The organism is uncultured Anaerovibrio sp., assembly GCA_902786545.1.
GTDB lineage: Bacteria > Bacillota > Negativicutes > Selenomonadales > Selenomonadaceae > Anaerovibrio.
The window spans coordinates 1-42,064 of record CADACU010000023.1 but is presented as its reverse complement, the minus strand read 5'-3'; the positions used below and the strand labels follow the sequence as shown (position 1 = coordinate 42,064).

General features: G+C 48.4%; 28 protein-coding genes. 26 read left to right on the top strand and 2 right to left on the bottom strand.

Annotated features, from left to right (window positions below; all coding sequences use genetic code 11):
• Positions 1 to 343: 343 nt before the first annotated feature.
• Both QZV24_RS06020 and rpoC read left to right on the top strand, forming a co-directional pair.
• Positions 344 to 4,171: a DNA-directed RNA polymerase subunit beta gene (locus QZV24_RS06020; RefSeq protein ID WP_294521501.1), complete on the top strand. Its 3,828-nt coding sequence runs from the start codon at positions 344 to 346 to the stop codon at positions 4,169 to 4,171.
• A 20-nt stretch (positions 4,172 to 4,191) separates the two neighbouring features.
• The gene (gene rpoC, locus QZV24_RS06015) at positions 4,192 to 8,304 is read left to right on the top strand and encodes a DNA-directed RNA polymerase subunit beta' (RefSeq protein ID WP_294521498.1); all 4,113 of its coding nucleotides are present in this window, start codon (positions 4,192 to 4,194) and stop codon (positions 8,302 to 8,304) included.
• Between the two features lie 88 nt (positions 8,305 to 8,392).
• Here rpoC and QZV24_RS06010 read toward each other — a convergent pair whose 3' ends face one another.
• Positions 8,393 to 9,568: an FprA family A-type flavoprotein gene (locus QZV24_RS06010; RefSeq protein ID WP_294521495.1), complete on the bottom strand. Its 1,176-nt coding sequence runs from the start codon at positions 9,566 to 9,568 to the stop codon at positions 8,393 to 8,395.
• Positions 9,569 to 9,757: 189 nt separating this feature from the next.
• On the opposite strand from QZV24_RS06010, the gene QZV24_RS06005 reads away from it, so the two are divergent.
• From QZV24_RS06005 to trpD, 6 genes are all read left to right on the top strand, one after another.
• Entirely contained in the window at positions 9,758 to 11,014 is a 1,257-nt protein-coding gene (locus QZV24_RS06005; RefSeq protein ID WP_294521493.1) for an efflux RND transporter periplasmic adaptor subunit, read from the top strand.
• On the top strand, positions 11,014 to 14,139 hold the full coding sequence (locus tag QZV24_RS06000; RefSeq protein WP_294521490.1) for an efflux RND transporter permease subunit: 3,126 nt from the start codon (positions 11,014 to 11,016) through the stop codon (positions 14,137 to 14,139). Before QZV24_RS06005 ends, QZV24_RS06000 begins: the two co-directional genes overlap by 1 nt.
• Positions 14,136 to 15,692: an ABC-F family ATP-binding cassette domain-containing protein gene (locus QZV24_RS05995; protein ID WP_294521487.1), complete on the top strand. Its 1,557-nt coding sequence runs from the start codon at positions 14,136 to 14,138 to the stop codon at positions 15,690 to 15,692. Before QZV24_RS06000 ends, QZV24_RS05995 begins: the two co-directional genes overlap by 4 nt.
• A gap of 121 nt (positions 15,693 to 15,813) precedes the next feature.
• A complete protein-coding gene (locus QZV24_RS05990; protein ID WP_294521484.1) occupies positions 15,814 to 16,689 on the top strand; it encodes a DUF3298 and DUF4163 domain-containing protein in 876 nt (291 codons plus the stop codon).
• A gap of 308 nt (positions 16,690 to 16,997) precedes the next feature.
• A complete protein-coding gene (locus QZV24_RS05985) occupies positions 16,998 to 19,127 on the top strand; it encodes a M13-type metalloendopeptidase (protein ID WP_294521481.1) in 2,130 nt (709 codons plus the stop codon).
• A 94-nt stretch (positions 19,128 to 19,221) separates the two neighbouring features.
• Positions 19,222 to 20,238 carry an anthranilate phosphoribosyltransferase gene (trpD, locus tag QZV24_RS05980; protein ID WP_294521478.1) on the top strand — a complete coding sequence of 339 codons (1,017 nt, stop codon included), beginning with the start codon at positions 19,222 to 19,224 and terminating at the stop codon, positions 20,236 to 20,238.
• 169 nt (positions 20,239 to 20,407) lie between these two features.
• Here trpD and QZV24_RS05975 read toward each other — a convergent pair whose 3' ends face one another.
• Positions 20,408 to 20,575, bottom strand: coding sequence for a hypothetical protein (locus QZV24_RS05975; protein WP_294521475.1), 168 nt, complete (start codon positions 20,573 to 20,575; stop codon positions 20,408 to 20,410).
• Positions 20,576 to 21,130: 555 nt separating this feature from the next.
• Between QZV24_RS05975 and QZV24_RS05970 the strand changes: the two genes are divergently transcribed.
• From QZV24_RS05970 to QZV24_RS05885, 18 genes are all read left to right on the top strand, one after another.
• Positions 21,131 to 21,391 (top strand): DUF4321 domain-containing protein, encoded by a 261-nt coding sequence (locus QZV24_RS05970; RefSeq protein ID WP_290657293.1) that lies wholly within the window; start codon positions 21,131 to 21,133, stop codon positions 21,389 to 21,391.
• Positions 21,392 to 21,979: a nucleoside triphosphate pyrophosphatase gene (locus QZV24_RS05965; RefSeq protein WP_294521472.1), complete on the top strand. Its 588-nt coding sequence runs from the start codon at positions 21,392 to 21,394 to the stop codon at positions 21,977 to 21,979.
• Entirely contained in the window at positions 21,951 to 22,637 is a 687-nt protein-coding gene (gene radC, locus QZV24_RS05960) for a DNA repair protein RadC (RefSeq protein ID WP_294521470.1), read from the top strand. The genes QZV24_RS05965 and radC overlap by 29 nt, the downstream gene beginning before the upstream one ends.
• A gap of 204 nt (positions 22,638 to 22,841) precedes the next feature.
• A complete protein-coding gene (locus QZV24_RS05955) occupies positions 22,842 to 23,879 on the top strand; it encodes a rod shape-determining protein (protein ID WP_294521468.1) in 1,038 nt (345 codons plus the stop codon).
• A gap of 1 nt (position 23,880) precedes the next feature.
• Complete coding sequence (gene mreC / locus QZV24_RS05950; protein ID WP_290657268.1) at positions 23,881 to 24,813, top strand: rod shape-determining protein MreC; 933 nt, start codon at positions 23,881 to 23,883, stop codon at positions 24,811 to 24,813.
• Complete coding sequence (mreD, locus tag QZV24_RS05945; protein ID WP_294521464.1) at positions 24,813 to 25,307, top strand: rod shape-determining protein MreD; 495 nt, start codon at positions 24,813 to 24,815, stop codon at positions 25,305 to 25,307. Before mreC ends, mreD begins: the two co-directional genes overlap by 1 nt.
• A gap of 56 nt (positions 25,308 to 25,363) precedes the next feature.
• Positions 25,364 to 27,292, top strand: a complete 1,929-nt coding sequence (mrdA, locus tag QZV24_RS05940) for a penicillin-binding protein 2 (protein ID WP_294521462.1) — start codon at positions 25,364 to 25,366, stop codon at positions 27,290 to 27,292.
• A 34-nt stretch (positions 27,293 to 27,326) separates the two neighbouring features.
• A complete protein-coding gene (minC, locus tag QZV24_RS05935) occupies positions 27,327 to 27,962 on the top strand; it encodes a septum site-determining protein MinC (RefSeq protein WP_294521459.1) in 636 nt (211 codons plus the stop codon).
• A gap of 11 nt (positions 27,963 to 27,973) precedes the next feature.
• Positions 27,974 to 28,774 (top strand): septum site-determining protein MinD, encoded by an 801-nt coding sequence (minD, locus tag QZV24_RS05930; protein WP_294521456.1) that lies wholly within the window; start codon positions 27,974 to 27,976, stop codon positions 28,772 to 28,774.
• Positions 28,775 to 28,788: 14 nt separating this feature from the next.
• Positions 28,789 to 29,052, top strand: coding sequence for a cell division topological specificity factor MinE (minE, locus tag QZV24_RS05925; RefSeq protein WP_290657263.1), 264 nt, complete (start codon positions 28,789 to 28,791; stop codon positions 29,050 to 29,052).
• A 217-nt stretch (positions 29,053 to 29,269) separates the two neighbouring features.
• The gene (locus QZV24_RS05920) at positions 29,270 to 31,777 is read left to right on the top strand and encodes a DUF3656 domain-containing protein (protein WP_294521504.1); all 2,508 of its coding nucleotides are present in this window, start codon (positions 29,270 to 29,272) and stop codon (positions 31,775 to 31,777) included.
• 31 nt (positions 31,778 to 31,808) lie between these two features.
• Positions 31,809 to 34,187 carry an endonuclease MutS2 gene (locus QZV24_RS05915; protein WP_294521453.1) on the top strand — a complete coding sequence of 793 codons (2,379 nt, stop codon included), beginning with the start codon at positions 31,809 to 31,811 and terminating at the stop codon, positions 34,185 to 34,187.
• A gap of 63 nt (positions 34,188 to 34,250) precedes the next feature.
• Positions 34,251 to 36,365: a transglycosylase domain-containing protein gene (locus QZV24_RS05910; RefSeq protein WP_294521450.1), complete on the top strand. Its 2,115-nt coding sequence runs from the start codon at positions 34,251 to 34,253 to the stop codon at positions 36,363 to 36,365.
• A gap of 36 nt (positions 36,366 to 36,401) precedes the next feature.
• On the top strand, positions 36,402 to 37,619 hold the full coding sequence (gene tyrS / locus QZV24_RS05905) for a tyrosine--tRNA ligase (protein WP_294521447.1): 1,218 nt from the start codon (positions 36,402 to 36,404) through the stop codon (positions 37,617 to 37,619).
• Positions 37,620 to 37,675: 56 nt separating this feature from the next.
• Positions 37,676 to 38,410, top strand: a complete 735-nt coding sequence (locus QZV24_RS05900; RefSeq protein ID WP_294521444.1) for a YebC/PmpR family DNA-binding transcriptional regulator — start codon at positions 37,676 to 37,678, stop codon at positions 38,408 to 38,410.
• A gap of 123 nt (positions 38,411 to 38,533) precedes the next feature.
• Positions 38,534 to 39,028, top strand: coding sequence for a crossover junction endodeoxyribonuclease RuvC (gene ruvC / locus QZV24_RS05895; RefSeq protein WP_290657254.1), 495 nt, complete (start codon positions 38,534 to 38,536; stop codon positions 39,026 to 39,028).
• A gap of 202 nt (positions 39,029 to 39,230) precedes the next feature.
• Positions 39,231 to 40,466 (top strand): aspartate kinase, encoded by a 1,236-nt coding sequence (locus QZV24_RS05890; protein ID WP_290657252.1) that lies wholly within the window; start codon positions 39,231 to 39,233, stop codon positions 40,464 to 40,466.
• 68 nt (positions 40,467 to 40,534) lie between these two features.
• Complete coding sequence (locus QZV24_RS05885) at positions 40,535 to 41,776, top strand: pyridoxal phosphate-dependent aminotransferase (protein ID WP_294521440.1); 1,242 nt, start codon at positions 40,535 to 40,537, stop codon at positions 41,774 to 41,776.
• Positions 41,777 to 42,064 lie beyond the last annotated feature (288 nt).

Here is a 42,064-nt window from a genome sequence, read left to right as displayed (position 1 = left end):
TAGATGACGCAGAAATTAATTATGCCGATGTAACAGTTGGGTAATATTCAACTATTAAGTGGTAATAAAAGATTTTGCGAAAGATTCTTGACACTATCTGATAAAGTCCTTGACTCAAAAAAAAAATATTGATAAAATAAATTGCTACAGATTTTTCTGGGCAAGTGACATAAGTTAATAAAGTTCGTGCAAGGGGTAAGTAAATGGATTCATCAGGTGTTTTAGGACATTTGGCAATGCGTCGTGTGGTTTTAGCCCATGAAGAGGTGTTGTGAATCTGTTTATTTTTCGTGTGCGGATTTTTTGTTGTTTTGTTATTTTTAGCTAAGGAGTGAAGATCTTAATGTTTCATCCTGTACCGGTAGGCAAACGAACCAGGTATAGCTATGCCAAGATTAAAGAGGTCATGGAAATGCCTCATCTTCTTGACATTCAGCGCAAGTCTTATGAATGGTTTATTGGCGATGTTGAAAAGGGAACCAAGGGCACTGGCCTTATGGAAATTTTTGAGGATATTTCCCCAATCACCGATTTCCAGAACAAGATTGAATTAAGACTGTTGGATTATTCTCTGGGTGAGCCAAAGTATGGCTTGGAGGAGAGCAAGGAGCGGGATGCAACCTATTCCGCCCCGCTTAGAGTGAAGGTTCGTCGCATTAACAAGGAAAACGGTGAGTTCCACGACAGCGAAATTTTTATGGGTGATTTCCCGCTGATGACCAGCTCAGGTACCTTTGTTATCAATGGTGCTGAGCGTGTTATTGTAAGTCAGCTGGTTCGTTCTCCGGGGGCTTACTACGGCAAGAATGTCGATTCCCAGGGTAAGTCTTTGTTTGATGCTACTGTTATTCCTAACCGTGGTGCATGGATTGAGCTTGAGACTGATAATAACGATGTTATTTCGGTTCGTATCGATAGAACCCGTAAGCTGCCGGTTACCGTATTTTTGAGAGCTTTGGATGCTATTAACAAGGCTGAGATTAAGCGTAACCAGCAGATTGCCGACGGTACGGCCAGCGCAGCTGAGACGGGCCGCAACGAGGACCATATTGAGGTTATTACCTCTGATTTGTCCTTTGGAACCAAGGATGAAATTCTGGCACTCTTTGATAATGACCCGGCTATTGCTGCTACTTTGGACCGGGATAATACTGAGAGCACTGAGGGCAGAAGCATTGAGGAAGTAGCACTTGATGAAATCTACAAGCGGCTTCGTCCAGGCGAGCCATTCAATGTGGACAATGCCCGCCAGATGCTTAGAAGCCTGTTCTTTGACAAGAAGCGTTATGATTTGGCTACTGTTGGTCGTCACAAGATTACCAAGAAGCTGGGCTGGAAGCATCGTCTGGTAGGACAGGTACTGGCTGAGCCATTGGTGGACCAGGAGACCGGTGAAATCATTGTTCCGGCTGACAAGATTATTGAGCAGGATTTCATTGATGAGATTACTGACGAGCAGGAAAAGGCTATTTTCGGTGAAAATAGGGCCATTATCCTGAAGGTAAAGCTGGATGACGAAGGCCAGCTGCTGGAGATGATTTGCTCCCCAACTTTGGTGGACAAGAAGCGTACCATTGCGGTTAACGATATTATTGCTTCCGTCAGCTATCTGTTGAATTTGATGCATGGTGTGGGCCGCACTGACGATATTGACCATTTGGGCAACCGTCGTGTCCGTTCCGTCGGTGAGCTGCTCCAGAATCAGTTCCGTATTGGTTTGACCCGTATGGAGCGTGTAGTTCGTGAGCGTATGTCCACCCAGGAGGATATTTCTGCTGTACAGAATCTCATCAATATCCGTCCGGTTGTGGCTGCAATCAAGGAATTCTTTGGTTCATCCCAGCTGTCCCAGTTTATGGACCAGCACAACCCATTGGCTGAGCTGACCCATAAGCGTCGTCTGTCAGCCCTTGGTCCTGGTGGTTTGTCCAGAGAACGGGCCGGTTTCGAGGTCCGGGATGTTCACAACTCCCATTACGGTCGTATGTGCCCTATTGAGACCCCAGAAGGTCCTAACATCGGTTTGATAGGTTCCCTGTCCAACTATGCACGAATTAACAAGTATGGCTTTATGGAGACACCATATCGTCGTATAGATAAAGAAAACAAACGCGTTACCAATGATGTTAAGTATATCACTGCTGACGCCGAGGATACCTTGGTTATTGCTCAGGCCAACGAACCATTGGATGAAAACGACTGGTTCGTAAATGAGCGTGTAGTAGCCCGTGTTCACGAGGAGACCACTGAGGTTCGCCGTGAAAAGGTTGACTACATGGATGTGTCGCCAAAACAGGTGGTTTCCATTGCAACCGCCATGATTCCGTTCCTGGAGAACGATGACGCCAACCGTGCCCTCATGGGTGCCAACATGCAGCGTCAGGCCGTTCCGCTTCTCCGTACTCAGGCCCCATTGGTTGGTACTGGTATGGAGTACAAGGCAGCCTGTGACTCCGGCGTTATGATTTTGGCTAAAAATGCCGGTGTGGTTGAGTCCGTTTCTGCCGACAAGATTGTTGTCCGCACTGAAGATGGTGATTTGGATGAATACAAGCTTCAGAAATTTATGCGTTCCAACCAGGGTACCTGCATCAATCAGCTCCCTATCGTATTCAAGGGTGATCAGGTAGAGGCTGGTCAGCCAATTGCTGATGGTCCGGCAACTGACCACGGTGAGCTGGCTTTGGGCTACAACATTATCGTTGCTTATATGCCTTGGGAAGGTTACAACTACGAGGATGCTATTCTTCTTAGTGAGAATCTGGTCAAGAGAGATATTTATACTTCCATTCATATTGAGGAATATGACTGTGAGGCCCGTGATACCAAGCTGGGACCAGAGGAGATTACCCGTGATATCCCTAATGTATCCGAAGAAAATTTGAAGGATTTGGATGAGAACGGTATTATCCGCATCGGTGCTGAAGTAAGAACCGGTGATATTTTGGTCGGTAAGGTTACACCAAAGGGTGAGACTGAGTTGTCCGCTGAGGAGCGTCTCCTGCGGGCTATCTTCGGTGAGAAGGCCCGGGAGGTTCGTGATACTTCCCTGCGGGTTCCACATGGTGAAGCCGGCAAAATCGTTGATGTAAAGGTTTATAGCCGGGAAAACAACGACGAGCTGAATCCTGGTGTAAACAATATGGTTCGCGTATACATCGCCCAGAAGAGAAAGATTTCCGTGGGTGATAAGATGTCCGGTCGTCATGGTAACAAGGGTGTCGTTTCCCGGATTATGCGGGAAGAGGATATGCCATTCCTGCCAGATGGTACTCCGGTAGATGTGGTATTGAACCCATTGGGTGTACCATCCCGTATGAATATCGGACAGATTTTGGAAACTCATCTGGGTATGGCTGTAAGAAATATCGGTACTCAGATCAAGAACGGTGACCCAACTGTTGAGAAGCGTCTCCGTGCGATTGGTTATGATTTTGACAAGTATGGTATGCCAAAATCCGACAAGGCTGGTGTGCATATTGCTACCCCGGTATTTGATGGTGCCCGGGAGAAGGATGTATTTGATACAATCCGCGCTTCCGGTATGGATGAGGATGCCAAGACTGTCCTTTACGATGGCCGTACCGGTGAACCGTTCAAGAACAAGGTTACCGTGGGCTGCGTATACATGCTGAAGCTGCATCATCTGGTTGATGATAAGATTCATGCCCGTTCCGTAGGTCCTTACTCCTTAGTTACCCAGCAGCCGTTGGGTGGTAAGGCACAGTTTGGTGGCCAGCGTTTCGGTGAGATGGAGGTTTGGGCCCTGGAGGCATATGGTGCTGCTTACACCCTGCAGGAGATTTTGACTGTTAAGTCTGATGATGTTGTGGGCCGTGTAAAGACCTATGAATCCATCGTCAAGGGTGAAAACATCCCTGAGCCGGGTGTTCCGGAATCATTTAAGGTTCTTATCAAGGAGCTTCAGAGTATCGGTCTCGATATCAAGGTTCAGGATGAGAATGCCAACGAGATTATGGTACAGGATGATGAAGACGACATTAAGGAGGCCGCCAATGATTTGGAGGTTGATGTAAATGGCGTTGATGATTCCGCAAATATGCCAGTTGTTGACGAATACAGCGAAGATGATATTGAAGCGGTAGATGATTATGCTGATAATGATCTCATCGTGGATGTTGTTGCCGATAATGATGACAGTGATGAATAAAGGAAGGGAGTGACACGCCCTTGTTGGATGTAAATAATTTTGATTCAATGCGTATTGGTCTGGCTTCTCCGGATAAAATCCGGGAGTGGTCCTATGGTGAGGTTACCAAGCCAGAAACTATAAATTATCGTACTTTAAAGCCGGAAACCTCCGGTTTGTTCTGCGAGAGAATCTTTGGCCCAACCCGTGATTGGGAGTGCCATTGTGGAAAGTATAAGAGAATTCGCCATAAAGGCACCGTCTGCGAGCGTTGCGGTGTTGAGGTTACTCGGGCCAAGGTCCGTCGTGAAAGAATGGGACACATTGAGTTGGCGGCACCAGTTTCCCATATTTGGTACTTCAAGGGTATTCCTAGCCGCTTGGGGCTGGTATTGGACATTGCCCCAAGAGCTTTGGAAAAAGTACTGTATTTTGCTTCTTATATCGTAATTGACCCTGGTACTACTGAGCTCAGCAAGAAACAGCTGCTCAGCGAGAAGGAATACAGTGATTTGCGCAGCCGTTATTCGCCAACTGCGTTCAGAGTTGGTATGGGTGCTGAGGCTATCAAGGAACTTCTGGTAGAAATCGAATCCGATTTGCCGGAGGAGGAGCAGAAGCCAGAGGAGGGTATCTTTACCCGTTTGGATTTGCTGCACCAGGAACTGGCTGAGGAGTTAAAAACTGTAACCAGCCAGCAGCGTCGCCTGAAGGCTATCCGCCGTCTGGAGGTTGTTGAGGCTTTCCGTAAGTCCGGCAACAAGCCTTCCTGGATGATTATGGATGTGGTTCCGGTTATTCCACCAGAGCTGCGCCCAATGGTTCAGCTGGATGGTGGCCGCTTTGCTACCTCTGACCTGAACGATTTGTATCGCCGGGTAATCAACCGTAATAACCGTCTGAAGCGCCTTTTGGAGCTTCATGCGCCAGATATTATTGTCCGCAATGAGAAGCGTATGCTCCAGGAAGCAGTTGACGCCCTCATTGACAATGGCCGTCGTGGCCGTCCGGTTACCGGTCCTGGTAACCGTCCGTTAAAGTCCCTGTCTGATATGTTAAAGGGTAAGCAGGGCCGTTTCCGTCAGAATCTGCTTGGTAAGCGCGTAGACTATTCCGGTCGTTCCGTTATCGTAGTAGGTCCTGAGCTGAAGCTCCATCAGTGTGGTCTCCCGAAGGAGATGGCATTGGAGCTCTTCAAGCCATTCGTTATGAAGCGTCTGGTTTCCGATGGTATTGCTCACAACATCAAGTCCGCCAAGCGTATGGTAGAACGGGCCAAGGATGAGGTTTGGGATGTACTGGAAGGCGTTATCAAGGAGCATCCGGTTCTGCTGAACCGTGCCCCTACATTGCATCGTCTTGGTATTCAGGCCTTTGAGCCAGTTCTTACCGAGGGGCGTGCTTTGAAACTGCATCCATTGGCATGTACCGCGTACAATGCTGACTTCGATGGTGACCAGATGGCTATCCATCTTCCATTGTCGGCTGAGGCACAGGCTGAGGCCCGTGTATTGATGCTGGCGGCCAACCATATCCTTGCACCTAAGGATGGTGGTCCTATTATCGTTCCTTCCCAGGATATGGTTTTGGGTTCCTATTATCTGACTGCTGTGCGGGATTCCAGCCAGGGCCGTCCTGTTATGGGTGAAGGCAAGATTTTCACCGGTATCAACGAGGCACTGCTGGCTTATCAGCATCAGGAGCTGGATTTGCAGGCTGAAATCAAGGTCCGTATCAAGGAAACTGATGAAGATGGCAATGTGACTGATTATGGTCTGGTTCGTACTACTCTGGGCCGTATGATATTCAATGAAACTCTGCCAAAGGCAGTTCGTCAGTATACTCAGGACAAGAAGACCGGTGAGTGGTCTCTTGGTAAGCTGATGAAGAAGGGCGAGCTGGGAAAACTGGTAGACAAGTGCTTTAAGACCCTTGGTGCCAGTGAGACTGCCGTGGTTATCGATAATGTCAAGAATTTGGGTTATCATTATGCTTGTATTGCCGGTATGACCGTTGCTATTTCCGATATTAAGGTACCGGAAAAGAAGCAGGCTCTTCTGGACGAAGCAGAGGCTATGGTTAAGAAGACCCAGCGCCAGTTTGATCGCGGTCTTATGTCTGAAGAAGAACGCTATAAGCGTGTCTGCAAGATTTGGAACAAGACTACTGAGCAGGTTGCCGATGCAATGTACGACAACTACGAGGACAATGAGCCATTCAACCCAATCTATATGATGGCCAACTCCGGTGCCCGTGGTAACAAGTCCCAGATGCGTCAGCTGGCCGGTATGCGTGGTCTGATGGCTGACCCATCCGGTAAAACAATTGAAATTCCAATTACGGCAAACTTCCGTGAAGGTCTGTCCGTATCTGATTACTTTATATCTTCCCATGGTGCCAGAAAGGGTCTGGCGGATACCGCCCTCAGAACAGCTGACTCCGGTTATCTTACCCGTCGTCTGGTTGATGTGGCACAGGATGTTATTGTCCGTGAGGAAGACTGTGATGTGGTTGGCATCAATTTGGTTCGTGAGCGGGCTAAGCTGGCTGATTCGGCTGCCGCTGCCATCGAATCGCTGAAGGATAGCCTGATTGGCCGTATTATGGCGGCTGATGTTGTAAGTCCGGAAACCGGCGAGGTTATCATCAGCAAGGGCGATGTCATCGATGAGGAATATCTCAAGAGCATCGGTGAGGCTGGTGTTTCCGAGATTGTTCTCAGTGGTTCTGCCTCCAACAGCGAATCGGATATTTCCAACGCAGCTGCAACTGATACTGTACAGTTGGGAGCTCCTGACGAGAATATCCGGAAGTCCATCAAGGCAGCTATGGTTGCTCAGATGATGGGCAAGGATACCACTGATGCGGTTATTGATTCTAATGGTGTGGAAATAGTTCCGGCCGGTGTACCTCTGACCGAGGAATACATTGAGGCAGTGCTGTCCAGTGACGCCAAGGAGGTCAAGGTCCGCAACAACAATATCCGTGGTATTGAGGTTGAGGCTATTGCCGGTGAAGTTAAGGGCTCCAAGGATATTCTGCCATTGAAGGCACGAATTCTTGGTCGGGTTCTGGCTGAGGATATCATCGATCCTAAGAGCGGCAAAAAGATTGCTTCCATCAATGACGATATTGATGAGGAGCTGGCTGAGGAAATCAGCAAGATTCGGACCAAGGTATCTGTCCGCAGCGTATTGACCTGTAAGTCTCAGTATGGTGTCTGCATCAAGTGCTATGGCCGTGATTTGGCCAACGCTACCCGCGTAAATGTGGGTGAGGCTGTAGGTATTATCGCAGCCCAGTCCATCGGTGAGCCAGGTACTCAGCTGACAATGCGTACCTTCCACTCCGGCGGTATCGCCAGTGGCGAGGATATTACTCAGGGTCTGCCTCGTGTCGAGGAATTGTTCGAGGCCCGTAAGCCGAAGCACATGGCTACCATTGCTGAGATTGAGGGCGATGTAACTGTTACGGCTGTTACCACTGAAAATGGTACCCTCAGTACGGTTACCATTACCCCTAACGAGGCGAAGGACAAGGCCAAGGAATATGTTCTGCCAGTTAATGCCCGGGTGGCAGTTAAGGATGGCGACCATGTTCTGCCAGGTGACAAGATTACCGAGGGTTCCATCAACCCACACGACATTCTTCGTGTCTGCGGCCTGAAGGCAACCCAGAACTATCTGGTATACGAAGTACAGAAGGTTTACCAGCAGCAGGGTGTTGGTATTAACGATAAACACATTGAGGTTATGGTTCGTCAGATGCTCCATAAGGTTCGCATTGAGGCTTATGGTGACACCGACTTCCTGCCAGGTGAGTATGTTGATATCAACAGCTTCGAAGCGGCTAATACCAAGGCTATTGCCGAAGGTAAAGAGCCGGCTGTGGCTAAGCCAATTCTCCTTGGTATCACCAAGGCAGCCTTGGCAACGGATTCCTTCTTGTCCGCTGCATCCTTCCAGGAGACCACTCGTGTCCTGACTGATGCGGCTATCAAGGGTAAGGTTGACCCACTCCTCGGTCTGAAGGAAAATGTTATTATTGGTAAGCTTATTCCGGCCGGTACCGGCATGAGCTGCTATCGTAACATCAAGGTGGTTTATGAAGATGAACCGGAGCAGACTGTAGAAGCTGAAGCAGCTGCAGAGTAAGTATTGCTTAAATAAAAGACAAACTAAAAGAGTTGTGAGTTGGCAGCCCCTTAGGGCATCCACTCACAACTCTTTTTTGTGCGTATATTTATTTCTGGTTGCTTACCATATCGATTACATTTTGCTGCAATTCCTTCAGGAATGGCGGATTTACGGTGTTTTGAATCTTCTGCTGGTCAAGGACGATTTCTACCTTGCAGTCCTTCAGGGCTTCCTCTACCTGTGGAATGCTCTGGCCGCCCCAGCCATAGGAACCAAAGGCAAAGCCCTTCAGTCCTTTAGGTGCCAATCCCTTCATATAGCAGAAGAAACCGGCTACAGTCGGCATCATCTGGTTGTTGATGGTCGGTGAGCCAACCGCAATGTATTTGGCGTCCAGCAGTTCCGTCATAACATCGGAAATATGGTCACATCTCAGGTCAAAGAGCCGTGGCGAAATACCGGCCTTCTGGAAGGCATCTGCCACATTCTTGGCCATAATCTCCGTGGTATGCCACATAGTATCAAAGACCACTACGGCCTTGTCCGTCTTTTTGAAGCTGCTCCAGTCCTTGTAGGCCTGAATGATTTCCGGAATGTGGCTTCGCCAGGAGACACCGTGCCCGGTGGCAATCATGCTGATTTTTAGCTCGCTGAGAGCGGTGATGGCCTTTTGGGCCTGTGGACCAAACAGCATTAAAATATTGGCATAATACTTCTTGGCCTGATGCATTACTTCACTCAGGTCGTTATCATCCTCGAAGCGGCCTACGGAAGCTAAGTGCTGGCCAAAGGCGTCGTTGGAAAACAGCAGCTCCTCCTCCGGGCAATAGGTTACCATACTGTCTGGCCAATGAAGCATTGGCGTAGGGACAAAGGTGAGGGTACGCTGACCTAGGGACAAGGTGTCACCAGCTTTTACTGCGATGTAATCCCGCTCACCATAGCGACCGGTAAGACCTTTCAGACCGTTAGGGTCACTGGTAACGATTTTGGCATTGGGGCATTGCTGCATCATAAAAGGAATACCGCCGGAATGGTCCGGCTCCACATGGTTGGACACTATATAGTCAATTTTGGCCGGATCAACGATGTTGCGGATGCGGCCCAGCATTTCCATACAGAAGGGAGCCTTTACGGTATCAATCAGGGTAATCTTCTCATCCATAATGAGGTAGGCGTTGTAGCTTGAACCACGCTCAGTGCTGTAGCCATGGAAATTACGCATGGACCAGTCCATGGAGCCGACCCAATAGATGCCGGGTTTAAATTCGACAGGGAACATAAATTATAACCACCTTTCGAAAAAATATAAAATATTGCTTTTCATAACGATTTTAGCAGGAATATATGAAAAAGTCATGGTAAAAAACTGGCTTGTAGATTAAAATAATAACTATATGGAAATATATAAAATGCAAGAAGTGATGTCTGCCATGCAATGCAGGCATTGAGATAAAGATGGGGGAAGTTTATGCGTCACAGATTGGCAAATTATCAGGGCAGGAAATTTAAAATCGCTGGGGTTATATGCCTGCTCTTTGTGGTAGTATTGGGATATTTTGTCTTTGGCAATGGGCGAAAGGGTGATAAAAAGCCGGCGTTGACTCTGCCCAAGGTGGCAGTCTATCAGGTGAAGCGGGCTGATATGGGCCGCCATATTGTATTGTCCGGCCAGACTGTATCAGATGCTACCATTGTATTGGCGCCAAAGTATGCGGGCCGGGTTACAGCAGTAAATGTCCAGTTGGGTGACCAGGTGAATGAAGGGGATGTGCTGGTACGGCAGGACACCGATGATTTGGATATAGCCATTATGCAGGGGGAAGCCGCTGCCCAGGCGGCCAGTGCCGATGCGGAAACGGAGGAGGCCTCCTATAATGCTAATTTGGCCAAGGCGGAAGCTGCCTACGAAATCCAAAAAAGCCATTATGACCGGCAGCAATATTTGTTCTCCATCGGGGCTATTTCCCAGGACAAGCTGGACAGTGCCCGGGATACTTATGTGACCAGCAAGGCCCAGTATGATGCCCTGCTAAATCAGATTGACGGAAATTCCCCGGCCAGTGTCCGGTCCAAGCAGTACGCTGCCATTAAAAGCTCTTACAGTGTGGATGCCCTTCGCAAGCAGCGGGACGATATGATTATCCGGGCACCACGGGGCGGTGTTATCGGCTATCGGGATGTGGAGGTAGGCAGCTATCTCAGTCCTGGCAGCAAGATCTTGACCTTGATTGATAACAGCCACCTTTATGTGGACTGTTCCCTGTCGGAAAATGATGCAGCGCTGCTTACTGCCGGTTTGCCGGTGTCAGTGACCATTGATGCTCTGGGGACGACCTACAGCGGGAAAATAGTGTATGTCAGTCCTGGTATGACTGCCGGCAGCAAATCCTATGTTGCCCGTATTTCCCTGGATGTAGCCAAGGGAAACATCAAAGCTGGGCTGTTTGCCAGAACGGCAGTGGATATCCTGCAGCGAAAAAATACTCTCTTTGCCCCAAAGGATGCGGTGCTTTCCAAAAACGGCATAACCACGGTTTTTGTGTATAACCGGGCCGAGGGTACCGTGGAAGAACGGGTGGTAAAGCTGGGGCTGATAAATGATGAGGAAGTAGAGTTCCTTGAGGGTATAAATGAAGGTGAAGAAGTAGTAATTACCAGCCTTGACCGAATGAAAAACGGTGGCAAGGTACAGCTGGATAATGATGGGACGGGAGAGGGAAATTGATGAATATTACCAGATTTGCCATAAACCGTCCTGTAGGCATATCCATGATAGTGGCCCTGTTTGTGGTTATCGGGCTTTTCAGTTTTTACCGCATTGGGGTGGAGCTGTTGCCGGCGGTAAATACACCGTTTATTACCGTAATGGTAAAATATCCCGGAGCCAGTGCTGAATCCGTGGAGCAACAGGTGGTAAAACCGGTGGAGGAGGCCTTGTCCTCCCTGTCCAATGTGAAAAAAATCAATTCCACCGCCCGTTATGAACGGGCCAGAGTAACGGTGGAGCTGGAATTTGACGCTGATGCCGACAGTGCGGCTATTGATGCTACCAAAAAGGTAGAGGCCATCCGGTACAAGCTGCCGGACGAAGCCGATGAACCGGTGGTAATCAAGCGGGATGATAATGATGAGCCTATAGTGGAAGTGGCAGTAACCTCGGCCGTTTCCCTGGCGGAAATGTATTCCCGGGTGGACAATGAATTTGCGGATGAAATCCAGCAGGCCGGCGGTGTATCCGAAATCGATGTTTTCGGCGGAGTGGATACTGAGGTAGCCGTAGAGGTCGACAAGGACAAGATGGCGGCCTACCGCCTTACTTTAAATGATATTGTTACGGCCATAAAAAATGAAAACCAGTTGCTGCCCTCCGGTACTATATACACCGATACGGTAAAATCCGATGTACGGGCTGTGGCCCAGTACAAAAACGCGGCGGATATTGAAAAGATTTTTGTCAAAAATGCTGATAAAACGCCAATTCCTCTCACTACAGTAGCCACTGTCCGGCATCAGACTGCCAGGGTAAACCGTTATGGAAATTTTAACGGTGAAGCCTCAGTAATGATGGAGATATATAAAAACAGTGATGCCAATGTGGTGGAAACTGCGGACAATATCGAGAAAAAGCTGGCAAAGCTGCGGAAGAATAATCCAAATTATAATTTTACGATTATAAGCAACGATGCAGATTATGTGCGGTCCTCCTTGCACAACACCTTGGGCACCTTGGTGGAGGGCCTTATTACCACTGGCTTGGTTCTGTTCCTGTTTCTGCGGGGCTGGCGCTCCACTGCAGCGGTTATGGTGGCTATTCCAACTTCTTTGATAGCTACCTTCTTTGTGATGTATGCCGCGGGATTTACCTTCAATATGATGTCATTGATGGGTATGACCCTGTGTATTGGTATACTGGTGGATGACTCAGTGGTGGTATTGGAGAATATATCCCGTCATTTAAAGATGGGGGAGCCACCGGCTGAAGCGGCAGAAACCGGCCGAATGGAAATCGGTATGGCGGCCATTGCCATCACCCTCTGTGATGCAGTGACCTTTTTGCCAATTGCCTTTATGTCCGGCATGACGGGGCAGTTCTTCCGGCAGTTTGGTCTTACCATAGTGTTTGCCGGAATGTTTTCCCTGTTTGTGTCCTTTACCCTGACGCCGATGTTGGCCGCCAAGCTTTATCACAAGGGCTGGTATCAGAGTAAAAATCGGTTATGGGATTTTATGGACCGGCTGGAGACAAAGGCGGTTGAAAAATACGAAATAATTCTGAAAAAAAGCTTCGACAATCAGAAGAAGCTGCTTTTTGGTGCTTTGTTGCTCTTTGTGGGGGCCTTGTCCCTTATTCCATTGGGAGCCGTTGGTGCGGAATTTATGCCCCGCACCGATGAAGGCAGCTTCCAGATGATTGTGGAATTGCCGGTAAATCGGACGGCGGACGAAACCTACAAGGTGGTCAGCCGGATTGAGGAGAAAATCCAGTCCATACCGGAGGTTAAATATTATCTGGCCGGGTCCGGCGGCAGCAATTCCTATGAGGGGCGTATAAAGGTCCAGTTGAAGGATCGCAGTGAGCGGAGCAGATCGGTCTGGGAAGTGGCGGATGAAATGCGCGCGTTTTGTGCCGATATAGATGAAGCCTCTATCCGGGTGTCGGAAACCCAGACCACCATTACCGGTGTATCCGGTGGTGGCGGTGTCCGGGGCGGCGGTGCCCTGCGGATTGAGTTGCGGGGACTGGACAATGACCGGTTGGTGGAAGCCTCCAACAAGGTGAAGGATGTACTTAACACCAAGATAAAGGGCGTGTCCGATGTGGCCAGCTCGTATATCGAAGGCGCACCAGAGCTGCAGCTTACGGTGGACCGGGAAAAAATCCGGACCATGGGGGTTTCAGTCGGTGATGTGGAAACAGCCATTTCATCCTCCATTTCCGGGCGGGGAGCCGGTTATATCAGCAACGATGTGTTAAATGACAATCAGGATACGGAAATAAATGTGCGGTTTAAGGGATCTGATGGCTTTAAGGCCTCGGATGTGGCCTCAATACCGGTTAACATCAACGGACAGGCCATGTATCTGGGGGATGTTACGGAAATGAAATACGGCACCGGACCGGTGCGTATCCGGCGGGTGGACAAGCAACGCTCCATTACCCTCTTTGCCAATATCGGTGACCGGCCGTTAAACGATGTTATCCAGGATGTAAAAAAAGAAATGAAGGGCGTGGACCTGGGGGAAGGGGTAACCTATAAGTTCAGAGGTCAGTCCGACAAGATGGATGACTCCTTCCGGCAGCTGATTATGGCCCTGCTGATGGCCATGGTATTGATTTACATGCTGCTGGCGGTGCTGTATGAATCCCTTATCACACCGTTTATTCGAATGTTTTCCCTGCCGTTGGGCATTATTGGTGCCATTTTGTTCCTGCTCATCACCCATAACACCCTGAACCTTTATTCCATGATTGGTATATTGGTAATGGATGGCGTGGTGGCCAAGAATGGTACTTTGCTGCTGGACTATACCATGACTTTGCAGAGCCGGGGCTATAGTGCCTATGAGGCTATTGTGGAAGCCGGTAAAATTCGCTTAAAACCGATTATGATGACTACCATCACCATGATTGTGGGTATGCTGCCAACGGCTCTGGCGATGACGGAAGGGGCCGAGACCAGAGTCAGCATGGCCTGGGTGATTATAGGCGGGTTGCTTACATCCACTATATTTACCCTGCTACTAATACCAATTATTTTTATGTTTTTTGAAAATCATCCGCCACAGACCTGGCTGGCCAGTGTCCGGGGGCGATGGCACAAAAACAAGATTAAGGAGATACAGACTTGAGTATAGTAAATGTTTCGGGGGTGTCCCACGGCTTTGGGGGCAGAACCATATTTGAAGATGTCAGCTTTCGCCTGCTAAAGGGGGAGCATGTTGCCCTGGTGGGCGCCAATGGCGAAGGAAAGTCCACCTTTTTGTCCATTATCACCGGTCAGATGACCCCGGATGCGGGCAAGGTGGAGTGGGCCAAGCGGGTTACCTCCGGCTATCTGGACCAGCACGCTGTGTTAAAGCCTGGTATGACCATTCGTGATGTATTAAAAACGGCTTTTGACGATATGTACAAGCTGGAAGCTGAGATGCAGGCCTGCTATGATAAAATGGCCGAAGCTGCCCCGGAGGAAATGGACAAGCTTATGAGCGAAGCCGGCGAAATTCAGGACATTTTGGATGCCCATAGCTTTTATACCCTGGACAGCAAGATAGAGGAGGTAGCTGGCGGCCTGGGGCTGCGGGATATTGGGCTGGATCGGCTGGTGGATGAACTTTCTGGTGGCCAAAGGACCAAGGTACTGATGACCAAGCTGTTGCTCCAAAGTCCGGATATCCTTATTTTGGACGAGCCCACCAATTTTTTGGATGTAGAACATATTGAATGGCTGAAAACCTATCTGCAGAATTATGAAAATGCCTTTATTTTGGTGTCCCATGATGTGCCGTTTTTAAATGCGGTTACCAATGTGATTTACCATGTGGAAAATGCTACACTGACCAGGTATACCGGCAGCTATGAGAAATTTCAGGAGATGTATGCCATCAAACGGCGGCAGGAGGATGCGGCCTATGAGCGGCAACAGGCTGAAATTGCCCGGGAAAAGGATTTTATTCAGAGAAACAAGGCTCGGGTGGCTACCCGGGGGATGGCCAATTCCCGGCAGAAAAAGCTGGATAAAATGGAGGTTTTGGAAAAGCGCACGGAGAAACCGAAGCCTCATTTCCATTTTCAGATGGACCGAACTCCAAGTCGGTTTGTTATTGAGGCCAAGCGATTGATTTTGGGCTATGATACCCCATTGACCAATCCGGTGGATTTACAGCTGGAGCGGGGCAAAAAAGTAGCTCTGCGGGGAGTAAATGGCCTGGGCAAAACTACGCTGTTGAAGACCTTGTTGGGGATGATAAAGCCGATTTCCGGCAAAATTGAGCTGGGAGAATTCGTTACCCCTGGCTACTTTGAACAGGAATCCACCAAGGGGAATGACAACACTGCCATTGAGGAAATATGGCAGGAATACCCTGGGATGACCCAGTTTGAGGTGCGGGCGGCCCTGGCGGCCTGTGGCCTTACCAATGAGCATATTACCAGCAAGATGATGGTGCTGTCCGGTGGTGAAGCTGCCAAGGTCCGGCTGTGCAAGATCATGCAGAAGCCAGTAAATCTTTTGGTATTGGACGAGCCCACCAACCATCTTGATGTGGATGCCAAGGCTGAATTAAAACGGGCCTTAAAGGAATACAAGGGGGCCATTTTGCTGGTGTCCCATGAGCCGGATTTCTATGAGGATTGGGTGGATTCAGTGTGGAATATCGAGGGCTGGACCACCAAAATTATCTAATAATTTGTTAAGTTATTTTTAATTGAATTTTAAGTGGTAAAATGGTTTCTTTTCGTATAATATTGACTCATCAAGGGAGGCTCCTGAGAGCAGGAGACAGGAATAAAAGGAGGGTAATATTATGGGTAAGAAAATGTTGGCGGTAGGAGCTGCAATGCTGGCTATGGGGTTGGTGGCACCGTTGACCGGGGACAGTTATTTGGGAACCACCACTTATGCCTGTGAGGAAGGGGGATACCTCCGGGTGAGGGAAGGTACCCCGGGCGGCATTCCGTACAGCGAAGGGCTGGGGTATATGTCGGCTCCGGTAAAAAGTCAGATGTTTGCGGCAATGGACGGAAAGCTAATATTAAATGCCAGCACCTACCAGGTAAATCTTGCACCGGAATCGGCTGCGATGTATCCAAAGCTGCAGGCGGCCCTGGAAAAGCTGTCCAAGGAAAATCTGAATTCCATGAATGATATGATGATTGAATGGAATACCGATTTGCAGGAGGAGTACAAGATTGGCAAAGAAAATGGTATATACCAGAACGAGGCTCCATTTACCTATGATCTCAGCTATGGCGGGCTGAGGGCTGACAGTACGGTATTCAGCTGTTATGGCACTGAATATGTATATTTGGGGGGCGCTCATCCGGTTACCTATTATAAGGCCGTAACCATAGATACCAAGTCCGGCAAGCGGTTATCCCTCAGTGATGTTTTACAGACTACGGACGGATTTGCGGAGCTGTTGGCCACAGAGACCATTAAACAACTGGATGACAGAGAAGCGATTTTTGACCAAAAGGAACTGGTAAAAAATATCCAGTATATGATGGACCATAACGACCTGCAGTTTGGACTGACTGAGGATGGGATGCAGGTTTTCTTCGGCAACTATGAAATTGGTCCGTATGCAATGGGAACGGCGGTTGTCAATCTGCCACAGTCCAAGTATTTTAGTATTTTCCAACCTAAATATATTTTCTATGGCTATAGAGCCAAAGGATAAACTACAGGCATTATAACGAGCTTTAAGATGTCCCACTACAACAGCTGGCGAGCATATCTCCCAGCTCGTTGAAACGCTAATTGGAAGATTTTTCTTCTAAAGAAGAAAAATTTGAACAATGGCGTTATAAATTATTTATAGGGTGCAGATATCGGGACCTCCGGTGTCTGCACTTTTTTTGTGCAGATAAAAAAGTTAGAAATTTAACAGGTTTATTTCATGCAAATATGCTACTATGTAACATATGGAAGATGAAGTAAGCTGTTCTGTCGGAATGGATTTTTATTTTGTTGTTGGTGAGGTATTCTATGAATTTTTTGAATTTTAAAATCAAACTGCTGATGGCGGTGGTTTGTTTGTTATCCTTTTTGCCGGTACAATCCCAGGCTACCAGCATAAATGATGTGAAAAACACCCCGGTCATTTTGGAAAAGGCGGAGGAAGTCCTGCCAGTGGAGGAGGAAGAGCCTCAGAAATACATTGGTGTCACCACGCCACTGGCGGCTGGCGGCAATCCGTGGCTGGATGTGAGTGTTATCGATAAAAAGCATGACCGCAAATCATTTTCTGCCAAAGATAATTATTATTCAGCCAGCAATGATTATTGGCTGGGGGATGTGGCCTCCTACGGCATCAGCTCCAAGTATGATATGTTTGATGATGTAAACAGCAATGTGGATGTGAAGCTGGCCCAGCTGCTGGAAGAGCGGGTAGTATTTTCCCATGACCTGGATATTTGCCAAAAGGTATACAATATGGTGAAAAACTGGAACCGGCGGGACAAGATCGGGTTGGCCCCTCTCCAGAGTGATATTGATGCCATTGAATCCATCCAAACGCTGGCCGATATGGACCAATACCTTATTGGGGTGGAGGTGCCGGCCAGTGGCCTGATGGAGCCGGATTTACAGCCGGATTTGAATAATTCTGGTGAATATGCCCTGAACATTTTGCCTATGGGCCTTACTTTGGGGGATTCGGCGGAGTATACCAAGCTTACAGCTTTGGGGAAGCGCACGAAAAAGGCTAACGACGCTGCCATCGAAAAGATGATGCGGCTGTTTAAATACGATAAGGAAGCTGTACAAAAGAAGCTGGCGGCCATGTATCGGCTGGAATATGCCCTGGCGGGAAAAATCCATACCAATGAGGAAATGTCCAAAGCGGACTATTTTAAACGAATCAATAATCCGGTAACCTTGGACCAACTGCGGGAGCTGGCCGGGCGGTATCCAATAGTGGCTTTGCTGGAAAAATATGACCTGGCCAAGGCCAACCACCTGATTGTGCCCAATATGGAATACCTGAAGGCGGTGGCGGCGTATTACAACGAAGCCAATCTGCAGGATATGAAGGATACTCTGGTAGCGTATCGGATGCTGGAGAATTTGGAGCTTTTGAATTCAGCGGCCAATGATATTGCCATGGAACGAAACATGGCAATTCAGGGCTTTAAGGGCAATGCCCCGGACTGGTTTCGGGCCGTGGAATATGTGAAGCGGGCTCTGCCAGGTCCCCTGTCCAATCTTTACGCGGAGGCATACTGCAATGAGGCGATGAAGAAGGATATCGAAGGTATTATTGGGGATGTTTGCGGTTATTACAAAACTATGCTGGAAAATGAACCATTTTTATCTGAACCGGTGAAAATGGAGGCCATAAGAAAACTGGACAACATCGTGGTCCGGGCCTGTATGCCGGATAAACCGAAAAAGTGGAACAGCATAAAATTAAACAAGTGCAAAAATCTTTTGGATGTAAACAAGGCACTGCTGAAGTGGGAAATTGCGGATATTGCCCAAAAGATAAATGGCCCGGTGGAAAGGGACTGGACCCCGTCCTATACCGTTAACGCCAACTATCAGCTGACGGATAACTCCATCAATATTCCGGCGGGGATTTTGAATGGGGTCTTTTATCAAAATGATTTTACCTATGAGGAAAAGCTGGGGGGAATCGGCATGATTATTGCCCACGAAATCACCCACGGGTTTGATACCAACGGTTCCCAGTTTAACGAAAACGGCGATATGAAAAACTGGTGGACGCCGGAGGATAAGGTCGCCTTTGACCAAAAGGCTCAAAAAGTCATTGATTATTATAACAGCATTACGGTCTATGACGGGCTGAACTGCAACGGGGAGCTTAATAAGGCCGAAGCCATTGCGGATATGGGAGCAATGAAGTGTATGCTGTCCATGGCCAAAAAGAAAAGTGATTTTGATTATGACAAGTTCTTCAAGCAGTATGCTTCCCTGTGGCGGGCTGTATATACCAAGGAATACGGTGATGTTCTGGCGAGAACAGATGCCCATCCGTTGCCATATTTGCGGGTAAATGTGTGTGTGCAGCAGTTTGACGAATTTTATGCTACTTATAACATCAAGGAAGGGGACAAAATGTTCCTGCCGCAATCGGAAAGGATACTTGTATGGTAAATTAAAATCTTTTCACAGTGTACATTTTTTCTTGATAATTACACTTTGATGTAATAAAATATAGAAGATGTTTTTTGTGAAAGGATGTGCTGGAATGATTGCGGAGGCGATTAAAAAAATCGTAGGAAAGGGAGATTTATCCTATGATGAAGCATATGAGGTAATGAATGAGATAATGAGTGGCAAGACCACGCCGGTGCAGAATGCGGCTTATCTGGCGGCTCTTTCCACCAAAAGTGCCAAGGCGGAGACCATCGAGGAGATTTCTGGTTCGGCAGCTGCTATGCGGGATCATTCCCTGCGGGTAGAGCACGATATGGATGTGCTGGAAATTGTGGGAACTGGTGGTGACCATGCGGGGAGCATCAATATTTCCACTACGGCGGCTTTTATAATTTCGGCCGCCGGGGTCAAGGTGGCCAAGCACGGCAACCGGGCGGCTTCCTCCAAGTCCGGGGCAGCGGATTGCCTGGAGGCGTTGGGAGTCAATCTGGATGTGGAGCCGGAGAAATGTGTAAAGCTGTTAAAGGATATTGGACTTTGCTTTATGTTTGCCCAGAAATATCATGGTTCAATGAAATATGTGGGCTCGATTCGTAAAGAACTGGGTATCCGGACGGTATTCAACATTCTTGGGCCATTGACCAACCCGGCTCATCCGAACTATATGCTGCTGGGTGTTTACGATGAATATTTGCTGGAACCGTTGGCTCAGGTAATGATGGATTTGGGGGTCAGACGAGGGATGGTCATCTACGGACAGGATTGCCTGGATGAGATTTCCATGAGTGCACCAACCAGCGTTTGTGAGTTTAAGGACGGCTGGCTGAAGCATTACACCATCAAGCCGGAGGACTTTGGCTTTACCAGATGCAGCAAGTCTGATATTGTCGGTGGTACTCCGGAGGAAAATGCCAAGTATACCTTGGATATTCTCAGTGGGGCTACCGGGCCAAAGACGGATATTGTTCTCATCAATGCAGCAGCAGCCATCTATGTGGGCGGTAAGGCTGAGAGCATTGCAGAAGGGCTGAAGGTGGCTCGGGAGATGATAGCCAGTGGAAAGGCTATGCAGCAGGTAGAGGCCTTCAAGGCTGGAACGAACAGTTGAAATTGAGCATAAAAGACTGTGAAAACATTCTTGGTGTTTTCACAGTCTTTTTTATGAATGGGGTATGGCGGGGGAGGATTGCCGGAAGAATTAGTCAGTCGGAACCCAGCGGGTGACATGCGGATGATTCCATGGATAAGCGTAGTCACATGCCACATCAGCACAAAATCTATTTGTGCCGTCGTGAGGTTTCTGACGGAAGCTTTTCCACCGTCGTTCCTTCGTCGAAGCCCACTGCCAAATTGATGTGACACTGTGCGAAGCGCAGGAATGGAACATCCCATGGCAGGACCCGCAAAGGGTAGCGGTCAACTGCCCCCCCCGACCGATTAGCCAATACTCAATAGGCAATATGCCAGCTGCAGGTCTAACGGGGCACGCTCTCGCTCGAGACAGATTGCCTAGTGGTACTAAGTTCGCCCAGCGCATTGCTTGTGCAAGGCAATCTGATGTCCCCTTATAGACACTCCAGCTGGCTTTTTACAAATCCTCATTCCATCATTACCCCCTCAGGCATCTAAAGATGCCAGCTCCCCCAAGGGAGCCGAGGGTTAGTTCATTACTACCCTTCCTCAGTCATCTAAAGATGTTTTATTTTTATACTTCGACGAAACGCTTTAAGTAGAATAATTTCCCATATATAATATGGGAAATTTTGAACAATTGCGTTATGTCGAGTTATTTCTAAACTTCGACGAAACGCCTTAAGTAGAATAATTTCCCATATATGATATGGGAAATTTTGAACAATTGCGTTATGTCGAGTTATTACTATACTTCGACGAAACGCTTAAGAGGAATAATTTCCCATATATAATATGGGAAATTTTGAACAATTGCGTTATAATATTAAAGCGTAGATTTTTTGACGGAGGTAAAATAAGTGAGTGTTATGAGCAGAAGCTACGGAACTTTGATTGTATTTGTCATAATTGGTGCAGTGCTGGGTGGCATAATTGGCGATTTGCTGAGTGGCGTGGATGCCCTGTCAAGTGTTATGCCTTATTTGGTGCACCCATATCCGGTTCTTGACATAACTCCATCTGTTTTGAATTTATATGTAATAAAGCTGACAGTTGGCTTGTCATTTTATCCAAATCTTATGAGTATTTTGGGTATGGTGATTGCGCTTATCCTGTTCAAGAGGTATTAAATGATTATTCTGGCATCAGCATCTCCTCGCAGGAAGGAGCTGCTCACCCAGATAGGGTGTAAATTTACAATTATTACAAGCAATGCAGAGGAAATTACTGATTCGGGGCTGCATCCCCGGGAGCTTGTAGTTAGAAACGCATATCATAAGGCGGCTGCGGTGGCCAGGGAACATCCCCAATATCCGGTATTGGGCTCTGACACAGTAGTCAGCCTGGATGGACATATATATGGTAAGCCTCGGGATGAGGAGCAGGCCAGGGAAATGCTGAAAAAGCTTTCCGGCAAAACACATCAGGTAACAACTGGTGTGGTTTTTGTCTGGAAGAATCAGTCCTGGCAGGCATGGGAGACGACAGAGGTTGAGTTTTCCCCTTTATCCCAATCTCAGATTGATAAATATGTAGCCACCGGCGAGCCGGCTGACAAGGCTGGTGCCTATGCCATTCAAGGACGGGCGGCAACATTTATCAAGGGAATCAGAGGTTCTTACTCCAATGTCGTAGGTTTGCCGCTCCATTGTCTTGACGGTCTTGCCCAGAAAGCGGGGATTGATTTATATGACAATGGTGAAGGATCTTCCAGTTGATGATCGCCCCCGGGAGAGGCTGTTGGCCTATGGCCCGGGAATACTCAGCAATGCGGAGCTTCTGGCGGTTTTGCTCAGGAGTGGATCCAAGGAAAAGTCGGCAATGCAGTTGGCTCAGGAGTTATTGAGCCGGCATCGCGATAGTGGGGTATCAGCTCTGGCTACCATGAATGTAGATGAGCTGATAGAGTACAAGGGAATAGGTTCTGCCAAGGCGGCCCTGTTAATGGCCGCGGTGGAGCTGGGAAGGCGTCTGGAGGTAAATGCCGCTTCTCAAAAGCCGGTTGTACACTGCCCTGCTGATGCGGCAAATTATGCTATGCCCAGACTGCGGTATGAGCAGCGGGAGCATTTTGCCATCATACTGTTGAATATCAAAAATCATATTTTGTCCATGCCTATTATATCCATTGGCAGCCTGACGGCTTCGGTGGTGCATCCTCGGGAGGTGTTTAAGGCGGCGGTGCAAAATTCTGCTGCAGCCATAATATTGGTGCACAATCACCCCAGTGGTGACCCAGCCCCCAGCCAGGAGGATATCAATATTACCCGGCAGCTGATACAGGCGGGAAAGCTGATGGATATACCTGTGTTGGATCATATTGTTCTGGGAGATAATAAATATATTTCCCTTAAAGAGGAAGGTATGATACAATGATGTGTGGTCTGATTTATTTCAGACCGGCTTTGGTTTAAAATTATGGCGCTGTGCCCTGTAGGACGCGGTGCCCCAAAGACGACAAAAATTTAAAGCATTCGCCACAACGCCGTTGTTCAAAATTTTCTTTGGAAAAAGGAGAATTCTCCAATTGGCGTTACAAGGATGCTTTAACCTAGTTATATTGAAGGGAGTTAATTATTTATGTGGAGTTTATTTGGTGGTTTGTCCCACGATATGGGTATTGATTTGGGTACTGCAAACACTTTGGTACATGTAAAGGGCCGTGGTATTGTCCTTCGTGAACCATCGGTTGTTGCTATAAAGAGTGAAAACGGTGAAGTTTTGGCTGTAGGTGACGACGCCAAGCGGATGATTGGCCGTACCCCTGGCAGCATTATTGCTATCCGTCCAATGAAGGATGGTGTTATCGCTGATTTTGATGTTACTCAGGCTATGCTGAAGTATTTCATCAGAAAGGCCATGAATACCAAGTCCTTTGTGCGCCCACGGGTAGTGGTGGGTGTTCCATCCGGTGTTACTGAGGTCGAAAAGCGGGCTGTTATTGATGCTGCCCAGCAGGCTGGTGCCCGGGAGGCATATCTTATTGAGGAGCCTATGGCAGCTGCCATTGGTGCTGGATTGCCGGTGGAGGAAGCTACCGGTTCCATGGTAGTGGATATTGGTGGTGGTACTACTGAAATCGCCGTTATTTCTTTGGGCGGTATTGTTACCAGCTGCTCCATCCGTATTGGTGGTGATGAGATGGATTCCTCCATTATTCAGTACATCAAGCGGGAGTACAATCTGATGATTGGTGAGCGTACTGCCGAGGAAATCAAAATCAGCATTGGTTCAGCCATTGTTAATGAAAAGAATGAGAAGGCAATGGATATTCGTGGTCGTGATTTGGTCAGCGGTCTGCCAAAGACCCTGAACATCAAGGCCAGTGAAATCCGTGATGCATTGAAGGAGCCGGTATACAAGATTATTGATGCAGTAAAGAGCACTTTGGAGAAGACTCCACCAGAGCTGGCTGCGGATGTAATGGACCATGGTATTATGATGACCGGTGGCGGCTCCCTGCTGAACAATCTGGACAAGCTTCTCAGCAACGAGACCGGTATGCCTGTACTGGTGTCCGAGGATGCACTGTCCTGTGTTGGTGAGGGTACTGGCCGTTCTTTGGAAAATATCGAATTGTTGAAGCGTGTTGTGATGACCACAAAGAAGTTGAAATAATATGAGCAGGATACGACGGGATAATGATTCACGCAGGACTACCTGGTTGTTTGTGTCAGTGGCAGTTGGTATTTTCCTGGTGATTTTTCTGGCAGCCCGGGGACACTTGAACCCGGTTTTGACCAATACCACGGTTATTTCGGCGTTGGCACCGTTTCAGCGGGCCATTTCTTGGGCCGGTGACAAGGTGAATGGGGCTGTTACCACTGTATGGGATATTGCCGCTGTATATTATCAAAACAATGAGCTGAAGGAGGAAGTTATTGCCCTCCGCCAGCAAAATCTTCAGGCAGCAGAGTATGTGTCTGAAAATATTCGGTTGCGGGAAATGCTGAACTATAAACAGTCAGCGGTTCAGTTTGATTTGATGCCGGCCAAGGTTATTGGCCGTGAATCATCGACCTGGACCAGCGTTATCAGTATTAACCGTGGCTCATCAGATGGTATCACTGCAAATATGCCGGTGGTTACTGAAAAAGGTTTGGTGGGCGTGGTGACTGAGGTGTCACCACATGCTTCCAGAGTACAGTTGATTTTGGACCCAAGGTCTTCGGTGGGAACCTTGGTGCAAAGAGCGGAATCCCGGGTAGCCGGCATAGTTCAGGGTAACCCCAGCGATGCCGTACTGCCTCAGATGATAAATATTCCCCGCAATTCTGACATAGTTGAAGGGGATACCATTGTTACCTCCGGTTTTGGCGGGGTATATCCAAAGGGATTGATGGTAGGTTCCGTCGCCGAGGTGAAAAATGACAGCGGTGGATTGTTGGAAATTGCTTATATTTACACGGCAGTGGATTTCCAAAAGCTGGAGGATGTGATGATTATCACTGCTTCCAGAGAGGCTCCGCCGCAGCCCCTGACCCCGCCGAAGCAGACTCCGGGAACGGAGACTGACAAGGATGGCAAACCAATAGGTGAGGGTGGAAAATAATGAAAAAATTTCTGGCCTGGCTGTTATTTGTCTTAGTAATATATGCAATACAGTCTTCTTTTATATCTTTGGTGTATTTTCACGGCATTGGACCGGATATGCTGTTGTTGATGACCGGTTCAGTAGGATTTTTGAAGGGGAAAAAGCTGGGAGCATTTTATGGCTTCCTGTTTGGTCTCTTTCAGGATATTGCCTCAGGAACATTTCTGGGGATTAACGCGTTTACCAAGCTGATTGCCGGATATGTATGTGGCATTTTTTCCAACCGGGTGCTGAACGACAGCTTTGCCCTGCCGGTGGCCGCCGCTTTTCTTAATACCGTGGCCAGTTTTGTCGCATTTGAAATAATAATGATGCTTTTAGGCTATCGGTTTAATTTCCTTACCCATCTTCAATTAAAGCTGGGCCCGCTTGTTTGCTATAATGTTGTTTTCGCCTGGCCGATTCATTGTGCAGTAAGATGGTTGCATAACAAAACTGCCGACATGAAGTAATTATGATTGGTTGAGGCACCTCAGGGGTGCCTTCAGTTGTAGTAGGAGTTTTTCGTGTGAATACAGATAATATAGAATATACTGGCCGTTTAAAGGTGATCAGCTATATTATTGTACTGGTTATATTGGTGCTTATTGGCCGTATGGGGTATTTGCAGATATACGATGGTGAGTATTATGCCAATCTGGCAGATGGTAACCGCATCCGCATTGTACCGGCAGTGGCTCCCCGGGGAACCTTTTATGACCGGAATGGAACCGTGATGGTGACCAACCGGCCAGGTTTTGCTGTGTCACTGTTGCCATTGACGGAGCCAATATCTAATGATGTGATAAATCGCCTTTCTATCCTCTTAAAGGTGCCAAAGGAAGAAATAAACAGTAAAATTGAGGCCCATACCGGCTTTGACCCGATTCGTATCAAGACTGGTATTGGCCCGGAAATATTCAGTATCATTGCTGAACAAAAGGATTTATATCCCGGTGTAGTGGTGGAAGTCCTGCCAGTCCGGGAGTATTTGTTCAAGGAGCAGGCCGTTCATATTTTTGGCTATGTAAGCGAGATAAACGAGAGCGAGCTGGAGGCCAAAAAGGATTCACCCCATAAATACAAAATGGGGGATATAATAGGAAAAGCCGGTCTGGAGCGCCTGTATGATTTGGAGCTTCGGGGCGAGGACGGCGGCGAGCAGGTGGAGGTTGATGTTACCGGCAAGCCGGTGGATGTATTGGGCAAGAAATATCCGATACCGGGCTGCGACTTGCATCTGACCATTGACAAGGATATTCAGGCTGCGGCGGAAAAGGCCGTGGATGAGCAACTGGTGGCTGTTGGGGCCAAGGCGGCTGCTGCAGTAGCTATAAATCCCCAAACAGGTGAGGTACTGGCTATGGTCAGCCGACCGGCCTTTGACCCAAATCTGTTTGTGGGAGGCATTTCTTCCAAGAATTGGGAAAAAATAAATAACAATCCATATCACCCAATGGATAACAAGGTTATCACCGGTGAGTATCCGCCGGGGTCAACCTTCAAGATTGTAACGGGTACTGCCGCTTTGGCAGAGCATGTTGTTACACCGGAAGAAAAGATTTTTGACTCCGGTAAACACTGGATTGTGGACAAGGGAAATGCTGATGGCGAGGCCCTTGGCTGGATAAACTTTGAAGAAGCTATGGCCCATTCGGATAATGTATATTTTTACGAAATGGGTAACCGGCTGGGGGTAGACCGGCTGGAGAAATATTCCCGGATGTTTGGCCTGGGCCAGCCTACGGGGATAAATCTGCTGTTTGAAGCAGAGGGACTGGTAGCCTCCCAGGAATACAAGCGACGGGTGTTTGACGAAGACTGGTATTTGGCGGAAACCTTTGATGCCGCTATTGGTCAGGGCTTTAACTCCGTTACACCGATACAGGCCGCTTCCGTAATGGCCCAGATTGCTGCTGATGGAAAGCGGTACAAGCCATATCTGGTAAAGAAAATTGTGGATCCGGATGGGAAGATAGTCAAGGAATTCAAGCCGGAAGTAGTTTCTGAGCTCAAGGTGGATCCGGAATTCATCCATCTGGTACAGAAGGGGCTGCGGGGGGTTAATAAATACGGTACCGGTGCTTCGGTATTTAGCGGTTTTCCTATTGATATAGCCGGTAAAACCGGAACGGCCGAAAATCCCCATGGAAGGGATCATGGTTGGTTTGTAGCGTATGGACCGTTTGATAATCCAAGCGTTGTTGTGGCCGTTATTGTGGAACAGGGTGGTTATGGTGCCGTTTGTGCAGCACCTATTGCCAGACGCATTTTGGATGCCGCGTTCAATCTTCCGGAAAAAAATCGGATGCCACAAGGTACTCAACCAAGTCAGCCAACTGAAGAAAAGAAATCTGACAACAGTCAGCCGAAACAGACACCGGAACAGCCGGCTGTAGTCAATAATGCACCGGCTCCTGGCCGGGGGAATGCCAATGCCAACGGCAAGCGGCTGTAATTTAGAAAATATCAACCAGACAGGTGGGGAGAATATGAGCAGGGAATTGGTAACAATCAAAGGCGGTAAAGATGGTTTCCGCTTATTGGTGGACAGTTCAGCCAGTATGAAGGAAATCGAAGCAGAAATAAAGAAAAAGCTAGATTCCAATCCAGGATTTTTCCCAGAAGGAACTAAGTTCGAACTGGAAGTAGCTGATCTGGACCGTTCAGTAAAAAAGGGAATAGACCAATTGCTCAGTCAGCATGGCTTTGGGGTGGACAATTCACCGAAACAAGCCCGCAGGTCGATAAGTAGCCAGCCAGCTTCCAGCAATCAAAATATGCAGCCGGAGTCTGTGGTTCAGGAGATGATGGTGTTGAACCGTACTATTCGGGGTGGGGAGGAAATCACCAGTCAGAGCTCCATATTGATTTGCGGTAATGTAAATCCCGGTGCCCAGATTATTGCCGGGGGCAGCATTGATATCCGCGGCACTTGCCGGGGAATGGTTCATGCCGGAGCCTGGGGTGATACCAACGCAGTGATAATCGCTGATCGGCTGATGCCTACTCAAGTACGCATTGCCAATATGATAGCCCGTTCACCGGATACGATGGAAAAAAGTGATTTTGCCGAGCGGGCCTGCATTAAAGATGGTCAAATAATTATTGAACCAATAGAAAGGTAGGATTTATAAGAATGAGTGAAGTTATTGTTGTTACCTCTGGTAAGGGGGGCGTAGGTAAGTCTACTACTACGGCCAACCTTGGTGTTGGTCTGGCAATGCGTGGGCAGAAGGTGGTTTTGATTGACACCGATACCGGCCTGCGTAACCTTGATTTGCTGCTGGGCCTGGAAAACCGTATTATGTACGATTTGGTGGATGTTATTGAAGGCCGGGTGGAAATCAAAAAGGCGTTGGTGCGTCACAAAAAATTTGACAATCTCCAGCTTTTGCCTACATCCCAGGTGAAGGATAAATCAGCAGTAAATCCTGCTGATTTGATGGTTCTCTGCGATGAGCTGAGAAAAGAGTATGATTATGTAATCATCGATTGCCCAGCTGGTATCGAGCAGGGCTTCCAGACTGCCATAGCCGGTGCGGACACCGCTATTGTAGTAACTATGCCGGAGGTTTCGGCAGTTCGTGATGCTGATAAGATTATCGGCGAGCTGGGCCGGTCCGAAAAGGACAATATTAAGCTTATTATTAACCGTATCAGACCAGCCATGGTTGAAAGCGGTGAAATGATGGATATGGATGATATCAACGATATTTTGGCCATAAAGTGTATTGGTCAGGTCCCGGATGATATCAAGGTAGTAACCTCAGCCAATCGGGGCGAGCCTGTGGTAGGGGATAACGACTCCCAGGCCGGCAGGGCTTATGCCAACATCGTAGGTCGTCTCATGGGTGAAGACATTCCGTTTATGGAATTTGAAAAAGAGGGCTTCTTTACCAAGTTGAAAAAAGCCTTTGGCTTAAAGAAAAACGGTTAAGGGGGGACAGGTAGATGCTAGATTCATTGATGCATATGTTCAGATCCGAGAAATCCGGCAAAGTTGCAAAGAAGCGTCTGCAGATGGTCCTTATTCAGGACCGGGCCAATGTTTCTCCGGAGGTTATGGCACAGCTTCGTGATGATATTATTCAGGTAATATCCAAGTATATGGTGATTGACAAAACAGATATGGAAATATCCTTGGAAAATGTGGATGATTCCGTGGCACTGGTAGCCAATATACCGGTACAGAACATGAAGCACCACAGAAGATAATTAAATGGGGCAGCGTTGGTTGCCCCTTTTTAATGTCTGAAATAAATGATATAATATTCAGATATGATTATCGAAAATGAGATTTTTCCAGTGGGAGCTTTAGGCTCTCACTGTATTTAGTCGAATAAATCCGCTGCTGTACGGGTGATTGCCTGCCAACTTGGCGGAAGAAGTTTTAGCACCTGATAGCGTAGGACAAAAGAATGTACTGGAGGATATGGATTTGGTAGAACTGTTAGCACCGGCCGGCAGCCGTGAGGCTTTGATAGCTGCCATTGAAAGCGGAGCCAATGCGGTATATCTGGCTGGAAATATGTTTGGCGCCAGAGCATATGCGGAAAATTTTGATGAAGAGGGCCTGCGGGAGGCTATCCGAATGGCCCATCTGCGGAATGTGCTCATCAATGTTACCGTAAACACAATAGTAGATGACCGGGAGCTGCCAGCAATGGCAGATTATTTGCGGTTCCTCTATGAGGCCGGGGCGGATGCCATTTTGGTACAGGATTTGGGGGTGGCCAGACTGGCCAGGGAAGTGGTGCCAAATCTTCCTCTGCATGCCAGTACCCAAATGACGGTGCATAATCTGGATGGAGTATTGGCCTTGGAAAAAATGGGCTTTACCCGGGTGGTGCTGTCCCGGGAGGTTTCGTTGGCAACCATTAAACACATCATTGCCAATTGCCATGTGGAAATCGAAGTATTTGTTCACGGTGCTCTGTGCGTATGTTATTCCGGCCAGTGCTTGATGAGTAGCCTGATTGGGGGCCGGTCCGGCAATCGGGGCCGTTGTGCCCAGCCTTGTCGTTTGCCGTATACCTTGGTGGATGAACAGGACAAGGATGTGCTGGAAGACAGTGCGGGCAAGTATCTCCTCAGCCCCCGGGATATGAAAACCATTGAACTGCTGCCGGAGCTGATTGACGCCGGGGTGGCTTCCTTGAAAATAGAGGGGCGGATGAAGCGGCCGGAATATGTGGCCATTGTGGTGAACAATTATCGGCAGGCCATTGACCGTCATTACGCCGGCCAATTTCAGGTTACGGATAAAAATGAACATGACTTGGCGCAGATTTTTAACCGGGATTTCACTACGGCCTATCTGGAAAAGAAGCAGGGCCGTAATATGATGAGTGACCGGCGGCCTAACAACCGGGGACTGATGCTGGGCCGGGTGATGGCATACGACCGTCAGGCCGGCATGGTTACCATCAAGCTGAATGATACCTTGGCTGTGGGTGATCAGGTGGATTTCTGGGTAAAGGTAGGTGGCCGGGTAACGGCCACAGTAAAGGATCTGCATATTGTCAAATCCGGGAAAAACCGTAATATGGTAGCTGTGGAGCGGGCCGAGGCCGGCAGCGTGGCCGCGTTTCCGGTGGAGTCACCCGTATACGAGCATGATCGGGCCTTTAAGGTTTTTGATAATGAACTGATGGAGTGGGCCAAGGGCTTTTATAATACCGGTGCCCCTGTGCGGCGTATTCCGGTGGATGTAACCGTGGAGACCGCCGTTGGTCAGCCATTGACTATAACAATGGTGGATGTGGATGGCAATAAAGCCATTGGACAGACAAAGTTTATTGGGCAGGAGGCCATCAAACGGCCCCTGGGGGAAGATACCATTCGCAAGCAGGTGGCCCGATTGGGGACCTCCGTATTTGAATTACGGACTTTAACCTGTCACATCATCGGTCAGGTCATGGTGCCTATGAGTGAAATAAACGAAGCCCGGCGCCAGGCGGTGGAAAGACTGGAAGAACAGCGGTTGGCTAAATATAACCGGCCGAAGCTGGCATATCACGGTCTATCTGCGGCTAAAACCGCCCAAAAGCGGGTAAATACCGGGATTGCAGCAGTGGTGGATAACCTAGAAAAGGCTCAGGCGGCGCTGGAGGCCGGAGCAGACTGGCTGATATTTGGTGGCGAGTCATACAGCCATATGGCCATTACACCTATGGAGTACGAAAAAGCAATTTATATGGCCCATAAGCGCAGTGCTAAAATTGCCCTCAACACCCCAAGAATCATCCGGGATGCCGAGGAAGAAGCCTTTCATAAGTGGCTTCGCACCGTAGCTTCTTATCAGCCGGATGCCATAAATGTACATAATATCGGTGCGTTGGCTGTCGTAAAGGAGCTGACAGATATCCCGGTTCATACGGATTATTCTGTTATAGCATACAACCATAAGACCCTGACTTATTTACAGGAGCTGGGGGTCAGCGGGGCTACCCTGTCGCCGGAGCTTAACCTCACCCAGGTAGAGGCTTTGGCCAAAACCAGTCCAATTCCGTTAGGGTGTATTGTGGATGGCAACCTGGAGCTGATGGTGTCGGAATATTGTGCCACCGGCAGCTTTATCGGGGGACTGCACACAGGAAAATGCAGTGCCCCATGTGTTAATAGCGGGAAAAAGTTCTTTCTAAAGGATCGGAAGGATATAAAATTCCCGTTGGTAATGGACCAGTATTGCCATATGCATGTGCTAAATGCCAATCGGCTCAGTATGTTGCCCCATGCCATGAAGTTCCGCAAAATGGGCATAAGCCAGCTGCGCATTGAAGGAAGGTATATGACAGCCGGGGAACTGAAAAAGATTGTTGCAAATTATAAAAAATATCTGATTTATGATAATGACTTAAATGAGCAGGAAAAAGCGGTGGCCATGGGGCTGGAGGGCAGTGGCATTACCCGGGGGCATTATTTCCGGGGTGTCTTGTGATGGCCATCGGTAATTGAGGTAGTAAAAGTAAATGGAACAAAATTCATTTAAGGTTTTGGAATACAAAAAAATACTGAAAAAGCTGGAGGCCAAGGCCGGCTCCATTTTCGGCAAGGAACTGGCCATGGGACTTACTCCCTCCAGTGATATAGACGAAGTCAGGGAACGGCTGCAGGAAACGGCTGAGGCCAATCGGGTGTTGTCAGTGGGCCGTCCGCCGATCAACGGAGTCCGTGACCTGCGGGATCTGATGAAACGCATCGGGATCGGGGCAGTAATCGAGCCATCAGAAATTCTGGATGTGCTCAGTACCATGCATGTTATGCGGGATGTGAAAAAATATTTCAAGGAGCTGGAGCTGGATGCCCCTGTCCTCAAGGAATGGGCCAGGGGACTGGAGATATTGGGGCAGCTGGAGCGCAATCTGGAAAACATCGTGGATGAGCACGGTAATCTGCGGGATGATGCCAGCGTAGAGCTGAAGCGTATTCGCCGGGAAATCAAGATTGCTCAGGAGCGGATAAAGGACCATCTGTCCCACATCCTTCATTCCGGGGAATACCAGAAATATTTTCAGGATGCCATTGTCACCATGCGGGGGGACCGGTATGTGGTGCCCATAAAGCAGGAGTACCGCCAATATTTTCCTGGCATTGTGCATGATCAGTCGGCCAGTGGCTCCACCCTGTTTGTGGAACCAATGGTGGTGGTCAATCTCAATAACGACATCAAGCAGTCCATCGCTGCGGAAAAGCATGAGGTGGAACGAATCCTGCGGGATGTGTCCATGCAGCTTCGCCGTTATGACGAGACATTGATGACCAACTGTGAGATTTTGGCCCAGATTGACTTTACCTTTGCCAAGGCGGCTCTGGCCAACGATATGAAAGCGGTGGAGCCACAAATAAACGGAGAGGGGATTACTTCCCTTTTATCCGCCCGCCATCCGCTGATTGATTCGGACAAGGCCGTGCCTATAGACATAGATATTGGTGAAAATTACAATATGCTGCTGGTGACCGGCCCAAATACCGGTGGTAAAACGGTCAGTATGAAAACCTTGGGGCTGTTGGTGCTGATGGCCCAGTCCGGGCTGTTTTTGCCGGTGGCGACCGGATCCCGTATGGCTGTATACAATAATATTTACGCGGATATCGGGGACGAGCAGAGCATTGAGCAGAGTCTCAGTACCTTTTCGGCCCATATGACCAACATTGTGGATATTTTGGGGCGGGTAGAGCCGGATGACTTGTTGCTCCTGGATGAGCTGGGGGCCGGCACTGACCCGGAAGAAGGGGCTGCATTGGCTATGGCCATATTGGAGCAGCTGTTAAATATCAAGGCAACGGTAATGGCCACTACCCATTATTCCGAGCTGAAGACCTTTGCCTTCAGTCGGGAGGGCATTGAAAATGCCTGTGTGGAATTTGATGTGGATACCTTGAAGCCAACCTATCGACTTCTCACCGGTATACCAGGGGCCAGCAATGCCTTTGCCATCAGTCAACGGCTGGGGTTGAGCCAGTCGCTGGTATTGCGGGCCAAGCAGCTGATTCAGGCGGACCACGCCCAATTTGAACAGGTAATAAATCAGCTGGAAAAAGAAAAAATGATGTACGAGCAGATGAATGCCGACATTGAGGCCAAGCTGCGCCGAGCTGAAAAAATGGAAGCCAAGGCCGAGGCGATGCGTACTGAACTCACCCAGAAAAAGGCGGATATTATCCGCAAGGCCAAGGACGAAGGCTCCGCCATGGTACGGCGGGCCCGGCGTGAATCCGAGGAAATCATTAAACAGCTGAAAGAACAGTTCAATGATATGGGTATCCAGAAGCGCCAACAGACTATTCAGGAGGCCCGTAACCGCCTGAATGAGGAAGCGGATCGGGTGCGCCCGGGACTGGTTTCAGCCAAGACCTATCGCAAACCGATTGACTTAAAGACCATCGAAGTGGGGGACATTATTTATGTTACCAAGCTGGACCAGAAGGGAACCGTGCTGGGAATCAACGGCAAGGAGCTGGACATTCAGCTGGGCAGCATGAAAACCACCATCAAGGCCAACGCCTGCAAATTTGTGGAAAAGGGCAAGAAGTCTGGTGGTAGCGGCGCAACTGCGGCCGCCAAGCCAGTGGGCAGCCACAGCTTTATGAAAAAGACCCAGACTGCCCATCGGGAGATTGATATCCGGGGTATGATGGTAAATGAAGCAGAGGTTTTGTTGGGGAAATTCATTGATGATTCCCTTATGGCCGGCCTGAGTCAGGTGCTGATTATTCACGGCAAGGGCACCGGTGCTTTGCGCAAAGGGGTCCATGAGTATCTGAAGCGGCACAAAAATGTGGAAAGCTTCAATTTTGCCGATATGAGTCAAGGCGGAACCGGGGCAACGGAAGTTTCCCTCAAATAAAATCTGCGAAAAACGACAATTTATGATAGAATAGTACCGTATATGTTTATTAGGAGGTCTATCATGGAAAAACGAACCGGTGCGGCCCAACGGACCAAACAGACCAAAACACCACCGAAGCAAAGCAATATCAGCCGAATTCTGATAATCTTTGCTGCCATAATAGCGGTGATGGTTATTGGGGTTGGCTGTGGCTTTCTTACGGCTACATTGAATACCAAGGCCGATCTGGCAGATATCCGTCCACCAGCATCGTCCCAAATTTATGATATAAATGGCAACGAAATTGCCAATGTTCATGCGGATGAAAATCGGGTTCCGGTGAAGATGAACCAGATACCGGAAAATCTGAAAAATGCCTTTGTGGCAGTAGAGGATGTCCGCTTTTATGAGCATTCCGGCGTGGATTTCCGGGGGATAATGCGGGCTCTTTGGGCCAATATCAGCCGTCAGGGGGTAAGCGAGGGTGGTTCCACCATTACCCAGCAGCTGGCCAAGAATGCGTATTTGACCCAGGACCGGACCTTTAAACGGAAAATCCAGGAGATGTTCCTGGCTTTGCAGCTGGAACACCAGTATACCAAGGAGGAAATCCTGGAGCTGTATCTAAACCAGATATATTTTGGTCAGGGGGCCTATGGCGTTCAGGCGGCTGCCAAGACCTACTTTGGCAAAAATGTTGAAGAGCTTGATTTGAATGAATGTGCTATGCTGGCGGGAATTCCTAAAAGTCCGAATTACTACTCGCCACTGAACAATCTGCAGGCAGCTCAATCCCGCAAATCTACCGTATTGGATCAGATGGCCAAGTATGGCTATATCAGCTCCTCCACCGCGGCCAAAACCAAGAAGGAAGAGCTGCGTCTGGTACAGAACACCAACAAGAGCGGCAGTGAGGCAGCTTATTTTGTGGACTATGTGATTCAGAGCATGATTGAAAAATACGGTTCTGATGCAGTTTACAAAGAGGGATTGAAGATATACACCACCTTGGATATGGATATGCAGCGGGCGGCGGAAGAGGCTATGAAAAACCTGCCGGATATGTCCGAGGCCAACGGTATTCAGCAGCCACAGGGTGCTTTGGTAGCTATCGACCCGCACACCGGCCATATTAAGGCCATGGTAGGCGGTCGGGGCACTGATATGTTCAACCGGGCCGTTATGGCGGAGCGCCAGCCGGGTTCAGCCTTTAAACCATTTGTATTTGCGGCGGCTTTGGAGTCCAACTATACTCCGGCGTCCATTATTGAGGACAAGCCGTTGACCATAAATGGCTGGTCACCACAGAACTACAGCCGAGACTTTAATGGCAAGGTTTCCCTGCGTTATGTGGCCGAGCAGTCCTTGAATGTACCAACCGTCCGGGTAGCTCAGGATGTAGGCATCGATAAAATTATTTATCTGGGCAAGGAAATGGGCATTACCACCTTTGTCACCGATGGGAACCAGAATGATGGTAATCTGTCTACGGCTTTGGGAGGCCTTACCCGAGGGGTAACGCCGCTGGAGCTCACCAGTGCTTATTGTACTTTTGCCAATGATGGCGTTCATGTAAATCATACGGCCATCGTCCGGGTTTTGGACCGCAACGGCAAGGTGCTGGAGGAAAATGTACCTGAGTCCAAGCAGGTGTTGAAAAAGGACACAGTCAACAATCTCACCAGTATGCTGATGGGGGTAATGGTCCGGGGAACTGGTACTGGAGCTAACATTGATCGTCCATCCGCCGGCAAGACCGGTACCACCAGCGATTATCACGATGCCTGGTTTATTGGCTATGTACCGGATTTGGTGGTGGGTGTCTGGGTTGGTTGTGATGACAACCAGCAGATGGGCACCATGACCGGTGGTACTACGCCGGCCTATATCTGGAAAGCCTTTATGACCAAGGTGAGCAGCAGTATGCCGACCAAGTCCTTTGACGGTGCTTATCTCACGGCAGTGGAAACACCGGTCAAGGAGGAATCCGTGGACAAGAATGGCAACTTGATAGATAAGAACGGCAAGCTGATTTTGGACAAGAATGGCAAGCCGATAAAGGGCGCCGGAAACGCTGCCGATGATAACAAAGCGGCTGATGACAACAATGGTCCAGCCAAGAAAAATGATACGGTGCCAAAGGCACCGCCGGCTTCACCGACGCCAACCGGTCCAGCTGGCAAAAAAGCAAATTAACAGCCTGAATTCAGGTTAAAGGGGAGAAATATAAAAGTGTCAACCAATGTTTTTGATGTTCTCAAGGAGCGTGGCTATCTCGCTCAGTGTACCAATGAGGAAGAGGTGCGTGCCCTGCTGGAAAATGAGCAGGTGACCTTCTACATCGGCTTTGACCCTACGGCGGACAGCCTTCATGTAGGTCATTTTCTGGGCTTGATGGTAATGTCCCATCTGCAGCGGGCCGGTCATCGGCCGGTATGTCTGGTGGGGGGCGGTACCGGTACGGTGGGAGACCCTTCCGGTCGTACTGATATGCGAAAAATGCTTACGGATGAGGATATTGAATATAACTGCAATCAGTTCAAGAAGCAGATGGCCCGGTTCATTGATTTCAGTGATGGCAAGGCGCTGATGGTCAACAATGGGGATTGGCTCCGGAAACTGAATTATATCGAGCTGCTGCGGGAAGTAGGTCCGCATTTCACCGTCAACCGTATGCTGGCAGCCGAATGCTACAAAAATCGTATGGAAAAGGGACTTACCTTCCTGGAATTCAACTATATGATTATGCAGTCTTATGACTTTTTGGAGCTGCACCGCCGGTACAATCTGAAGCTGGAGATGGGCGGTGACGACCAGTGGTCCAACATAATTGGTGGCGTGGAACTGACCCGTCGTATTACCGGTGATGCCGTATATGGTTTGACCTTCACCCTGCTTACCAAGAGTGATGGCCAGAAGATGGGCAAGACCGCTGGTGGAGCGTTGTGGTTGGACAAGGAAAAGACCTCAACCTATGATTTTTATCAGTATTGGCGCAATGTGGACGATGCTGATGTGGAAAAATGCTTATCCTTGCTCACATTCCTGCCAATGGATGAAGTGCGCCGGTTGGGGGCACTGGAAGGTCAGGAGATAAATGAAGCCAAGAAAGTATTGGCTTATGAGGTTACCAAGCTGGTACATGGCCAGGAGGAAGCCGATAAGGCCAAGGCTGCTGCCGAGGCTGTATTTGGTGGTTCCGGGTCCAGTGAAAATATGCCTACCATTGAGCTTGCAGCTGAAGGCCGCAAGCTGCTGGAGGTGCTGGTGGAGGCGGAAGTCTTTGGCTCCAAGGGCGAAGGCCGCCGGTTGATTCAGCAGAATGGTTTGTCTCTTAATGATGAAAAGGTTACTGACGCTGAATATGTGTTGGCGGACAGTGACTTCAAGGATGGGGAAGCCATTGTGAAGAAGGGCAAGAAGAAGTTTTATAGGATAATTAGGAATTAGGAATAAAACCTTCCCCACAGGAGAAGGATATCAAATAAAAAAGGAGTTTTTTAGTAATGTCAGGACATTCAAAATGGGCTAATATCAAGAGAAAAAAAGGTGCAAACGATGCTATCCGTGGTAAGATTACCACTAAAATAGGCCGGGAAATTACCATCGCGGTTCGGATGGGCGGGGCTGATCCTACCGGTAATATGCGTCTCAAGTTGGCATTGTCCAAAGCCAAGTCCAATAATATACCAAAGGATAATATCAACCGGGCCATCCAAAAGGGCCTGGGGGCATCTGATGGCAGTAATTATGAGGAGATGACCTACGAGGGCTACGGCCCGGGTGGTACCGCTATTATGCTGGATATTCTCACTGATAACCGCAACCGTACTGCCGCTGATGTACGCCATATCTTCACCAAGTATGGCGGATCTTTGGGAGCTACCGGCTGTGTATCCTGGATGTTCAACAAAAAGGCTGTTTTTGTTGTGGAAAAGGAATCCTTTGACGATGAGGATGCTTTGATGGAATTGGTACTGGATGCCGGTGCCGATGATTTTGTGGCTGAGGATGAAGTGTTTGAAATCACTGCAGAGCCGGATGCCTTTGATGGTATTCTCCAGGCACTCAATGACAAGGGGATTGAGCCGGCTTCGGCTGAAATCACCATGGTTCCTGATAACACTGTAAAGGTTGAAGGGGAAAATGTTGCTTCTATGCAGAAAATGCTGGATGCCTTCGATGAAAATGATGATGTTCAGGAAGTATACGGAAATTACGAAATGGACGAGGAAGACTAATATATAAATTTAGCGGCCCAAGGGCCGCTAAATTTATATAGTGCTGAATTAGGAATTTCTCCTCGGTTCCCTTTGGGGGAGCTGGCATCTTTAGATGACTGAGGGGGTATTAGGAGGACTACTATGCTTGCATTGGGTATCGACCCAGGAACAGCCATATGCGGCTACGGTTTTGTGGAGGCACAGGGCAGCCGGCTTATTGCCCATCAATATGGGGCTATTACCACCAGTTCAAAGGCCAAGCCGGAGGACCGGCTGATGAAGCTGTATGATGAGTTGGATGAATTGATAAAAAAGTATAATCCGGATGTTATCGGGGTAGAGCAATTATTTTTCAACCGCAATGTTACCACGGCCATCCCGGTGGGGCAGGCCCGGGGGGTAGTGCTGTTGGCGGCGGCCAAAAACGGCATTGAGCTGGTGGAAAGGACTCCGCTACAGGTCAAGCAGGCGGTGACCGGCTATGGAAAAGCCACCAAGGAACAGGTTATCTATATGGTGACCAAGCTGTTAAATCTGCCGGAACCACCCAAGCCGGACGATGTGGCGGATGCCCTGGCAGTGGCCATCTGTACTTCCCATGTGTTGGACAGCTTTGCTTACCGCAACAAATTGTAGGTTTACATATTTTGTGCATTGTATACAGAAAAACATAGTATGTATACACTGTTTGGGGAGAAAATAGGTGGACGAATAGCTGTAATTGTATTATAATATTCGTTGTTTGAGTATTTATAAAGAAAATTTAAAACAAATGTATTTTTGATATGGACATTTGCCCCTATCTAATCCTTTGTTTTTATTTAACAGGAGGGATATAATGGCTCTTATTGTTAAGAAGTTTGGTGGCTCATCTGTAGGCACCACAGAGAAAATCCTCAATGTAGCCAAGAGAATTATCGAAGAAAAAAAGCCCGGTGACCAGATTGTTATGGTTGTGTCTGCTATGGGCGACACCACTGATGACCTGATTGCTCTGGCCAAGGGCATCAACACCAATCCATACCAGTTCCCCCGGGAAATGGATATGCTGCTGACCACTGGTGAGCAGGTTTCCATTGCTCTTTTGACCATGGCCTTCCGTTCCATGGGGCAGAAAGCAATTTCCCTTACTGGACAGATGGTGGGAATGAAGACCAATTCGGTTCATACCAAGGGTAAGATTGTAGATATCCATCCTTCCCGTGTGAAAAAGGAATTGGAAAAGGGCAATATAGTAGTGGTAGCTGGTTTCCAGGGCGTGGATGAACTGGGTGATCCGGTTACTTTGGGCCGGGGTGGTTCTGACACATCGGCAGTGGCTTTGGCCGGGGCTCTGAAAGCCGACTCCTGTGAAATCTATACTGATGTAGATGGTATTTATTCCGCAGATCCACGGCTGATTCCGGACGCCAGAAAGATGAAGGAAATAACCTACGACGAAATGCTGGAGATGGCCCGCCTGGGTGCAGGTGTAATGCAGCCCCGTTCCGTAGAGATGGGCAAGTACTTTAATATTCCAATCCATGTTCGTTCTACATTTACATCCGCAACCGGTACTATGATTAGGGAGGCTTATACAATGGAAGAGAAGGATTTTGTGATTCGCGGTGTTGCCCATGATAAAAATGTTGCTAAAATTGCTGTTCTGGGTGTTCCAAACAATCCAGGCATTGCCAAGGAGATTTTCTCTGCCTTGGCGGAGAAGAATATCGCTGTTGATATGATTGTCCAGAGTATCAGAAATATCGAAAAGAATGTTACTGATATGGTATTTACCACTACCCTGGATGATTTGCCTGAAACCAAGAAGACCGTAGATGTAGTAGCAGAAAAGCTCCATGCTGTGGCTGTGCTCATTGAGGAAAATGTAGCAAAGGTATCCATTGTGGGCGCCGGTATGCTGGGCAATCCTGGTATTGCAGCCAGAATGTTTGGGGCACTGGCTGATGCCAATGTGAATATTGATGCTATCAGTACTTCGGAAATCAGTATCAGCTGTCTGATAAAGGGCACTGATTTGAAGGAAGCGGCCAACGCCATTCACAAGGAGTTCTTCCCGGAAGACCATGAGTAATGATGAATGGTGAATTATGAATTCATAATTACCTATATTCGTAATTATTTTCAAGGAGGCATTTTACTATGAGTTCACAGGTTGCATCACATCGGGTAGGAAAAAAGTTGGTTGATGTTATTTTTGGGGCTAGTGCTGCCTGTAATGAAGCCATAAAACAGCATGGGGCAGAAAAGGTTACCAATGCTACAGTGGGATCCATTATCGGTGAGGATGGCAAGCTGGCCTGCCTGCCAACTATGGAAAAGGCATTTAGAGGATTGAATATTTCTGATGTGGCAGCTTATGCTCCACCAGCCGGTCTGCCAGCCTATCTGGATGCGGTTATTGGACTGACCTTTGCTGATAACAAGCCGGAGGGCCATATCGCTGCTTGTTCTACTTCCGGTGGAACAGGAGCTTTGCACATGGCTATTGCCAATTATTCCGAAATTGGCGATCAGGTGTTGACCTCCGACTGGTTTTGGGGGACCTATAATCCTCTCTGCCAGGAAGCTGGTCGTAGCTTGGCCACCTATCAGCTGTTTGATGAAAATATGAATTACAATGTTAAGGCTTTGGCCGAAAAGGTGGATGAGCTGTTTGCCAAGCAGGACTCTTTGCTGCTGATTATCAACACTCCGGCCCATAATCCTACTGGTTATAGCCTGACCGATGAGGAATGGACGCAGGTCTTAGACATTGCCAAGGCGTGGGCGGACAAGGGCAAGAAGTTTAATCTGATGGTGGATATTGCTTATATTGATTATGCTGGTGAAAAGAATGAAACCCGTCGGTTTATGAAGCAGTTCAGCAATCTCCCAGAAAATATTTTCGTTATGTTTGCCTTCTCCATGTCCAAGGGCTACACTATGTATGGTCAGCGGACAGGCGCCCTGATAGGGCTTTCTGCCAGTGCGGAGCTCATTGAAGAATTTAAGAATGTCACCAAATTTACCGGCCGTGCTACCTGGTCCAATATCAACCGGGGGGCTCAGACCCTGCTTACCACCATTCAGCAGGACAGTGACATGCTGGCTCAGTTTGAAAAAGAGCGTGATGAGCTTTATGGAGTAATTCGCGACAGGGCTGCTATATTTATGAAGGAGGCCCAGGAGTGTGGGTTGAAAGCTCTGCCATATAAGGCTGGGTTCTTCATTTCGGTTCCGGCCAAGGATCCTGCCGCAGTATGCGATAAACTGCACGATGATTTGATTTTTGCCGTGCCTTTAAAGAAGGGAGTCCGCATTGCGGTATGCTCCATACCGAAGGCCAAGATGTATGGAATGGCGGCCAAGGTGTTGAAGGCGTGGAAGGCCGTGGAAGAGTAATACAATAGGATATAGAGTTTGCAAAAGAGACCGTAGCCTTACGGTCTCTTTTTTTGTTGGGGCAGTTAGCCACTACTAAACAGGGCAATGTGCCAGCTGCCCATCATCCAGTCAAGCTTCACCTCGGCTCCCCTTGGGGAGCTGGCATCTTCAGATGCCTGAGGGGGTAGTGGCTAATCGGGCGGGGGCAGTTGCCTGTCGCCCGGTTTCATTGCTAAAACTATTTTCTGCCTTCAATATATCATCAAAAAAAATCCAAACTCGCTACGCTCAGACATGGATTTTTTC

What these genes read in the sequence shown, in the direction of transcription:
- QZV24_RS06020 (WP_294521501.1), top strand. Translation starts at nt 344, where the DNA reads ATGTTTCATCCTGTACCGGTAGGCAAACGAACCAGGTATAGCTATGCC.
- QZV24_RS06010 (WP_294521495.1), bottom strand. Translation starts at nt 9,568, where the DNA reads ATGTTCCCTGTCGAATTTAAACCCGGCATCTATTGGGTCGGCTCCATG.
- QZV24_RS06005 (WP_294521493.1), top strand. Translation starts at nt 9,758, where the DNA reads ATGCGTCACAGATTGGCAAATTATCAGGGCAGGAAATTTAAAATCGCT.
- QZV24_RS06000 (WP_294521490.1), top strand. Translation starts at nt 11,014, where the DNA reads ATGAATATTACCAGATTTGCCATAAACCGTCCTGTAGGCATATCCATG.
- QZV24_RS05990 (WP_294521484.1), top strand. Translation starts at nt 15,814, where the DNA reads ATGGGTAAGAAAATGTTGGCGGTAGGAGCTGCAATGCTGGCTATGGGG.
- QZV24_RS05985 (WP_294521481.1), top strand. Translation starts at nt 16,998, where the DNA reads ATGAATTTTTTGAATTTTAAAATCAAACTGCTGATGGCGGTGGTTTGT.
- trpD (WP_294521478.1), top strand. Translation starts at nt 19,222, where the DNA reads ATGATTGCGGAGGCGATTAAAAAAATCGTAGGAAAGGGAGATTTATCC.
- QZV24_RS05970 (WP_290657293.1), top strand. Translation starts at nt 21,131, where the DNA reads ATGAGCAGAAGCTACGGAACTTTGATTGTATTTGTCATAATTGGTGCA.
- QZV24_RS05965 (WP_294521472.1), top strand. Translation starts at nt 21,392, where the DNA reads ATGATTATTCTGGCATCAGCATCTCCTCGCAGGAAGGAGCTGCTCACC.
- radC (WP_294521470.1), top strand. Translation starts at nt 21,951, where the DNA reads ATGACAATGGTGAAGGATCTTCCAGTTGATGATCGCCCCCGGGAGAGG.
- QZV24_RS05955 (WP_294521468.1), top strand. Translation starts at nt 22,842, where the DNA reads ATGTGGAGTTTATTTGGTGGTTTGTCCCACGATATGGGTATTGATTTG.
- mreC (WP_290657268.1), top strand. Translation starts at nt 23,881, where the DNA reads ATGAGCAGGATACGACGGGATAATGATTCACGCAGGACTACCTGGTTG.
- mreD (WP_294521464.1), top strand. Translation starts at nt 24,813, where the DNA reads ATGAAAAAATTTCTGGCCTGGCTGTTATTTGTCTTAGTAATATATGCA.
- minC (WP_294521459.1), top strand. Translation starts at nt 27,327, where the DNA reads ATGAGCAGGGAATTGGTAACAATCAAAGGCGGTAAAGATGGTTTCCGC.
- minD (WP_294521456.1), top strand. Translation starts at nt 27,974, where the DNA reads ATGAGTGAAGTTATTGTTGTTACCTCTGGTAAGGGGGGCGTAGGTAAG.
- minE (WP_290657263.1), top strand. Translation starts at nt 28,789, where the DNA reads ATGCTAGATTCATTGATGCATATGTTCAGATCCGAGAAATCCGGCAAA.
- QZV24_RS05920 (WP_294521504.1), top strand. Translation starts at nt 29,270, where the DNA reads ATGGATTTGGTAGAACTGTTAGCACCGGCCGGCAGCCGTGAGGCTTTG.
- QZV24_RS05915 (WP_294521453.1), top strand. Translation starts at nt 31,809, where the DNA reads ATGGAACAAAATTCATTTAAGGTTTTGGAATACAAAAAAATACTGAAA.
- QZV24_RS05910 (WP_294521450.1), top strand. Translation starts at nt 34,251, where the DNA reads ATGGAAAAACGAACCGGTGCGGCCCAACGGACCAAACAGACCAAAACA.
- QZV24_RS05900 (WP_294521444.1), top strand. Translation starts at nt 37,676, where the DNA reads ATGTCAGGACATTCAAAATGGGCTAATATCAAGAGAAAAAAAGGTGCA.
- ruvC (WP_290657254.1), top strand. Translation starts at nt 38,534, where the DNA reads ATGCTTGCATTGGGTATCGACCCAGGAACAGCCATATGCGGCTACGGT.
- QZV24_RS05890 (WP_290657252.1), top strand. Translation starts at nt 39,231, where the DNA reads ATGGCTCTTATTGTTAAGAAGTTTGGTGGCTCATCTGTAGGCACCACA.
- QZV24_RS05885 (WP_294521440.1), top strand. Translation starts at nt 40,535, where the DNA reads ATGAGTTCACAGGTTGCATCACATCGGGTAGGAAAAAAGTTGGTTGAT.